Genomic DNA, 57,467 nt, shown 5'->3' with positions numbered 1-57,467 from the left:
AAAGCCGGCTCGCTCTCCTCACAACGGTCGCAGGAGCAGGGGATTCGGTCAGCGTCAACCACCTCGCCACGGTCGATCTCTCGAGCAGCTTCCAGCTTCCCAACGGGCAGACGTGGAGCCCGTGCACCGAACCCGGCGAACGTCCGCAGGTCGAGGGCATGGTGATCGACTCCGACCATGGTGTGGTGTACGCCGCGCAGGAGGCGGTCGGCATCTGGCGGATCCCGGTGAGTCGGCACGGATTCGGAACGCCGGTACTGATCGACCGGGTGCGGGGGTACGGCGTGCCCGCGACCTACGACGAGGCCTCCGACGAATGTGTTGTCGACGGGGATGACCCGGGCTTCGGCGGGCGTTGGCTGACCGCGGACGCCGAGGGTCTCACGATCGCGGGGAACGGCCGCGGCGGCCGGATCATCGCGTCGAGTCAGGGCGACTCGACGTTCGTCGTCTACGAGCGAACGGGCGCGAACCAGGTCCTCGGCGGATTCACGGTCGCGGCCGGCAACGGCAACGACTCGGTGGAGCATTCTGACGGTGCGGCGGTCACCACGGTGTCCCTCGGGCCGGACTATCCGCGTGGGCTGCTCGTCGTTCATGACGGTGAACGCCGGCCCGCTCTCACCGACCCCAACGGTGAGGAGGTCGACACCACCGGCTTCGCCTTTGTGAGCTGGGAGGACGTGGCCAAGAAGGTCGGCTGATCTCGCGGTTCGCGCGATAGAGTCGATGGGGCAGACGTGCTGGCCTGACACTTCGGGAGTGCCGTGTCGCCCACCCTGGATGAGATCGCGCGCGAGCTGTACGCCACGACGCCGGCTGACTTCGTGGCCGCCCGGGACGAACACGTCCGCCAGGCCCGAGAGCGCGGCGATTCCGACCTCGCCCGGGCGCTCGGCAAACTCCGGCGGCCGAAGCAGAGCGCGTGGCTGGTCAACCTGCTGGGTAAGGAACGCCGGACCGAGCTGAAACGCCTGCTCGACCTCGGTCCGGCGTTCCGCAAGGAGAAGTTGACAGCTGATCGGCTCCGGGAACTCTCCGCCCAGCGCCAGAAGCTCGTTCGCGGACTTCTCCAAGCGGCACACGACCTTGCCTTACAAGCTGGCCTGCGAGTCAGCGCGGAGGCCGCCACGGAAGTCGAGGCGACCCTCGGTGCCGCCGTCGCCGATCCCGAGTTGGCCGAGCAGGTGCGCCGCGGCCAGCTCGAGAAACCCTTGTTCTACACGGGGTTCGGCCCCTCACTGTCGTTCACTGGTCCGGAGGTGGCCGGGTTTCCCACCCCCGGACCAGCCCCTACCACCCCCGCGCCACGGCCTTCGGCCGGGCAGGCGCCGCCCAAGGAAGCGGCACATGCGCGCGATGCTGAGGCGGAACGCCAACTGGCGCAGGCGAACGCGAAAGTCGCCGAGGCCGAACGCGACCTCGAAAGCCGCACGACCGCCTGGCAGAAAGCCCTACGCCAGCGCGACGATCTTCGTACGCAACTGGAGCGGCTCCGCGAGCGGGTGCGTGATCTCACCGACCAACTCGCCGCCACCGAACGCGGCGTCAGGGCAGAGGAGCGCCGGCGCAAGCAGGCCGAGCACGCTCTCGACGCGGCGCAACGGAGCCACCAGGCCGTCGAACGCCGTACCCGCTCCTGAGTTTCGTACTGTCCGCAGACGCAAGGAGCGCCGCCGGGTTCGTACCCGGACGGCGCTCAGTCTGCTCAGTGTGTGGTTCCAGCCCCACCACGGTGGTTCCAGCCCACCACGGTGGTTCCAGCCCCACCACGGTGGTTCCGGCCCCACGCGGCACTGTCGTCGATCAGGCCGCGGGTTCCCTGGTCGTCGTCGACCGGGACTGGAATCGACGACCTCGGATGGTCGCCGCGAGATGCCGGATCGAAGGAAGATCGGCAATCTCCTGGTCGCCGGGGTGGGCCCGCGGCATTCTCAGCCTGGGTCGGCCGCGTAGCCGACGGGCAGAAGGTCCGCCTGTGCCCGGCCCTCGGCCGGCGTTGCGATATCCCGGATAGTCGCTCTTGGCATGCCCGAGATAGGCGACGGCGGCGGGCTGGGATTCGCGGGTGTAGAGGTCCCCGTGATAAACCCGCACCCTGACCGTCGCGATGATGTGGTCGGGAGTTTCGCGGTGCGAACCGCCGAAGACGAAGACACGTCCACCCGAGAGTCGCCCTTGGTGGTCGATGATCCACTGCTCGAGCAGGCTACGAGCGATGGACTCGGGGTCGCGGCTGAACGTGTCATCTCGGATAACGGCGGGCTTCCATTGGCCGTCCTGCGTGCTGGTGGAGATTTCGTACGTGAATCGCTCCCTCATGATGAACCCCCTCTGGGGTCGCGGTTTCGGCCGCGGCGCGCGCCTTCGGGAGCCGGTACCGTCCAATCCGCTAGGCCTTACAGAATGACCGCCGAATGGCCGGCGAGTCAACGGTTTGACGCTAGGTACAGCTGAACGGCTCCCAATCGCACCAATAATTTTCGGCCAGCGCGCCGATTCACGGGAAATTCGAGTTCAGATGATCACGTTACGTCGCTGTTTCGTCGGCGGACATCCAGCGTACGGCGTCCATCACAGGCCCGCCTCGAGCCGGCGTTGGCACCCCCGTAGGGCCCATGGCCGGTGCCGGCATCGACGAGTTCGACGCCAGCACCGGCCACTCGCCGGCACTAGCGATGGGGCCAGCCGACCGGCCGGCGTGGGATGGACCAGAGCTGCGCGAGTGACAGCTGCGCGCTTGGCGCGAACGCGTCGGAATGCACGTAGCGCAGCATCGCGTCGAAGAGTTGGGCGGCCTCTGGATGCGCGTGGTAGTGCTCGAGAATCCTGAGCGTCGTCATGAGGATTCGGCCCTTGCCGACCTGTGCTTCCAGGAGGTAGCCGAGGCGTTTGCCACGGTTCCAGTTGTCGATGCCGCCGACGATGGGCTCGACCCAGTGCGGAAGGGCGTCCAGGCTGACGGCGGTCGCGCCGTCGACCAGGTGGAACCACTGCCAGTCCGACGTTCCGTCGTGCGGGAAGTCCGCGAGCAACGGCCGATCCTCGACCACGAGTCCCATGGTCTGGTTGGGTTGTTCGGGGAACCACAGGAACGACCAGAACAACGGCTCGAAGGTGCTCTGGACGCCATCGGCGAGTTCGTCGTTCTCCGCCAGCCAGATCATGGTCGCGCCGTTAAGCACCGCGTCGACATAGCGCACGTGGAGGCGGTCGGTGAGGAGCACCTCGCCATGCGGCGCGCCCTCGGGTGAGAGCCCCATGAACGAATAGTCGTCGCTGCGAATCGCCGGATAGTAGTCACCGAGCCAGGCAAGGGAACCGCGGGCGCGGATGGGCGCCGGTGCGTCCTGCCAACGCCGATCGGAGAACACCCAGAAGTCCCAGGAGTTCGCCGCGACGACCCGGCCGTCGGCTCCGGTGAGTTCCGCTGTCAAGGTCAGCTTGCGAGACGCCTCGTCGGGCAGGCGTACGTCGACGGCGGCGACCGGCCACGGATGCCCGATCCGCACGCTGGCAAGGGATTCGCTGCCGCCCGCGATCTCGTCACCATCGGAGGTGGCCAGCTGCCAGGAGAGCGTTCCAGAGAAGGTGGTGGGGCCGAAATGCGAGAGGAGAAGCTCGGCCTGAAGCCAACCGCCGCCGGGGTAGGTGCGCCGAGCGCTCTCGCACAACAGCACGGTCTCGGCGTTGAAGCGGCGGAACTCCTCGGCTTCGATGTGCCCCTTCTCGTCCCAGAAGACGTCGAGGACGCCGTTGAGGGCGGTGCCCTGTCCGGGAAAGTCAGTGAGGTTGAGCATCTGGACGCCGCTGAGGCCGGGCGTGCGCCGGAGGCGTTCGAAGAGTTCCTTCAGGCACCGGGCCTGCAACGCACCCGATGCCTCCACGTAGCGGTCCGCCTCGTGAAGGATTCCCTTGCTACCAAGGCCATCGCGAGCCTGGTCGAGCCAGGAGGGTTCCATGATCCCGGTGAACTTCTTCGCTTCGCTGAAGCGGGCGTACATATCCATCTGGCTGTGCTCATGAGCGATCACGGGTGTCTTGCCGCCGGCGATGCGCTGCTGCCAGGTGGCGGTGCTGTCGGGTGCGGAGCCCCGGAACGTGTGGAACACGAAGATGTCTGTCTCGCGCTCGGGTTCCTCGGGCAGATACCCGAAGCCGCTCTGGTCGACGTACAACCGGCTGGGATCGCGTTCGCGCCCTCGCCGCACGAGTTCGGAGAGGAAATCGCTGGCCCGCATGCCCGAGCCGTTGGGAGGCGACTGCAGGAGCTCGTTTCCCATGCAGTGCAGGACGAGCGAGGGATGCCGTTGCAACTGGAGGAGGACGCGCTCGAACTCCCGCTCGATGAAGTCGCCGGCTCGGGAAACATAGTCGGGGTCGTTGAAGTTGCCCCAACTGGGAAGCTCCGACTGCACCAGCATGCCCGCCTCGTCGGCCGCCTCGAAGAACGAACGCGGCGGCGTCCAGGAATGCAGCCGGACGTGGTTGAACCCGAACGCCTTGGCCTTCGCGAACTGCGCGGCGTACACCGCCTTGTCATCCGGCGGATAGCCAGTGAGCGGAAAGATGCAGCAGTCGACGTAACCACGAAGGAAGATCCGGTCGCCGTTCAGTGTGAGGGAACGCCCGCGGACGGCGAACGTCCGCAGTCCGAACCGATCGCGGATGCTGTCGAGGCGTTCGGGGGAGTCGGGCTGGCGCAGGTCGACCTCGACGTCGTGCAGGAAGGGATCCCGATCCGACCACAGCCGGGCGTCCTCGCCGAGGCTGAAGTCGTGGTCGACCGTGGCCAGTCCGTCGTGGACCTCGGCGGGAACGGCGCGCTTGGCGATCAGCCGGTCACCGGCGCGGATCCGGATGGTGACCTGGACCGGGCCGTCCTCACCGGCGACCCGCACCGCGCACCGGACCCGCCGCGACTCGGCGTCGGGATAGAGCGCGACGTGCTCGATCCAGGTCTCGGGCGTGGCGACGAGCCGGGCCGACCCGACGATCCCGCCCCAGGTCGTGGCGGTGTGCCGGGAGTGGATGTGGCCCTCGAAGTTGAGGATGTCCGTGACGGCGTTGTCGACCCGGATCGTGAGCCGGTGGGAGCTGCCTGCCTTCAGGTGTGGAGTCAGGTCGAACCGGTGCGGTCCGCTCAGGGAATCCTGGCTGTCGATGCGGGCGTCGTCCACCCACACGGTGGACTGCCAGCCAACGCGGTCGAGTTGGAGCCAGATCCGGCCGCCCGACCAGTTCTCCGGGATCTCTACCGTGCGGGAGTACCACGCGGCACCCTCATAACTTAGCCGTTTGGTCCAACCGCCGATGAACTCCGGCGGGCGCTCGCCGAATCCCTGCTCCTCCCATGACCCGGGCACCTCGATCGTGTGCGCGAAGGACTTCTGTGTCCAGCCGTCCTTGACACCGACATCGGTGGGATCGAGTTCGAAGGACCAACTGCCGTTGAGATCCAGCTCGGGCCGGGTGTCGGAAGGGAGGAGTCCTGGCAGGACCTGCGCCGGATGGCGCTGTGTGGTCGGGATTGCTGTGGCCATACCTCGAGTAACTCCGATCCTCGCTCGAAGAGCGGTGCGATGCCGGATCTGGCCGCTCCAGAACGGAGGGGCCAGGCCAACCCTTTGTTACGCGGCCGAAATTATATTACTATTCGGCCCACGCTACGGGGGCTGTCCATGGCGTCCGAACGCCTGCGAGGAGAGGGATGGGAACCCACCGCGTGACCCGCCGGCAGTTCATGAGTCGTATCGGCCTTGGTGGGGTCGGGCTTGGAATGGCAGCCGTTCTGGCGCCGCTGGTGTCCGGTTGCGGACTCTCGCGTGACGGCGCTCTTGGCGACGGGACAGGTGAGATCACGGTCTGGACCTGGCCCGACAACGACCGGACCTTCATGCAGACCATTCCGTCGTTCCAGCGCAAGTTCCCGCACATCAAGGTCCGGGTGCAGGGATTCAGCGGGACGTTCAACAGTAAGTTGCTCGGGGCGCTCGTGTCCGGTACCGGCCCCGACGTCGCGATGGTGGAGATCACCAGCGTCTCCAACTTCAAGAGCAAGCCGGGATTCGTCGATCTCAGCCAGCGCCCGTTCGGCGCCGGCGCGTTGGCGAGCAGGTACGCCGACTTCTCCTGGAAGTACGTCTCCGACACCGATACCGGGCGGATCTTCGCGCTGCCCAAGAACACCGGGCCCGGCGGCATGTTCTATCGCCGCGACATCTACGACGCGGCCGGTCTCCCGACCGATCCGGCCGAGGTGCAGCAGGCGATATCCGACTGGGACGCCTTCGTCGAGGCCGGACGCAAGGTCGCGATGAAGGGCGAACGCTGGATGCTGGACGATCCGGCCCAGATCGTGGCCACGCTTCGCGGGCAGGCCGGGGTGTCGTACTTCGACGAGTCCGGAACTCCCCAGCTCGCCAGCGACACCATCGTGCGGGCGCTGGAGTTTGCGATGGAGTTGAAGAGCATGGGCCTGATGGCGCCAGACATGTCGTCGCAGGAACGCGGCGCCGCGATCAACTCCGGCAAGATCGCGACCTTCTTCTCCGGCAACTGGTTCGGTGGCCTCATCAAGGCGCAATACGCACCTGACAGTGCTGGTAAGTGGGGCGTGGCGCTCGCGCCGGCGACCAACGGCGTCAGTTCCTTCAACTACGGCGGCGACTTCATCGGCATCCTGCAGAGCAGTAACAACAAACTCGCCGCCTGGGAGTTCATCAAATGGGTCACCCAGGACTCAGACAGCTTGAGCGCGATGTACGGCCGGGATCTCTACCCGGCCTGGAAACCCGCGTGGGACTCGACCTGGATCAACAAGCCGGACCCCTTCTATGCCGGCCAGAACGTCAACACCGTCTTCAGTGAGGTCTCCGCCACCATGAAGCCACCGGTGACCAATCCCAACGACTCGATCGCCAACACCGCCTTGTCAACCGCGATCAACGACGTGGTGCACGGTGTCCGCTCGATCCGAACCGCCCTGGCCCGTGCACAGGCCGACGTCGAGGACAAGATCACGTGAGCCAGGTGACGATGACAGCCCCGCGCGGCGACACGTCGCGTGCTGCTGGCCCCAACCGCGACACGCTCGGCGCCCGGATGCGCGAGCACTCCACCTTCTACCTCATGGTGGCGCCATTCTTTGTGTTGTTCGGCCTCTTCGGTCTGGCGCCCATCGTGGCGGCGTTCTGGATCGGTTTCACCGACTGGGACGGACTCAACCCGGCGCGCTTCGTGGGTCTGGACAACTACGCCGCGATCGTCACGGATCCGCTGTTCGGTAAGGCCGTCGCCAACACGATCTACATCTGGATCGGCTCGACTGTGGTGACCGTTGGTGCGGCGTTCGTCCTCGCCTATCTCATCAACGAGTACGTCATGTGGGGGCGCAGCTTCCTGCGGATGGTCTTCCTCCTTCCGCTGCTGGCCGCTCCCGCGGTGATCGCGATCATCATGAGCGTGCTCTTCTCGACGAACGCCGGCCTTGTCAACGCGTTCTTGTCGTTCGTCACCGGTGACCGGGTGACCTACGAATGGTTGGCTTCCACCGGGTGGATCAAGCCGATCATCATCTTGATGATCGCCTGGAGGTTCCTCGGCTTCCACCTGCTGTTGTTCGTGGCCGGCCTGCAGTCGATTCCGCGCGAGTTGTACGACGCCGCCCGGGTGGATGGCGCCGGTGGGTGGCAGGTGTTCGCCCGCGTGACGTTCCCCCTCATGCTGCCGATCATCTTCTTCAGCGCCACCTCTTCGACGGTCGGGGCGTTCCAGCTCTTCGACGAACCCTTCGTCCTGACCAACGGCAGCGGTGGCACCGACCAGGCGGCGGAGGTACTCGGCACGATGCTCTATCGCACGGCCTTCAACGACTTCAGGTTCGGACTCGCCTCGGCTCTGTCGTGGGTGATGTTCGCGCTGATCGCCGTCTTCACCATTGTCAACAGCCGCTTGCTTCGAGTGCGGGTCTGAGGAGCGCCTCATGAGTACGACGGGAGCGCCGGTGGCCCGGCGGGTCATCACCGCCTGGATCTACCTCATCGTGCTGGTCTTCGTCCTGCCGTTCTACTGGATGGTGGTCCTTGCCACGCACGACAACGACTCGATCTACAGCTTCCCGCCGCCGCTGTTGCCAGGAGGCAGCCTCGGCGCCAACTGGTCGCGGCTGACCGAGGTGGTCGAGGTCGTCCGCGCGATGGGCAACAGCATCCTGGTCGCCTCGGCACACACCGTGCTGGTGCTCCTGCTGTCGTCGTTGGTGGGCTTCGGATTCTCGAGGTTCCGGTCGGCGCCCGGTGCGCGGTGGATGTGGCGGGTCGTTCTCGCCACCATCTTCATTCCCGGCCTGGTGGGGCTCATCCCGTGGTACGTCCTCATCGCCCGGCTGGGGTGGATCGACACACTCTGGCCGCTCATCATTCCCGGGGCGGCCAACGGTTTCGCGGTCTTCTGGATGCGCCAGATCATCACCCAGACGGTGCCGGTCGATCTGTACGACGCGGCGCGGATCGACGGCGCCTCCGACTGGCGGACATACTGGACCGTCGTACTCCCACTGATCCGGCCGGGGCTCGGTGCGCTTGGTATCTGGACTTTCATGGCGACCTGGACGGCGTTCCAGATCCCGCTGATCGTCCTCAACAGCCAGGAGAACTTCACCCTGCCGCTGGCCTTGGCCAACCTCAACACGTTGTACGGCCAGGACACCGCCGCGGTCATGCTCGGCAGCGTCATCAGCGTGCTGCCGATCTTCGTGGCGTTCCTGCTGGCGGCGAAGCAGTTCATGGCCGGACTCACCGCCGGGGCGCTCAAGGGCTGAGCACGTCGGAAATCGGCGCGGGCTCCTTTCCGCACTTTCGTCGCCCGGTGTTGTGAAGCCCTCCTTACCGTGCTCGTCCGGGGCCGTCACGGGCCCGGAAACGGCTGCATCATGATCAACTTGCAGGAATCCCCCACGCCTCGCGCGAATCGTGGGGGATTTCCGCAAGTTGATCATGAACCGACTCGAGGATCGCTCAGCGAGATACGGACCGCGGGCACGCGCGGACGCCTGAACGGGTGGCCTCCCCGGAGCCGCCGACCTGTCCGAAGGATCGACGCCGGTCGGAGCGGGGAACCCAAGTCGCTGGCTGGGAGATGTCGAGGCCGAGACTTCTGCTCCGACCTCCGTTGTAGAGGCGTTCAGGTGGGACGCCCATGACAGGCGCCGTGCCAGCGGCGGGGAGAGGAGAGGTCATGGGACAGCCAGTCGTGCATTTCGAGATCATCGGGAAGGATCCGGCGAAGCTTCGCGACTACTACGGCGAGCTGTTCGGGTGGGAGTTCCACACGGGTGACGCGGCCAGCGAGGCGGTCTCACAGCCTGGCAACTACGGGTTCGTGGACGGTCAGACGACCGGCGACGGCACGGGTATCAACGGTGGTGTCGCCGGCGGCGAGGGGTACGAGCGCCGTGTGCTGTTCTATATCGGCGTTCCCGACGTCGAGGCCGCACTCCAGAAGGCCGAGAGCCTGGGCGGGACCCGCAGGATGGGCCCTGAGGGAACTCCCGGGGCCCTTGTGGTCGGACACTTCACCGATCCTGAGGGCAACCTGATCGGGGTCGCGGGTACGTCCTGACAGGTACGTCCCGTCCGACGCGATGATGTAGCCACCTCACGCACTGAGCGGAGTGAGATGAAGTACCTGATCCTGATCTACGGGAACGTGGAGAACTGGCAGCACCCGATCTTCGAGCGGCATCCGGCGTTCCTGGCGATGCCGCCCGAGGAGCGTGCGGAGCTGACCCGCCAGGCCGAGGCGATGTACGGCGAAATCACCGAATCCGGAGAGCTGATCGCCGGCGTCGCGCTGGCCGATCCGGTGAAGACGAGGACCGTGCGGGTACGCGGGGGCGTCCCCACGGTCACTGACGGGCCCTATGCCGAGGCCAAGGAGCAGTTGGCGGGCTATTTCGTTGTCGACTGCGAGAGCCCGGACCGCGCGGCCGAGATCGCGGCGAGGTTCCCGGACGCGCGGCTCACCGCCGTGGAAGTGCGCCCCATCATGAACATGTCGGTTCCGGAGGCGTAGCTCCGGCTTGGGCCCCGAGGCCCGGGTCCCGGGACCGGGACTGGGGCCCAGGACTGGGTCGGGGGCACCCTCGTACGAAAGAGTCGTACAAGGGTGCCCCCGACCCAGTCCTGCCCCGGACCCCAGTCACCTCTGACCCGGAGTGAGCCGGATGGGCTCAGGACTCGACCTCCTCGCGCTGATCACGGCGGAAGATCTTGGAGCCGAGCCAGACCAGCGGGTCGTACTTCCGGTCGACGACGCGTTCCTTCATCGGGATGATCGCGTTGTCGGTGATCTTGATGTGCTCCGGGCAGACCTCGGTGCAGCACTTGGTGATGTTGCACATGCTGAGGCCGGCCGCGGCCTGGGCGAGCTGGCGCCGGTCGTGGGTGTCCAGCGGGTGCATGTCGAGTTCGGCGTACCTGAGGAAGAACCTCGGCCCCGCGAACGCCGACTTGTTGTCCTCGTGGTCACGGACGACGTGGCAGGTGTCCTGACACAGGAAGCACTCGATGCACTTGCGGAACTCCTGCCCCCGCTCGACGTCGACCTGCATCATCCGATGCTTGCCGTCGGGGTCCGGCGGGGTCGGCGCGAACGCCGGGATCTCCTTGGCCTTCTCGTAGTTGTACGAGACGTCGGTGACGAGGTCCTTGATGATCGGAAACGTCCGCATCGGCGTGACGGTGATCGTCTCCGAGGGTTCGTACTCCGACAGCCGGGTCATGCACATCAGGCGCGGGCGGCCGTTGATCTCCGCGCTGCAGGAACCACACTTGCCCGCCTTGCAGTTCCAGCGGATGGCCAGGTCGCCCGCCTGGGTCGCCTGGAGCCGGTGGAGCGCGTCGAGGACGACCTCGCCTTCCTCGACCGACACCGTGAAGTCCTGGAGCGCGCCGCCGTCCTCGTTACCGCGCCACACCCTCATCGAGAGGTCGTATCCCATTTTCATGTCTCCTCGGGGGTTCCAGGGGGTCGCCCCCGGTCAGCTTTGCTCCTCGAACAGCGCCTTGAGCTCGTCGGGCAGCGCGGGTAGCGGCTTGATCGCCAGGTCGATCGCGCCCTCGCGTTCGCTCAGGACGATGTTCTTGGTGCCCCACTCCCGGTCAGTCATCGGATAGTCGTCGCGGGTGTGGCCGCCACGGCTCTCGGTGCGGGCGAGGGCAGCACGGGCGATGCACTCCGAGACCCACAGCATGTTCTGGAGATCGATCGCGAGGTGCCAGCCGGGGTTGTACTGCCGGTTGCCCTCGACCGTGAGGTGCTCGGCGCGTTCGGCGAGCTTCTCGATCTCGGCCAGTGCCTGCTCCAGCTCGTCTGCCGTACGAATGATCCCGACGAGGGAGTGCATGACCTCCTGCAGGTCCTTCTGGACCGAGTAGGGGTTCTCGCCGCCCTCCTCGGCGAAGGGGGCGAGGGCGGTGTTGGCCGCGGCCTGCACCGCCTCCTCGTGGATCGAGACCGGCGTCTGGTTCTTGACCCTCGCGGCGTGGTACGCGGCGTTCAGACCGGCGCGGCGCCCGAACACCAGGAGGTCGGACAGCGAGTTGCCGCCGAGCCGGTTGGCGCCGTGCATCCCGCCCGCGACCTCACCCGCGGCGTACAGGCCCTGGACGGACGACGCGCCGGTGTCGGCGTCCACCTCGACGCCACCCATGACGTAGTGGCAGGTGGGGCCGATCTCCATCGGCTCCCTGGTGATGTCGACGTCGGCGAGTTCCTTGAACTGGTGGTACATCGACGGCAGCCGGCGCTTGATGTAGTCGGCGTCGCGGCGCGAGGCGATGTCGAGGTAGATACCGCCGTGCGGTGTGCCGCGGCCGGCCTTGATCTCGGCGTTGATCGCCCGGGCCACCTCGTCGCGCGGGAGGAGCTCAGGTGGGCGGCGGTTGTTCTTCTTGTCGGTGTACCAGCGGTCGGCCTCCTCGATCGTGTCGGCCGTTTCCGCCTTGAAGAACTCCGGGATGTAGTCGAACATGAACCGCCGGCCCTCGGAGTTCTTCAGCACCCCGCCGTCGCCGCGGACCGACTCGGTGACCAGGATGCCGCGCACCGACGGCGGCCACACCATGCCGGTCGGGTGGAACTGCACGAACTCCATGTTGATCAGGCTCGCGCCCGCCCGAAGCGCCAGCGTGTGACCGTCGCCGGTGTACTCCCAGGAGTTCGAGGTCACCTTGAACGACTTGCCGATCCCGCCGGTCGCGAGCACGACGGACGGCGCCTCGAAGACGACGAACCGGCCGCTCTCGCGCCAGTAGCCGAACGCCCCGGCCACCTTGTCGCCATCTTTTCCATCTTTGAGAATGTCGGTGATCGTGCACTCCATGAAGACGTCGATCCCGAGGGACACCGCCCGCTGCTGGAGGGTACGGATCATCTCCAGGCCGGTCCGGTCACCGACGTGCGCGAGCCGGGCATAACGGTGTCCACCGAAGTCGCGCTGGGAGATGAGGCCGTCGGCGGTACGGTCGAAGAGCGCACCCCACTCCTCGAGCTCGAGGACCCGGGCGGGTGCCTCCTGGGCGTGGAGTTGGGCCATCCGCCAGTTGTTGAGCATCTTCCCGCCACGCATGGTGTCGCGGAAGTGCACCTTCCAGTTGTCGTCCGGCCAGAGGTTGCCCATTGCGGCGGCAATACCGCCCTCGGCCATGACGGTGTGGGCCTTGCCGAGCAGGGACTTGCAGACGATGGCGGTCCGTGCGCCCGCGTCGTGGGCGGCGATGGCGGCCCGGAGCCCGGCGCCGCCGGCACCGACAATGACGACGTCGTAGGAGTGCCGTTCGCCGATATGGGCGGAGTTGGCTGTGCTCATGCGGAGAACACCTCGGTCATGTCAGAAGAAGCGGACGTCGGAGATCGTGTTGGTCGCCAGCAGGTAGATATAGAAGTCGGCGAGCGCGACCGAGATCAGCGACGCCCAGGCGAAGCGGGCGTGGTGGCCGTTCAGCTTCGACACGAACGTCCAGAAGCGGTAGCGGAGCGGGTGCTTGGAGAAGTTCCGCAACCGGCCGCCGGTGATGTGCCGGCAGGAGTGGCACGACAGCGTGTAGAGCCAGATGAGGACGACGTTCACGAGCAGGATCAGCGTGCCGAGGCCCATGTGGCCCCACTCGTGATTCTCGTCGCGGAACGCGATGACCGCGTCGTAGCTCAGAATGATCGCGATGAGGAACGCCGCGTAGAAGAACCACCGGTGGATGTTCTGGAGGATCAGCGGGAAGCGGCGTTCACCGGTGTACTTCTTGTGCGGCTCGGGGACCGCGCACGCCGCCGGCGACAGCCAGAACGCCCGGTAGTAGGCCTTCCGGTAGTAGTAGCAGGTCAGCCGGAATCCCAGTGGGAACACGAGGATCACCAGGGCGGGGGAGAACCACGCCGGCAGGAAGCTGATCGGCTGCCCGAAGTCGCTCGCTCCTGGCACGCAGGCCGTGCTCAGGCATGGGGAGTAGAACGGCGATAGATACGGCGAGGCGTAATAGTTGGCGCCGGAGAAGGCGCGCCACGTGGAGTAGACGACGAACGCCGTGAAGACGATGAAGGTTACTGCTGGATAGATCCACCACCGATCCTGGCGGAGTGTCGGTTTGTCTATGCGTGCGCGCTCGGGACCCAGCACTCCCGTTGCCATCTCGCGCCATCCTTCCCGTACAAGAGTGGCCTCTCGCGTACCTGTTCTGGTGACTGATGGGCTGCTTCCGAGTGTGCTCCTCGGTCCCGCGGCCCCTGATATGTGGGTGTGGAGTCTGCCGCACCGCGCACCCAGACTGCTGCCCGGCGGACTCCGGCATAGCTGTCGTTGCGGAGCCGTCAAGGGCATGACAGATCAGCCCCGTCGCGGCCGGTTTGCCGGCCGTCCGGGCGGGACACATCCGTCGACACGCCCTGTAGCGCGCATAACGTACTCCCGTAACGTCCCCGCCTGGCATCGTGCACCCTCCCGGCGCCCAACGGGGGGACTGTGACGGAGCGCCACATGTGGCATCGGACACACTGTGGCTCGTGCCCACCGACGAGGACTCCAAGCCGTCGCCTCAGGAACACCGCCCGTCACCTCAGGAACCAGACCCGTCACGGGTGTCTGCCATGGGTTCCACACCGGCCGGGTCGGCCGCCGCAGGCACAGCACGCGGATCGTCCGACACCGGCCAGGTCCTGCCGGGCGGACAGGTGGGTGGCGCCGTGCGCGTGGGAGCGACCGTACGCCGGCCGGCCGGTCCGTGGACTCCCACGATCCACGAACTCCTGACCCATCTGCGGGCCCACGGCCTGGGCCGGATACCCGAACCGTTGGGCATGGACGCCGATGGCCGCGAGGTCCTGTCGTACATCCGGGGGCGCACTGTCGGCGACGCGGCCTGGCCGGACTGGGCCTTCTCCGACCTGGTGTTGACGCAGACCATGCGCTGGCTGGCCCGCTACCACGAGGTGGTGCGGACCTTCGTGCCGACCGCGCCACGCTGGCGGGCTGGTGTGCGCCCGCTCGAACCGGGCGAGATCGTCTGCCACAACGACGTCGCGCCGTACAACCTGGTGGTCGAGGAGGATCCGGCGACCGCCGGCGTACGGGTCGTCGGCGTTCTGGACTGGGACGTCGCGGGGCCGGGGCGCCCGATGGACGACGTGGCGTTCGCGGCCTGGAACTTCGTGCCGTTGTTCCAGCCCGCACCGGTCGCGGAGGTGGCCCGCCGTCTTTGCCTGCTGGCCGAGGCGTACGCCGGCGTGGAGATGCCGGAGGTGCGCGCGCTGGAGGTGCTTGCGGCTGTCCCCGAACGCCTGGGACGGGCACTCACCCGGATCCGCGCGGGAGCGGCGGCCGGCGACTCCGGAATGGCGCGGCTGGTCAGCGTTGGTCAGGTGGCGCGGACCGAACGCCGGCTGGCCGCTCTGACCCGCCGGATGCCTATCATCGAGGCCGCGGTTCGACGAATGAGCCGCGCATAGAGAAGCTTCGGGTCGCGAGCCTCTTCGCTTCGACAGATTGCGGCATCCGCTACGGAGCCGGGTGGTGACTTGGCGAAGTTGTGTCGGCGCTTTTGCCGAGATTCCCCCGTCAAGCAGTGGAGCTTTTCCTGTACTCCACGCCCAGAAAAGCTCCACTGCCTCGCACCAACCCGCGCTTGACGGAGCGAGCCAAAATCGCAGAACCATTGATTTCGTGAACGCAACCGTGTGGTGCAAACCGTCGGTTGACAAAAATTGGTCAGCGTTCGGTCGCTGCCGAATGTAATCCCGCGCGGACCGGAACCCCGCGCCTGGCGTGTCCGGCTTTCTCGTAGCAATATCCGTGGCCCACAGCGGACATGGCTTCTTGTCGGGCCGAATCCACGACAGTACCTTCCCGGGTCAAGCACCGCGGGGAGTGCCTCACGCACCTGCGTACGTCGTTTCTCATGCCTACGTGTGAGAACGACCGGCTCGCAGTCCATCGCTTCGAGGAGACCAGACGTGGCCGATCCTGCGCGAATCTCACGACGAACCATTCTCAGCGCGCCGCCGGCACTGGCATTCGCCGGCGCCACCTTCGGAACCCACGGGTCGGCCTGGGCCGAGCCCGGTAGCAACGGAATTCTGTGGCCGGCCGACCAGGAACTCCCGACCTTCGCCAGGCCCGAGCGGCTCGACGCGATCTTCATGGCCGATGACACTCCGGTCGACGTGCAGCTTCTGGTCATGACCCTGCAGGGGCTGGTCAACCGGAAGCGGCCCGAGATCTACGCCATCAAGGGGAATCCCCCCGAGGGGCGTAAGACCTGGCTGAACGACTCCGGTATCCCGTACCGCGAGTTCACCGATCCGTGGAAGGTCATCAATGCTCACCTGGATCGAGCCAAGGGCGTCGTGGTCTACGATCCCGACGTCGTAGAGACCGTCAACGTGGCAACGACTCTCGCCGGCCTGAAAGATGGCGTCATCGTGAGCCCCGAGCTCGCGAAGAAGCTGACCGCGCCGCCTCACAAGAAGCTGGTGCTCGATGACCTGCGGGGTCGGTTCGCTTCCAACACCGAGGCGACGGCCTGGCAGTTCGAGAACCTCTGGCCACAGACCTCCCACCGCGCGTTACTCGGAATCAACCCCGGCCAGTCGAAGCCGATACCGCCGGACAACTGGAAGGGTTTCGTCGAGATCGCAAGGGAAGAGCGACCTATTCGCAACACGTCGAATCGGCAGGTCTACGAGTTCGACATCTCGGCCTTCGCCGGCGGCGAGAAGGTCTACTTCCGGATGCAGGACTCGCAGCCGTCGGACGGCTGGGGCGGCGCGCTTCACCAACTGACGTTGAAGGCTGACGGCACCGTCGTGGCGGACTTCGCGATCGGGACCGATACCGAGCGCGGGGTTCTGTTCGACCGTGGTGGCGCTGGGTTCAAGCCCCAGACGCCGACCGAGGACTCGCACCGCTTCGCCGACGGAAACTCGTACTTCATCTACGAGCTCAGCGTGCCGGCCGGCGCGCGGCAGCTGACGCTGTCGCTCGACATGTTCAACCAGTTCCTGGTGTCGGTGTCGAAGGTCGCGCCCGCGGTTTCCTCCGATGACCGGATCCCGGCGTCGTTGCCGCTTCGCGACTATGCGGTCGCGCTGGGCGCGATGCCGTTCTGGCTGGGCTCTGACAACACTCCGCAAGAGGCCGAGCTGATGACCCGGATCTTCGCCGCGGTCGAGAAGGGAACGCCGTACCTCGGCTGGTACACCGGGGAGTTCGCCGGTGTGAAGCTGGCGTCGGCGCAAGGCGTCTACACCCTGGCGGCGGACTTCCTGGAGAACACGACGGTGCACTCCGGTTTCCGGGCGCCGATCGTCGCGCAGCGGCCGGCGGCGCCACCTGCTTTGGAGAACAAGGTCTATCTCACGTTCACCACAGCCGAGGGCGACAACATGCAGTACTGCCAACATCGGATGCGGGTGATCTGGGATGACCCTGCTCGGGGAAGGGTGCCGATGAACTGGTCGGTGAGCCCGCTGCTCATCGACGCCGCGCCGCTCATCATCAGCCGCTATCTGAAAACGGCGACGCCGAACGACTATCTTGTCGCCGGGCCCTCGGGAGCGGGCTACTTCTACCCGTCGTTCTGGCCGCAGGACAACCTGGCGACGTTCCTGGCACAGAACAAGCCGTACTTCGACAAGCTCGGCCTCGACATGATCTACGCACTGGACGACATTTCGATGCTGCAGGAAGCCTCGGCCCAGGCGTACGCCGACCAGCTGGGCGTCGCCGGTATTGCCTACAACATGTGGTTCGGGCGCAGTGACACGACGTTCCTGGCCGACGGAAGGCTGCCGCTGTCGACGCAGATCGCGCACTCTGACCGGAACGAGGTCCTGCGCCGGATCCGGTCCAACGCGGCGACCGACTACGACGGTTCGAAGCCGGTCTTCATCGCGGTCGCGGTCGCCGCGTGGGAGCTCGGGCCGACCGATGTGGCGTGGATCATGGATCAGCTGGGCGAGGAGTTCGTCGCCGTCCGTGGTGACCAGTACTTTGCCCTGGTTCGCGAAGCGCGAAGCCAGGGTGTGCCGAGCGCGATCCGGTCGGCACCATCCACGCGCACGGCCACACCCGCACCCTCACCCCAGCCGCGACAATGACCAGGTACAGCACGCGATACTCCCCTCAATGGCCGCCGGCGGCCATTGAGGGGAGCACTGCAAGATGAGTAGTGCCGCTGCTTCGCGAGGTGCTCGGCGGTCGCCCTGCGGACGTCGAGCACGGCGGTGTAAGTGATGTTGGACGGCACGTGGAGCCTTTGGTTGTGGATTACCGTCCTGAACGTGACCATATTGCGCCGTCCGGGAGCTTCCCCGGACCTCCGTTTCCGCTGCTCCGATTCCCACCTGGAGCAGGGCTTTGACTGGGCTGTCTCTCAGTCCTTGAGCCGTGTCAGGTCCGAAGATCCTGGCGCGATCCCGTCCTATTGGGCGGCACTAACCGACCGTCCCATGTTCTACTCACGCGATGTCGCCCATCAGTCGCTGGGCGCCCACCTCCTCGGGCTGGATCGCGAGAACTTCTCCATGCTGCGGCACTTCGCAGCATCAGCCACAGCCGCCCGGGCCTACTACCCGCTGTGGGCGTTCACCTTCGATGGCGAGCCGGCAGCCATCGACTACGTGGACGACTCGCGGTTCGTACACGAAACCCCGGCCGCCTTCGAAATCGCCGAGAAGAGCATCGAACAGTACCTGTGGACGGCAGACGACAGGTACTTGACCGACCCGGTGTTCTCGAGTTACTACCGCAACCTTCTGAGAGAGTTTGTACCCCGCCACGACATCCTGGGCACGGGTGTGGCCGGGGAACAAGGCACCAGCGACATCTTTGCGGGCAGCCCCACGTACAACGAGGCATCCAACGCTCCGGATATGCAGGTGGCCGGCGACGGCATCGCCAGCCAGTGGGCCGCCGCGACCTCCATCGCCGCGACCTGCCGGGACAAAGAACTCGCCCGCGAGGCACGCGAGAGCGCCGACCGGCTCCGCGCGCACTTCGAGGACGACTGGTGGGACGAAGCTGGCGGCCACTATCTGACCGGGGTCTCGGCACGGCGCGTGTACAGCGAGTTCGCCTTCGAGCCCTCGTGGTTTCCTGCCGTGAAACGCCTGCTTCCCGAGGGGGCCCGCGCAAGAGCGCATCTCGCCTTCCTCGACGACTCACTCCAACGGCAGCCTCCTCGCAACATCGAGGCGTTCACCTATCTGCCGGAGGCGTTCTTCGCCTATGGCCACGATGCCATGGCCATCCGCTGGATCAGACACCTGATCGACTCCCGTGCCCCGTACCCGGAAGTGCCGTTCACTCTTGTGTCCCACCTCTGCACCGGCCTGACCGGTATCAACCCCCGGTATGACGGGGCACTGGAAACGCGCTCGCACCTGGCCGACGGCTGGGTGGAAGTCGCGGGCTTGGCCTACCGCTCCATGAGGGTCGCTGTCAGGCACAACGGCCACGAGAGCACGACCCTCACCCTCGAGTCTGGCAACGAGCCGCTGCACTGGGTTGCTCATATCGGCAACCGCACCGTTACGCGTCTCGTGGAGCCGGGTCACAGCACGACCGTCGGGGCATGAACCGCATCTACACCCCGGCTTCATGACATTCATTGAGGTGAGGACAGGGCGTCGCGGAGGAACTCCAGCTCCAGCAGCAGGAGGTTCTCCGCGACGACCTCCTGCGGCGTCATGTGCGTGACGCCGGTCAGCGGCAGGACGATGTGCGGGCGGCCGGCCGCCAGCAACGCCGAGGACAACCTCAGCGTGTGGGCCGCGACGACGTTGTCGTCGGCGAGACCATGGATCAGCAGCAGCGGTCGCTCGAGCTTGCCCGCCGAGGCCAGCAGGCTGTTCCGCTCGTAGACCTCCGGCCGCTCCTCGGGATGGCCGAGGTAGCGCTCGGTGTAGCAGGTGTCGTAGAGCCGCCAGTCGGTGACGGGCGCGCCGGCGACGCCCGCGTGGAAGACGTCGGGCCGCTGGATCACCGCGAGCGCTGACAGGTACCCGCCGTACGACCATCCCCGGATCGCGACCCGCCCGGTGTCGACGTCCTCCGGGTAGCGCTTCGCGACTTCGGCGACGACCTCCACCTGGTCGTCGAGGGTGCTCACGAAGTCGTTCAGGACCTGGCGTTCCCAGGCTGGTCCGCGGTTGGGGGTGCCCCGGCCGTCCGCGACGACGACGCAGAAACCCTGGTCGGCGAGCCACTGGCTGGCGAGGTAGCTGGCCCGCGCCGACCGGACGCGCAGCGCGTGCGGCCCGCCGTACGGGTCAAGAAGCAGCGGCAGCCGGGCCGAACCCGGGATGTGGTCGCGCGGGAACAGCACCGCGGCCCGGAGCTCGCGCGCGCCGAGCCGCAGCAGCGTGACGGTCGGCATGAACGGCGGCCGCTCCTGGCGCGACTCGATCTGCCCGACTTCAGAGCCGTCCCGGAGGACTCGGACCCGAACCCCGTCGTGCGTGAGCGTCTGGGACACCAGAACCGCCAGGTCACCGGCCGCGCGCCCAGCATGCAGGCCGGGCTCGCGGGTCACCTCGGTCACCGTCCCGTCGAGCCCAACCCTGACGACGTGCTGCTCGACCGGCTCGGTGGTCGCGGACACGAGCACGCCACTGTCGTCGACGTCGAAGACCGCGCCCACCTGGAGCCCCGGCGGGGTCACGGGCGTCCCGTCGAACGCGAGCCGCCGGGTGTCGCCCTCGTCGACCGTCGTGAGCAGCCGGCCGTCCGGCAACCACGCGGGAGTGCCAGGGATCAGGTCGATCCAGGCCTGGTCAGTCACCTCGTGGACCAGCGAGGTGGTCCCCTCGGCCAGGTCGACCGCGAGCACCTGGGCGGTCCTCTGGTCCCGGGTCAGGACGTAGAGCAGCGGCGGGCCGGACGACGACCAGCTGACGTCCGCGAGGTACGGGAACCGCGCGTGGTCCCACCGGACCTCCCGCCGGGTCCCCTCCAGGTCCACCAGCCACAGGCCGACCTCGGAGTTCGCGGTGCCGGCCGCCGGGTAGCGGACCGGCTGCGGTGCCTGGTCGGGATGCGCGGGGTTGGCGATGTGCCAGACCGGGACCGGCGCCTCGTCGTACCTCTCGACCAGCAGGGCGGACCCGTCAGGTGCCCACCAGAATCCCCGCGTACGCCCCATCTCCTCGGCCGCGATGAACTCCGCGACACCCCACGCCACGGTGTCGCCGTCAGGCTCCACGAGCGCGACGTCCTTGTCGGCCTGGAGGTCGACCAGCCGGAGGGCGCCGTTCGACGCGTACGCCACGAACCGCCCCGACGGGTCGGGTCTCGGGTCGACCACCGGCGCGACCGACGGTAGCTCGCGTACCTCGCTGGTGCCGAGATCGGCCAGCCACAGCCGCGACGACAGCGCGAACGCCGCGAGCCGGACCTCGGAGTCGCAGGCGTACCCCACGATGCCGGCCGCGCCCTCGCGGGAACGCTCCCGGCGCGCGCGTTCCTCGGGGGAGAGGTCCTCAGCTGCGTCGGTGAGCAGCGCGGACGGGTCGGCGATCCGGCGTTCGGTCCCTTCGGCGACGTCGTAGCTCCACAGCTCGATCGCCCGGTCGGTCCCGGACGGCGCGCGGAGGAACACGATCCGGCTGCCGTCGGGCGCGAGCGTGAACGTGCGCGGCGCGCCCAGCGTGAAGCGCAGCGTGCGGGCGGCCAGCCGGGGGTACGACACGGCCGGGCGCTCGGCGGCGCCCTGGTCGGCGTTCGGGTGGGATGTGGTCACGGTCGTCGATCCTGGCACGCCGTGGTCACCGCCGTCATCGTTGCCGGGCCCTTGGTGGCGGCAGTCCGTAGGGTGGGCGCATGGCCGATCGAAGAATTCTGCTTGTGCATGCCCACCCCGACGACGAGACCATCGGGAACGGCACGACGATGGCGAAATACGTCGCCGAAGGTGCGCAGGTCACCTTGGTCACCTGCACGAGAGGCGAGGAAGGCGAGGTCCTCGTCCCCGATCTCGTGCACCTCGCCGCCGATCAGGAGGACGGACTCGGCGAGCACCGCGAGAAGGAAATGGCCGACGCGATGGCCGCGCTCGGCGTCAGCGACCAGCGTTGGCTCGGCGGTGCCGGGCGCTACCGCGACTCGGGCATGATCGGCACTCCCGCCAACGACCGGCCGAACTGCTTCTGGCGGGCCGACCTGAAGGAGGCCGCCGACCACCTGGTCGCGGTGATCCGTGAGCAACGGCCCCAGGTGCTCGTGACGTACGACGACTTCGGAGGGTACGGCCACCCCGACCACATCCAGGCGCACCGGGTTGCGACGTACGCCCATGCGCTGGCGGGCGTGCCGTCGTACCGCCGCGACCTCGGCGACGCCTGGGACATCCCGAAGGTCTACTGGACGGCCATGCCCGAGACCAACTTCCGGGAAGGGCTCCGCAGGCTGCGCGACGCGGGCGACACGACCTTCGAGGGCCTCGACCCCGACGGCGAGCTGCCGCCGAGCTTCGTGCCCGACGAACTCATCGACGCGCGGATCGACGGTGGCGTCCACGTCGAGCAGAAGATGGCGGCGATGCGGGCGCACGCGACGCAGATCAGCGTGGACGGGCCATTCTTCGCGCTCTCCAACAATCTGGGCAACCAGGTCTGGGCGGAGGAGTGCTACCGGCTGATCCGGGGGACGCCGGGCGAGCGGGACCCGCAGACCGGGGTGGAAACCGATCTGTTCTCCGGCGTGGCCTGATCGGAACTGATCGAAACTGCCCCCGGCATCGATCGGCCGGGGGCACGGCTGGCGAGCGGGACCCGGGGCGGGCCCGCGTAGGCTCCGACTCGTGTCGGCATTCCTACGGGGGGTCGGACTCCTCCTGCTCGCCCTCCTCGGCATCCTGACGGGTCTCGCCGGGCTGTTCGTCTCGCGGATGAACGCCGACGTGTTGGGGGCTGGCCTGCCGTTCGGGCTGGTCCTCGGGATCGCCGCGGCGGGGATGCTGTTAGGGCAGGGGCGCCGGCTTCTCGGCGTCCCGGGCGTCTTGGCCGCGTCGGTGGGGTGGGCGATTCCCGTGGTCGCGGCGCTGTGGCCCCGGCCGGAGGGCGACATCGTGCTCGCCGGCGACTGGTACGGCCTGGGATTCGTCCTGTTCGGCGTGATCGTGGCGGCCTGGCAGCTCATCCGCGCGATGGCCAGCAGTCCGGACTGAGGTGCGACCGGGCCCGCAGGGTTCAGGTGGCCGGGCTGGTCCAATCCCGGCCGCTGCGTAATGGCACCGATACCTCACGAAGGTATGGTCCGTGGACGTGCTCGAAGAGCTAGATGATCAGACGACAGCGCCCATTTCGCCAGCAACCGCGCGGCCCGAGGCCGCGGCCTGGTCACCGGTCGACGCGGCCGCATACCGCGCGGCGCTGGCGCGGTACGCCAGTGGCGTGACGATCGTCACCACCCGGCTTGACGGGGACGACCGTGCGATGACCGCGACCGCCTTCACATCGGTGTCGCTGGCGCCGCCGCTGGTGCTTGTGTGCGTCGAGAAGGCCGCGAGATTCCACGACGCCGTACTCGCCAGTGGTATCTGGGCGGTGTCGGTCCTCGCCGCTGGCGCTGAGAGCGAGCAGGTCGCGAGCCGGCTGGCGACCCGGGGGCGCCCGCTTTCTGGTCAGTTCGGCGGCATCGCCACTCACCGGTCGCTCACTGGTGCCCCACTCCTGACAGACGCGATCGCGCGGCTGGAGTGTCGTACGTGGGCGGTCTACGACGGCGGTGACCACTCGATCCTGGTCGGCCTGGTGGTGAGCACGGAGGCGGGTACGCCGGGAGACGGTCCCGACAATCCGGCGGCGCTCGTCTATTACTCGGGCGGCTACCACCCGGTGCCCAGGATCGCCGGCCAGGCCGAAGACGGAAACCCGCCGGACTCCGGCGTCTGAGGGCTGTCGGAGGCACGTGCCGCTATGGGTGATGTGTCGGACTTATCTCATTAATTCGGCGACCCGCGTACTCAAATCGCGTCTCACGGGTAGGCGCCGGTACGACAGAACGACCCGCGTAACCCTTAGTCTTGGCGAGATTGTCGGCATCGCAGCCTAGATTTGGCCGCCGAACCACAGCAAAGCATTCGGAGGGGTTGTGTTCGAGCCGGGTGGCCCAAGCCAGTTGATCACTTTGCCACCGCCTCCGCCCGAGCGGCGCGGCCGCATCATCGCGCTCGCCGCCGCCGGAGTGGTAGTCGCGTTGTTCGGCGTCTACTCCATTCTCGTCTTCGCCTTCGGCGACCGGGTCCCACGCGGCACCACCGTGGCCGGCGTGCCTCTCGGCGGGCTGTCCCGCTCGGCGGCCGAAGCACGCCTGCGTGACCAACTCCTTCCCGAAGCGGACAAGCCGCTGAAGGTCACGGCGGGTGGCCAGACCTACACGCTCGACCCCGCCGACGTGGGCCTCGCGCTCGACCTCCAGGCGACCACGGACGCTGCCTACGTTCCGCGTACGTTCAATCCGGTACGCCTGGCACGTGCGCTCGGTGGTGGCGACGAGACGCCCCCCGTCCTCACGGTCGACCAGTCGCAGCTGGGCAAGGCGATGAAGTCGCTGGCCGCCAAGGTCGACAAGCCGGCCAGCGAGGGTGGCATCACCTTCGCCGGAGGCACGCCCAAGGCCACCACGCCCAAGGCCGGGCAGCAGCTCGACCAGAAGGCCGCGGGCCTGCGGCTCCAGCAGGAGTTCCTGGTCACCCGCGGCCCGATCGCGCTTCCCGCCGCCGAGCGCAAACCCTCGGTGAGTGCGGCGGAGGTCCAGAAGGCGCTGCAGGACTTCGCGACGCCGGCCATGTCGGGCCCGGTGACCGTGCGGGTCGGCGACAAGTCGTTCGATGCCACCCCAGAGGAGATCGGCTCGGCCCTGAAGATGGTCGGCAAGGGCGGCGCGCTCGCACCCAAGCTGGACGGTAAGGCGCTGGAGAAGAACGTCGCCAAGAAGCTGAAAGACGTGCAGACCGAGCCGGTGGACGCCACGGTGAAGATCTCCGGTGGCAAGCCCACCATCGTGCCCAGCAAGCAGGGCCACACCGTGCCCCCCGACCGGCTCGCCTCGGCCGTGCTGGCGGCGCTGCCGAAGTCCGGGGGCGAGCGCGTCGCACAGGTGCAGACCGTGACCACGGACCCCAAGGTCACCACCAAGCTGCTGCAGGGCTTTGGCATCAAGGAAGTTGTCGGGGAGTTCACGACCTACTACCCGCACGCCTCCTACCGCAACACCAACATCGGCCGGGCCGCCGAGCTGATCAACGGCGCGCTCATCAAGCCGGGCGAGACGTTCAGCCTCAACGGACTCGTGGGTGAGCGGACCGCCGAGAACGGCTTCACCGAGGGCTTCGTGATCAAGGGTGGCCGGTTGCGCGAAGAACTCGGCGGCGGCGTGTCGCAGGTGGCGACCACGACCTACAACGCGGGCTTCTTCGCCGGGATGGAGGACGTCGAGCACCGCCCGCACGGCTTCTACATTCCCCGCTACCCGGTTGGTCGCGAAGCCACGGTCTACTGGGGCTCGCTCGACCTGAGGTGGCGCAACAACACGCCGTACGGCGTCTACATCGAGGCCAAGCGCACCCTCAGCACCCCCGGCAGCCAGGGCCGGATCAGGGTGCGGTTGTGGAGCACGAAGTACTGGGAAGTGAAGACGAAGACCACCGACAGGTACAACATCCGGCCGCCCAAGACGCTCTACGACGAGAAGCCCGGCTGTGTCGACCAGCCCGATGGTGCCGCCGGCTTCGATGTCGACGTCCACCGGTGGATCTACCTCGACGGCAAGCTCGCGAAGTCCGAGACGGACCACGTGAAGTACAACCCCGAGGACAAGATCGTCTGCGGTCCGGCGCCGGACAACAAGCCGCCGGACAAACAACAAAACCGCGGCCTGACTCCCCACCCCGTGGCGCAGGACTGACGCGGGGGACTGACGCGGGGGACTGACGCGGGGGACTGACGCGGGACTGGGTGTCGCGCCTGAGTGTGCCCAACCTCCGGCACTTCGCCGACCCGGCGGCCACCAGGATTGGCCGTGTCCCGAGCGGCGCGGGGGCGACTTGGTGGAGGTGGCTCGGCTTCTATGCCGAAACTCCTCCGCCAAGTCATCGCAACCTCGGTGGGCGGTCTCGCATCGTGAGCAACTCTTGGCCCAGACCAAGATCATTTCGGGGAAGTGGCCCACGTTCCGCGCGGAACGTGGGCCACTTCTCCGAAATGATCTTGAGCGCCGCGGGTTGTCACACGGGCCGGGACCACTGACGGCCTGGTTGATCATGGTGCCCGTCGAGGAGGGGCGAGGTCAGGTAGGCATGGCCGCGTAGGCGGGGCACGCAGGCATGGCCACCCAGGCGAGGCATGTAGGCGAGGCATGTAGGCGGGGTCAGCTCGGAGGGGTGTAGTAGCGGTACTCGTGGTCGGTCCGGAAGCCGAGCCGGTCGTAGAGAGCCAGCGCGGCCGTGTTGCCGGAGCCGACCTGGAGGTACGCCCAGCTGGCGCCGCGGTCGCGTCCCCACTGGCCGAGGGCGCTCATGACCGCCCGCGCGAAGCCGCGCCGACGGTGGGGTGGCGCGACCTCGATGGCTGCGATCCCGAGCCACGAGCCGGTGACCACCCCGCGCCCGATGCCGGCCAGCCCCAACCCCACCTCCATGCCGATGCGGGCGAGGGCGACCTGCTCGGGGCTGGCGAGGACATGGCGGGCCGCCGCGGGTGTCGTGGTCCGGCCGTACAGCGCGAGCCAGTCCGCGTCCAGCTCACTGGTCACCTCGACGTCCACCGCCGGCGTACCCGCCCGCGCGAGGAACTCCCTTAGCGGCGCCACCCGCAGCTTCGCCGCCGTCGCGTTGTCCTTACCGCTCCCGCGCACCGACCATCCGCGAGCCCGTAGTTCTGCCTCCAACGGCGTACCACCGACCACCTGGATCAGCGCCGGCAGGCCGTGCCCGGCATAGAAGTCCCGGACCAGCTCCAGCGCCTGGTCGAGCGGGACGCCCGGCTCACCCGCCGGGACGACCGAGTTGCAGCGGTTGGTGAAACCGTCGGCGGCCTGCAGGAGCCACCCACCCAGCCGCTCCGTCGTCAGAGCCGGCCAACCACGCGCCGCCACCAGGGCGAGGTCCAGGCCGGTCGCCGGCTGTCCGGCGTCGGGGGAGGAGGTGGTGCCGGACGCGGAAGCGGTACGAGACACGGGGAACCTGCGTTTCTCTGCGAGGGGCGCGAGGAGGGCTGGGCGGCGAAGGCCAGCATCGGGCGAGCGGAGTCGGGCCGGGCCCAGCCCCAGCAGACAAGTCGGGCCGAGCCCAGCTCAGGCAGACGCAGCCCCAGCAAGCGCAGCCCCAACCGAACCCAGGCCAGCCAGCTCAGTCAGGCGGCGGCCGATACCGGCGTTCAGGCGGTGGCGGGACCGGCTTGCCGGCGACCACGTCCCGCTCGGCGACCTCGACCAGTTCGCCGTCGCGCCGCCGGATCCTGAGCCGACCACCGGTCCAGGACTCGAGGATGCCCAGCACGTCGCCGTACACCGGCCGGTCGTTCTCGAACCCCAGCCGCCGGCGTACGACCACCCTCCGGCCGACGTCCGCAACCGACAGAGGCACCAGAATGGACCCTTCGTTGTCATCTCCTGAACCGACCTGGCGATACTAGGTGTGTCAGTTCGACAGAGGAGGAACCGGTGACCTACGTCATCGCGCAGCCGTGTGTGGACCTCAAGGACAGGGCCTGTGTCGACGAGTGCCCCGTCGACTGCATCTACGAAGGCAATCGGATGCTCTATATCCACCCGGACGAATGTGTCGACTGCGGTGCGTGCGAGCCGGTCTGCCCCGTGGAGGCGATCTTCTACGAGGACGACGTCCCTGATCAGTGGAAGGACTACTACGCCGCGAACGTCGAGTTCTTCGACGACCTCGGTTCGCCGGGTGGCGCCTCGAAGACCGGCGTGATCGAGAAGGATCACGCGCTGATCGCCGCGCTGCCGCCGCAGAGCACCGAGGAATAGCGTCGTGGGGGCCGCCGTGCCCCCGCAGATCCCGGTTATTTCCGGACGACTCGGGCGACCAGCCCGCCGTCGTCCGGGACGGTTCGTGGGCCTGCCCAGCATCTGCGGGCCCTCGAAGAGGCAAGCGAGAGGGAGATCGTGCGAGGCCCGCTGCCGGACTTTCCCTGGGACCGTCTCCTTCCTGACAAGGAACGCGCGGCCGCCCACCCGGACGGAATCGTCGACCTGTCGGTTGGTACGCCAGTCGATGCCACTCCCTCGAGGATGCGGCAGGCGCTCTGTCGGGCGGCTGACGCTCCGGGCTATCCCACCACCCACGGCATCTCCGAGGTCCGTGAGGCGGCCGCCGGTTATCTCCAGCGCCGGTTCGGCATCACCGGCGTGGACCCCGTGGCGGTCCTGCCGACCATCGGGTCCAAGGAGTTCGTCGCCTGGCTACCCACCATGCTCGGGCTCGGCCCGGGCGACGTGGTGGTCGTGCCAGAGAGCGCCTATCCGACGTACGCGGTCGGCGGTCAGCTGGCCGGCTGCACCGTGATCGCGTCGGATTCGACGGTCGCGTTGGGACCAGAACCCGTCAAACTGGTGTGGGTTAACTCACCTTCCAACCCGACGGGGCGGATTCTCCCGCCCGACCATCTGGCCAAGATCGTCGCCTGGGGACGCGAGCGCGGCGCCCTCGTGGTCTCTGACGAGTGCTACCTGGAGTTCGGCTGGGACGCCGAGCCGGTGTCGGTTCTCCATCCGGACGTGTGCGGACGAAGCCACGAGGGCATCCTGGCCGTCCATTCACTGTCGAAACGGTCAAACCTCGCGGGCTACCGCGCGGGGTTCGTCACCGGTGATCCTTCTTGCGTCAAAGAGCTTCTGGAGGTCCGCAAGCACGCCGGCATGATGGTGCCGCGGCCGGTCCAGGAGGCGATGACGGACGCCCTCGGCGACGACGAGCACGTGGTCGAGCAGCGCGCGAGGTACGCCGCGCGCCGGCAGGTGCTGCGCCGGGCGTTCGAGGCCGCGGGGTTCAAGGTCGACCACTCTGAGGGTGCGCTGTATCTCTGGGTGACCCGGGATGAACCCTGCTGGGAGACCGTGCGGTGGTGTGCGGACCGGGGTGTTCTCGTCACGCCTGGTGAGTTTTACGGAGCGGCGGGTGTCCGGCATGTCCGGGTAGCGTTCACCGCGACTGACGAACGGGTCGCCGCTGCTGCGGCCCGGTTGACGGGCACGCGAGATCCCGCGTGACCCTCGACGTTCGAAGGAAGATCGCCCGGCAGCACAGGGGGCGATACGACAGAACAGGGAGGATGCCGTTCAACGAGCCACGCCGACCGGCGAACGGCTCGTACGTCGTGGAGGTCTCAGGCGACCGTCGTTCGTTGATGTGGACAGATGGTTGGCGGGTCCCTCCGCGGCCGGCTCCTCCCGGCCGGGGCCGACAGTGTTGGTCCAGGGGCCGAACCCCTAGGACCCCGCAGAGGGCAGGACGGAGGACATGGGCGTGACGGACGTACATTTCACGCTGAAGCACGCTAACGGGGAGGTCGAGCTTCCGGTCGTAACGGCGACCGAGGGTGCCTCGGGCGTCGACATCTCGGCGATGCTGAGGGCGACCGGGCACGTGACGCTTGATCCGGGGTACGTCAACACCGGGGCGTGCACCTCAGCGATCACCTATATCGACGGTGATGCTGGCATTCTCCGTTATCGGGGTTATCCGATCTCGGAACTCGCCGAAAAGAGCAACTTCCTGGAGGTGTCGTACCTCCTCATCTACGGCTCCTTGCCGACGCAGGCGCAGTACGACAAGTTCGCGGACAATGTGCGCCGCCACACTCTTCTCGACGAGGACCTCAAGCGGTTCTTCGATGGTTTCCCGCGGGACGCGCATCCGATGCCGGTGCTGTCGTCCGCGGTCAGCGCCCTTTCGACGTTCTATCAAGACAGCCTTGACCCGTTTGATCCTGAGCATGTCGAGATCTCGACCGTCCGGCTGCTGGCCAAGTTGCCGACGATCGCGGCGTACGCGTTCAAGAAGACGGTTGGTCAACCTTTCCTCTACCCCGACAACTCGCTCGGCTACATCGAGAACTTCCTCCGTATGACGTTCGGCCTTCCGGCGGAGCCCTACGTGGTCGATCCGGCGGTCGCGGAGGCTCTTGACCTGTTGTTCATCTTGCATGCCGACCACGAACAAAACTGCTCCACCTCGACCGTCCGGCTGGTCGGATCGAGCCAGGCGAATCTGTTCGCCTCGATTTCCGCTGGAATCAACGCGTTGTTCGGTCCTCTGCACGGTGGGGCCAATGCCGCGGTCCTCGAGATGCTCGAGAGCATCGCGAACGACGGTGGGAACGTCGCGCATTTCGTCGACCGGGTGAAGAAGAAAGAAAAGGGCGTCCGGCTGATGGGCTTCGGGCACCGGGTCTACAAGAACTACGACCCGCGCGCCGCCATCATCAAGAAAACCGCTGACGAGGTGCTCAGCCGCCTGGGCAAGTCAGACCAGCTTCTCGAGATCGCCAAGCAGCTTGAAGAAGTCGCTCTCCACGACGACTACTTCGTCGAACGCAAGCTCTACCCGAACGTCGACTTCTACACCGGGCTGATCTATCGCGCGATGGGTTTCCCGACCAAGATGTTCACGGTTCTGTTCGCGCTTGGTCGTCTGCCGGGATGGATCGCCCAGTGGCGGGAGATGATCGGTGACCCCGCGACCAAGATCGGCCGGCCCCGCCAGGTCTACATCGGCGAGCCCGAGCGTGCGTTCGTTCCTATGAACGACCGCTGACCTTCGTCCCGCGGACCGGCCCCACACGTGGCCGGCCAGCGCAGAGGTGCTGACTGAGGGGACGGGAGCCACGCCACGTCGTGACTCCCGTCCCCTCAGCGGTGGGGGTGAGCCCTAGGGGCGAAGCCGTGGGGGCCGGATCCCACACAACATCTACGCGTACTCCCGGCCCTTGACGGGTGCCTGGGGAACGTCGGTCGAGGTGGTGGTGGCGTTGGTGGCGATGATTCGTCGGCGCAGGATCCCGAGCCACAGCAGGCCCAGAGCGGCGACGAAGAGATATCCGATCCAGCTGGTGATGGTGAAAAGCTGGATCTGGACGTCGGTCGGCTGGGGGATGTATCCGAGCGAGAACAACCGCAGATCCCAGGGCGTGCCCGTGACGAGAAGCGTGAACATCACCGCGACGCTGTGAATGGAGTCCCAGACGGCGTGCAGGGCCGACACGCCGAGATAGGCGAAGAGGATGCCGGGGGTGAACCGCCAGCGGCCGTTCTGTGTCGCCGCGATGAGGACGCCGCCCACGATCGCGGTCCAGAGCCCACTACCGATCGGCGCGAGGATACTGCGCAGGAGTTCGGCTTCGACCATGTCCCGCACCGACAGACCGCTGACGTTCGTGAGCGCCTGGAGCGCGTAGCCCGCCGTCTCGAACGCCGCGAAGGAGAATCCCACGGCCGCGCCCAGCAGGAGGCCGGTGCGCAGTGTCCGGCGCCTGAGTCCGTGCGCGGCGTAGAGGATGGCGAGCAGCTTGGCGAGCTCCGCGCCCAAGGCCACACCGACGTACATGAACGGCGACGGTCCGCGGAAGTACGACTCGAACACGGAGGTGGTGGCGATGCCGAGCGTGGCGCCGACCAGGAGTGCTCTGAGGATGATGGCGTACGACAGGTCCCGGCCCTGCTCGCGCTCGCAGAGCCAGGTCACGTAGGTGATCGGGACGAGAAAGGCACCACCCAGGACGATGGTCGGCAGCAACGCCGAGCTCCCCGTCACCAAGGTGACGAGAACCGTGAACACCCACAGGACGAGGCCACCCAGGAACACCCGGCCCCAGGTGTACGACCGCAACGCGCGGACCCGCTGCAGGTCGGTCACTCCTGAGTTCATCGCGGCGGTGAGGTCGTCCATGCTTCGGGTTCTCTCCGCCTGAGGGCGCCTTTATGCGCGCTGGCGAGCGAGCTCTGCTCCAAATGATCACGTATACGTGGTCATTGCATGCCTCGCATGCTGTCGGTGCCATGCAAGGCATGTAGGAGCCACGTATACGTGATCATTTGGACCTCAATGTGCCTTGCATGGCGGCGACTTGCCGCGCGGCGCCCCAGCTAGCTCGCACCCGCATGTCTGTCGCCCGGGCCGGATGGGTCCACTCGCGCGGTTCGTCAGACGCGTGAGGCATCTCATACCCGCGAAGGGGGCAACCCCTCGACGATGTGGCGTGCAAAAAGGGCCGGCTGGGTAGATGCCTACCAACGCATCACCGGACGGCGCCGGCGACCCGAGGCGTACCCAGACATCACGCGCGCCCAGAGCCCGCGCGCGAGGGGGGTGTGTCTGTCGCGGCGCCGCCATGTCGACGAAGGGATTTTGGGCATGACTGCGTCCCCGACCAGTGGGGCACGAGTATCGGAGGAGTCGCCGGACATGGGCTCACGCGAGGCGACTTCGGGCACCGCGGGTGGCGGTGGGGCCGGCAAGGCACCCGCCGGCAGGCCGGGTGAGCGCACTGGTGGACGGTCGGGCCGGACGGCCGCGCGTGCGGGGAAGGATGCCGAACGGGACCGCGGTGGGGATGCGCCACGCCGCGGAGGTAAGAGTGCCCGCGGTGTCCCGAAGAAGGCGGCGCTGAGCGCGGGTACGGAGAAGTCCGACGCTCCGGCCAAGGCGACCACACCCACGGCGAGTGAGAGTGATGGTCCCGAGCGGGAGGAGGTAGCGGCCACCGCCGCTGGTACGACAACCGAGGCCAGCAAGACCACCGCCGTGAGTACGTCCGATGCGGTCACCGCGACCGACGGGGACGCGAAAAGGACGATCAAGACTGCCACGACGGGCAAGCCCGCGACCGCCACGTCAGGCAAGCCGAGCACCCCGAGCAAGCCCGCGACGACGGACACCACGCCCGTGGCCGTTGTCGACGTCCCGCTGCGGGAAACCGAGCCCACGGACGAGAAGCCGGTGAACGGTGACGCTCGCGAAGCCCTCGTGCCGGGCCGGCACAGTGCCCCGGCACGCCCCGAGTGCGGCGCCTTCACGTGGTGGCTCTTGCTCGGACTCGGGCTGCTGTCGGTCGTGTTCGGCCTGCTGCTCCTGGTCTGGCCGAACGTCCGACCGCCGGTGTTCGCGGCGTTCGTTGGTGGCTGGCTTCTCCTGCTCGGCGGCGCGCGGGTCGCCAGTGGCCTCCTGATCAGTGCCGGCCGGAGTATGGGCGAGACGGTGTTCTCCGTACTCGTCGGCGGGTTGTTCGTCGCCGGCGGCGCGATCTGCCTGCGGGGGCTGCTGGAGAGTGCGGAGTTCCTCGTCGTACTCGTGTCGCTTACCTGGCTGCTGACCGGGTTCGTCGATCTGATGGTGGCGCTGTCTGGGCACCATCCGGGGCGTGCCGGGCTGGTCGTGTCGGGCCTGGTCGCGGTGGGGCTCGGGGCGGTGTTCCTGCTCCTGCCGACACTGTCGTTCGCGACGGCTCTGGGGCTGACTGGGCTCGCCGCGATCGCGGTCGGCGCGGTGCAGGCTGGTGTGGCCGTCAAGGTGCGGAGGTTCTCACCCGCCGTGGCCTGGGGGCGCTAGGCGGGCGTAGGTGGAGTGGCTCCGTCCGAGCCGGTGATCACTGTGGCGTGGCGAGGACGATACGGACCCGGCCGGACGGAGCCTCGGGATCAGCCCGCCACCCCTCCTTGGAGCTGTCCACCGACCATGACCGCCCGGCGTACGAAACCGAGACCACGCCGAAGCGTTTGGCGTACGCGACCGACCACTGCGCCATCGACCAGCCGAGCGCCTGCGTCGACGCGCTGATTGGGATGTCGACCACTGGCGCGTCCCCGTCGTTACTGGGTGTTGGGGTCTTGGGCGCGGCGACGCGACCGCGGATTCCCTGGGGCCCGGACGGGCTACCGGAGGAACCGGTGCCGAAGGCCTTGAGGAGTTCGGTGCGGAGGTCGTCAGCCTGCGCGGCGGTTGGCGGCCGTAGCTCGCAGGAGAACGCCGCGCCCGACTGTCCGGTGAGCGAGGACGCGAGTGTCCGCGCGTTGGTCTCGTGCTGCGCGTAGGCGTTCCCGTCGGCGGAGCGCTGGACCAGTTGGGCCGCCTCGGCGATCTCCAGGCTCGGGTAGTCCTTGACCTTCGCGAGTGCCGTGTAGAACCGCCCCGACGAGTAGTAGGGATCGAGGATCTCCTCCGGAGTGCCCCACCCCTGGCTCGGGCGTTGCTGGAAGAGTCCCAGCGAGTCCAGGTGGCCGTAGTTGATGTTGCGCAGCCCGGACTCCTGGTACGCCGTCGCCAGCGCGATGCTCGCGGCCCGGGCCGGCATCCCGCGCTGGACCGAGAGCGCCGAGATGAGCGCGGCGTTCTCGGCTTCCTCGACGGTCAGACGGGTCGTGACGCCGCCGACGGTCGCCTGGCAGCCTTCGGTGAGGACCTGCCGGAACAACGCGTTGCTCAGCGCGAACGAGCCCGCGACGACGACTCCGGCGGCGACCACGAGAGCCAGGGTGACGCGAGCGGCCTTCGGGATTGCCATCAGATGTTCGAGTGCAAGGCGGAGTTGAGTTCGATGCCGGTGCCGCCGCGAGACATCGCTTCGAGAGCACCGGAGACGCTGTTACGCCGGAACAGCAGGCCAGGGCTCCCCGAAAGCTCGCTGGCCTTGACGATCTCGCCGCCGGCCAGGCGTACCTTCGAACCCCCTGTGACGTAACAGCCGGCCTCCACCACGCAGTCGTCCCCGAGGGAGATTCCGATCCCGGCGTTGGCGCCGATGAGGCAGCGCTTGCCGACCGAGATCACCTCGGTGCCGCCCCCGGAGAGGGTGCCCATGATCGACGCGCCGCCGCCGACGTCAGATCCGTCCTCGACCACCACGCCGGCGGAGATCCGACCCTCGACCATCGAGGCGCCGAGCGTGCCCGCGTTGAAGTTGACGAACCCCTCGTGCATGACGGTCGTGCCCTCGGCCAGGTGGGCGCCGAGCCGCACCCGGTCAGCGTCGGCGATCCGGACGCCGGTGGGCAGGACGTAGTCGACCATGCGGGGGAACTTGTCGACGCCGTAGACCGTGACCTCCCGGCCGGCCGCCCGCAGGCGCAGCCGGGTCTGCTCGAAGCCCTCGACGTCGCAGGGGCCGACGTTGGTCCAGACCACGTTGGCGAGGACCCCGAAGATCCCGTCGAGGTTGCTCTCATGCGGGCGGACCAGCCGGTGCGAGAGCAGGTGGAGGCGCAGGTAGGCATCCGCCGCGTCGGCGGGCGGGTTGTCGAGCGAGCTGAGGACCGTGCGTACGACGGAACGGCGTACGTTACGCAGCTCGTCCTCGCCTTCGAGCGCGGTGAGTTCTGCGGGCGGCGTGTCGTCCCCCGGCCCCGGAGCCCCGAGCGCGGGCGTGGGATACCAGGTGTCGAGGACCTTGCCCCGGAAGGTCGTCGTCGCGATTCCGAAGCCCCAGGCACCAGGTGTGTCGGTCATGCCGCTCAGCCTGCCAGAGTCCCGTGCCTGTGAGTGAGCGGGTCGGCAAACTCAGATGGTGACAAAGGCGACTCGCTTGTCGAGCTGTCGAGGGCCGGCGGATGCCGCCCGTGGGCGTCGTGGCCGGCGGGCTGACCGAGGTGTTCTGGCCGGCGGCCGGTCGGGGGTGTGGACTGGCAGACTTCGGGCATGCCGAGCATCGATCCGTACGCCGACGTCGCCGACCTTGCCACCGCTCTGATCGACATCGAGTCGGTGAGCGGCAACGAACGCGCGCTGGCCGACGCTGTCGAGGCCGCGCTCGCGCCGCTGCCGCACCTGTCGACCGCGCGGTTCGGTAACACCGTGGTGGCGCGCACGGAGTTGTCCCGTCCGCAGCGGGTGGTCGTGGCCGGGCATCTCGACACGGTTCCGGCGGCTGACAACCTGCCCGCTCGACGGGTCGGCGACCGGATCTACGGCCTGGGCGCGTGTGACATGAAGGGTGGTGTCGCCGTCGCGCTCCGCCTGGCGACGACGCTGACCGAGCCGGTCCGCGACGTGACGTACGTCTTCTACGACTGCGAGGAGATCGAGGCCGAAAAGAACGGCCTGGGGCGGCTCGCCCGAGAGCGCCCGTCCGTCCTCGCCGGCGACTTCGCCGTCCTCATGGAGCCGTCCGCCGCCCAGGTCGAGGGCGGATGCCAGGGCACGCTTCGCGCGGAGATCATCCTGCGTGGCCGGCGGGCGCACAGTGCTCGGGCCTGGATGGGCGACAACGCGATCCACGCCGCCGGTGACGTCCTCGCCCGGCTGGCCGACTACCACCCGCGCGAGGTGCCGGTCGACGGGCTCGTCTATCGCGAGGGCCTCAACGCCGTCGGGATCACCGGAGGCGTGGCGGGCAACGTGATCCCCGACGAGTGCCGCATCGCCGTCAACTACCGCTTCGCACCAGATCGGTCAGAGGAGGAGGCCTTCGCGCACGTCCGCGAGACCTTCGACGGCTACACCGTGGAGCTTCGCGACTCCGCGCCGGCCGCGTCGCCGGGGCTGGCGCGGCCCGCGGCGGCGGCGTTCATCGAAGCGGTGGGTGCGGAGCCGCGGCCGAAGTTCGGGTGGACCGACGTGGCGAGGTTCGCCGAGCTCGGCGTACCCGCGGTCAACTACGGCCCCGGTGAGCCCCAGCTCGCGCACAGCAAGGACGAGTACGTCGAGATCGCCGAGCTTCACCAGTGCGAAGACCGCATGCGCGCCTGGCTCTCCTCCTAGCACTAGGGGCCGAGCGAAGGTGCCGGGTCCGCCGCACCGTTCCCGTGATCATGATCTCGTTCATGAAGACTTTCGGGACACCTAGCCCTCTTTGCCTTCATGATCACCCGGCAGGTGTCAGGTGGGGAGCGGCACGGTCGAGGGGTACTTCAGGCCGGTCCCGGTGTTGAGCACCACGACCTCCTCGTCCGCGCCGATCCAGCCCGAGCCGCGGAGTTGGCGTACGGCGGCGAACGCGGCGGCGCCCTCCGGACACACGAAGGCGCCCTCGAGTTCGGCCACCCGGCGCTGCTCGGCCAGCAGATCGGCGTCTGACACCGCGACCGAGCAGCCGCCGGTGTCGTACACCGCCTGCAGGATCAGGAAGTCACCCAGCGCCTTCGGCACCGTGATCCCGAACGCGACCGTGTGCGCGTCCGGCCAGGGTTCGCTCTCGGTGGCGCCGCTTTCGTACGCCGCGACGATCGGCGCGCACCCCTGCGCCTGCACGGCGACGAGGCGGGGCAGCGGGCCCTCGATCCAGCCCAGCTCGACCAGCTCACGCAGTGCCTTCCAGATCCCGATCAGCCCGACACCGCCGCCGGTGGGGTAGAGGATCACGTCGGGAGTACGCCAGCCGAGCTGCTCGGCGATCTCCAACCCCATCGTCTTCTTGCCCTCGATGCGGTACGGCTCGCGCAGTGTCGACACGTCGAGGTACCCCTCGCGCTCGGCCAGCGTCGCTCGCACCAGTGCGCCCGCGTCCCCGATGAGCCCGTCGACGAGGGCGAGTTCGGCGCCCACGACCAGGCATTCGCGGCGGCAGATCTCGGGCGCGGACAGCGGCATGGCGATGAAGCTCCGCATGCCGGCACGGGCGGCGTACGTTGCCCAGGCGGAGCCGGCGTTCCCGTTGGTGGGCATCGCGATCTTCTTGACGCCGAGCTCACGTGCGCGCGACACCCCGACAGCCGCACCACGGGCCTTGAACGTCCCGGTCGGGATGAGCCCCTCGTCCTTCATGAGAAGTCTGGGAACGCCGACCTCACGGCCGAACGCCGGCATGGGCACCAGTGGCGTCATGCCTTCCCCGAAGCTGACGACCTGCTCAGGTGACCGGACCGGGAGCAGCTCGTGGTAGCGCCACAGGGACGGCGCCCGGCGGCCCACGTCGTCGCGGTCGGCGCCGGCGCGGATCGCGGGGAGGTCGTACTCCACGAGGAGCGGCGAGCCACAGTCACAGACGTTGGTCACCTGGTCGGCGTCAAGCTGGCGTTGACAGCGCGGGCAGGACAGGTGGGAGAGCGCGGAGAATCGCATGGCTCAGAGTGTGCTGCGGATCAGCTCGTCCAGCACGTCGACCGCGACCGGAATGGCCGCCTCGTCGATGTCGAAGTACGGGTTGTGATGCGGTGCCTGGTTGCCGCCGCCGACGAGCATGTACGTCGCGAGGCCGCCCTGACGCTGCACCTCGCGGGCGAACAGGCTGGCGTCGTCGCTCCCGCCCATCTGGTGCAGGCGATGCGCCCGGTCGTCGCCGTACTTCGCCGCGGCGATCGCCACCACGGCGTCCACGAGGGCGGCGTCGCAGTCCATGGTGGTCGACCCGCCCGTGCGCTCGATGTCGACGTCGAGGGCGTGCATCGCGGCGGCGCCATCACGTTGAGCAGCGCGGTCGCGGCGCCGACCAGCGCGTTACGGCCCGCCTCCGGTGCACCCGCCGCGTGCGAGGCCACGCCGCTGAAGGTCGCTCGCAGCTTGTGGGTGGCGAGGAGTCCTTCGCAGCCGCCGAAGACCGTACCCGCCGGCTGGTTGAGGCCGAGGTGTACGGCGACGAACCGGTCCACCCCCTCCGCCGCACCCGCCGCGATCATCGAGGCGGCACCGCGCCCGCCCTCCTCGGCTGGCTGGAAGAAGATGCGAACCCGCCCGGGGAAGTCGCGGTCGGTCAGGCGTTCGGCGAGGGCGAGCCCGATCACCGTGTGCGTGTCGTGCGCGCAGGCGTGCATGAACCCGTCGGCGCAGGAGAACCCCAGCGCCCCGGGAGCATGGCGCTCGTCGGCGGCCTCGGTCAGCGGCAGCGCGTCCATGTCGCAGCGGATGCCCCAGGTCGGACCCGGGCGGTTGCCGTCGAGTTCGGCGATGATCGCGGTGCCCTCCGTGGCGGCGAAGTCCGCGAGCGTGGGGTCCGCGCCGGTCGCGACGGCGCGGGCCAGCATGCGGGCCCGGGTCGCGTCGTCGGGGTACGCCGCCACCTCCTCCACCCGCATCGCGTCCTTGCCGCGGCGCATGGGGACCGCCAGGTCGCGCAAGCGGGCGGCGACGATGCTCGACGTACGGATCTCCAGGAACGCCGGCTCGGCGTACCGGTGCAGGTCACGGCGCAGTTGGACGAGTTCGTCGAGATTCACGGCGGATCAGACCTCCCTGGTCCCGGTGACCGGGCCCATCATGGCGGGCGGCACCTCCCCCGGCGCGTGGCGGGCCGCTCCAGTATTCCGACCCGGCGGCGCCAAGCGAAGGTTGCGGGGTGGCCTCGGATCGGCGAAAAGTCTGATTCGCCGGGTCGAGCACCTGCCTACTCTCCGTCAGCCCTGAGCCGGTCATGGCTTTCGACCGTTACCCTTCGAAGGCATGTCCGAGAAGTCGTACGACCCGACCATCCAGCCCGAGCCGCCGCACGAGCGACAGCGCGGGCGGATCGTTTTGCGCCGAACCCAGGTACAGACCACCACGACCGACCAGCGGCTGCTCGACAGTCGCGGCTCGGGCGACTGGGTCCACACTGACCCGTGGCGGGTGCTGCGCATCCAGTCGGAGTTCGTCGAGGGCTTCGGGATGCTGGCCGAGCTTGGCCCGGCGATCAGCGTCTTCGGCAGCGCCCGGACGCCGGTCGACGATCCGATGTACGCCGTCGGCGAGCGGCTCGGTCGGGCGCTGGTCGAGGCGGGGTACGCGGTCATCACCGGCGGTGGTCCCGGGGTGATGGAGGCCGCGAACAAGGGCGCGAGTCAGGCCGGCGGCGTCTCGGTCGGGCTCGGGATCGAGCTGCCGTTCGAGCAGGGTCTCAACCCCTGGGTCGACGTCGGCATCAACTTCAGGTACTTCTTCGCCCGCAAGACAATGTTCGTGAAGTACGCGCAGGGCTTCGTGGTGCTGCCCGGCGGCTACGGAACCTTCGACGAACTCTTCGAGGCGCTCACCCTCGTCACGACGCGGAAGGTCACGTCGTTCCCGATCGTGCTGATGGGGTCCGAGTACTGGTCGGGGCTGCTGTCCTGGTTGCGCACCACAGTGCTCGCCGGCGGCAAGATCAGCCCCGAGAACCTCGACCTGCTGCAGGTCACCGATGACGTCGACGAGGCCGTGAGCATCATCCAGGCGATGGATCAGCCCGCCGACGCCTCGCTCGGTATCGGCGCCGATGGGAACGGCGCTGAGGGGAACGGCGCGGGGGCGGTACACGGGCTCACCAACTGACCCGATCCCAGGTGCGGAGTTGATCAAGGGCGGGGGAATCCGCCGAAATGACCACGTTTACGTGGCGAGTACCCGCCTCACGTGGCATCGGCACCATGCAAGGCATGCAATGACCACGTATACGTGATCATTGCAAGCAGGTTCGGGGACCGTTGATCAACTCCGCTCCACGTATGAGGGTCCCACCAGTCTCGGTCAGCCGACCTCGGCGCGGCCCACGAGATAGCGACCGCCGTACCCCGCCAGGACCGTGTCGACGAGCCCGACCAGCGGGTCCACTTCAGCTGAGCGCGCCAGCTCGTCGTGCGCGGCGACCAGACCGGCGGCGAGTTCCTTGTCGTACGCCCGGAGCTCGCGGAGCAGCCACTTGCCCTGGCCCGTCCAGCGTCCGGCCGCGGCGAGGACGAAATCCCCGAGCGCCTGGACGAGCGTCGCCGCGAGGATGAGGGTCTCACCTCGATCGCCTGAGCCTTCCACGTCGAGTAGCAGGTCGGTCACGCCGTACCGCATACGGTCCAGCTCAGCCGCCGGCACAGGTCGAGGTCCCGCGTCGAACACCTTCCGCGCCGCGGCCACAGCCCGCTCGGCGGCCGCGGGGTCACCCGCGACGAGCAGGCCGTCCAGCACCAGCGAGCAGAGCGTGGGTCGCCGGCGCTCGGTGTCCTTCGCGAGGTAGCGATCAAGAGTGTCGGTGTCGTACGCGAAGATGTCGACGGTCGTGCCCTCCCACGAGACCGTCTCGCGCCGCCCTCCCATGCCCTCCGGAAGCAGGACCACCACGTCGACGTCCGACGTCGCGGTGGCGTGCCCGCGTACGACCGAACCGCTGAGCAGCGCGGCCTGGAAACCCGGGACGGCCTCGCCGATGTGCCGGGCCACGAACGGGCGGGTCAGGTCGAGGTCCATGCCGGATGGTGACACGCCGGACCGCGAACCAGCGACCGGGTTCTCAGACGAAACGCGGGCTCAGACGAAACGCGGGCTCAGACGAAACGCGGGCTCAGACGAAACGCGGGCTCAGACGAGGCCGCGGCGGGCGATGGCGGGTGGGCGGTCGCCGCGGATGGACGCCACCATGTCGAGCACCTGGCGGGTCGCCTGGACGTCGTGCGCCCGGAACACCCGCGCCCCGAGCCAGGCCGAGATCGCGGTCGCCGCGAGGGTTCCGGGAAGGCGTGCGTCCACCGGTAGGTCGAGGGTCTCGCCGATGAAGTCCTTACGCGAGAGCGCCACGAGCACCGGCCAGCCGGTGTCGACGAGTTCTGCGAGGCGGCGGGTCACCTCGAGGGAATGCCAGGTGTTCTTGCCGAAGTCGTGGGTCGGATCGATCAGGATGCCGTCGCGGCGGACACCGGCGGCGACGGCCCGGCGGGCGAGTTCACTGACCCGCGCGATGATGTCGGCCACCACGTCGTCGTAGGCGACCCGGTGCGGGTCGGTCCGCGGTGGCAGGCCGCCGGTGTGGGAGCAGACCAGGCCGACCGAATGCTCGGCCGCGACCTCGACCAGCGACGGGTCCGCGCCCGACCAGGTGTCGTTGATCAGGTCGGCGCCGGCCGCGCAGAGTTCGCGGGCGACGGGTGCGCGCCAGGTGTCGACGCTGAGGACGAGGTCGGGGTAGCGGGACCGCACCTCGGCGACGAACGGCGCGGTCCGCCGGAGTTCCTCCGCGACGCTGACCTCCTCGCCGTACCCCGCCTTGACGCCGCCGACGTCGACGATCGCCGCCCCCTCCTCGACGACCCGCGCGACCCGGTCGAGGGCCGCGTCGTCGGCGTAGGTGGCGCCGCGGTCGAAGAACGAGTCCGGCGTACGGTTGACGATCGCCATGACGGCGTACTCGCCCGGACCGAAGGTCCGCCCACCCAGCCGCAGCCGCATCTCGTCCTCCTGGCGTCGTGGGTCCTCTGATCAGCCTGGCACGGCCGACACGAGTCCAGCGCACGGTGTCCCCGCCCGCACACGTGTCAGCGGATCGTGGCACGATCGGGCCCATGGCCTGGTTGTGGCTCGTCCTCGTGGTCGCAGTGCTCGGACTCACGGCCGCCGTCGCGGTGGGGCGCGGCGGCGGGCTGGAACGCGCCTATCCCGACCGGCATGACATCCGGCTTCCGTCCGGCCGGCCGATCATCGCCTCCGACGTGGACGGCGTGGCGTTCTCCGTCGTCCTCCGTGGCTACCGGATGGACGAGGTCGACGAGGTGATCCGGCGGCTCGTCTACGAGATCGCGGGCCGGGACGCCCGACTCAACGAGTTGGAGGGGGAGCTTCGCGGTCACCGCCCGGCTCACCCCCACCCTCCGTCCGCGGTGCCGCCGGAGGTTCGTGCGCCTCTTCCGCACAACCGCCGTGACCCGCTCTGGCCTCCGGCAGACAGCCGGTGAGTGCCGTCGTCGTGGGGCCGGACGGGCGGGCGCGCTGCCCCTGGGCAACCTCCGCTCCCGACTACCTCGCCTACCACGACGAGGAGTGGGGACGCCCGATCCGCGATGACCAGGGCCTCTTCGAACGCCTGACGCTGGAGGCCTTCCAGTCTGGGCTTTCCTGGCTCACGATCCTCCGGAAGCGCCCGGCGTTCCGTAAGGCGTTCGCCGACTTCGACATCCCGACCGTCGCGGCGTTCGACGCGGACGACGAACGCCGGCTGCTCGCCGACGCCGGCATCGTCCGCAACCGCGCGAAGGTGAGTGCCGCCATCCGTAACGCTCAGGTCGCGGCGGAGCTCGACGAGGGGCTCGCGGCGTTCCTGTGGGCGTTCGCGCCGGAGGGTCAGCGCGCGGCTCCGCGTACGCTCGCCGACGTACCCTCCCAGACCACCGAATCCAAGGCGATGGCGAAGGCGCTCAAGCGCAGGGGATTCGTTTTTGTCGGGCCAACGACCTGTTACGCGTTGATGCAGGCCGCCGGTCTCGTGGACGATCACCTCGTCGACTGTGTGGCCCGGCGGGTGACGACCAGCACCAGTCCGAGTCGCGGATCGAGGGAGTGATCAAGTGGCACGCCAGCGGGTGGCGTCGGGGTCGGAGTACGAACGACAGATCGGGTTCAGCCGCGCGGTCGCGGTCGGTGACCGGGTGCTGGTGGCCGGCACCGCGCCGGTGTGGGAGGACGGCGAGGTCGACCCCGATCCGGGTGTGCAGGCGTTCAGGTGCCTCGAGATCATCCTGACCGCGCTGGCCCAGGTAGGCGCCGGACCGGAGCATGTCGTCCGTACGCGCATCTACGTCACGGACGCGTCGTACGCCGATACGGTCGGCCGCGTGCACGGCAAGGTGTTCGGACAGATCCGGCCGGTGTCCACCATGGTCGTCGTGGCGGGCCTGCTCGATCCGCGATGGAAGGTCGAGATCGAGGCCGAGGCGATGTTCGAGGCCAAGCGGAGCAAGCTGGGCAAGGTCCTCGGCGGCTGAAGGGCGGCAGCGGCTGCTGAGCGCCCGCAACCCCGCTCAAAGGGGACCGAACTCCGCCGCCGCCTCCTCGATGAGTGCGACCTCACCCGCGTCGGGGGTGGCCAGCGCCATGCGGGTCGCCGCGCCGAGCCCGAGGCGGTGCCGGACGGCCAGCTTGAGCGCGGGAATGCTGGGGCCGACCAGCGGTACGAGCCGCGCGATCGTCGGGCGTACCCGATCGACGGCCGCCGGGTCGCCGCGCCGGAGCGCGTCGGCCTGCTCCAGGAACGGCTCCGGGAAGGCGGCCGACACTCCCGAGACCACGCCGGAACCCCCGGCCGCGACCACCTCCGGAAGCTGGTCGTCGTTCCCGGAGTACATCGTGAAGCTCGCCGGCACCGCGGCGGCGAACTCCGCGAACGCCGCCGCGGCAGCCCCCGACAGCTTCGCGCCGGTGAGGGCCGGCAGCTCGGCGAGGCTCGCGAGTTGGGCCGGCGTCACCTCAAGGCCGGTCCGCTCCGGGAAAAGGTAGGCGAACGTGTCGACACCACCGGCGTCGATGATCGCGCGGTAGTAGTCGCGGACACCCTCCTCCGGTGCCGGTAGGAAGTACGGCGTGATCGCCGCCAACCGCACCGCACCGGCCCTGACCGCCCGGGCGGCAAGCGACGCGGCCTGACGGGCGCTGGGCGCACCGACGTGCGCGATCACCCGCTCCGGGCCGAGCTCGGCCAGCATCAGCTCGATCAGGCCGATGCGTTCGTCGTCGCTGAGCGCGGGAAACTCCCCAGTCGTACCCGCGACGAAGGCCGCGTGGATCGTCTCGGGCAGTGCCCGTGCCAACGCCCGCGCGCCGGCGTCGTCCACCTGCCCCGCATCGGTGAACGGCGTGGGGACCGCGGTGATGATGTGGACGGACGTTGACGGGGCGCTGGGCACTCTCGGGCCTTTCTCGATGGAGGGGTACGACGCCGCTGCCAGCGTGGGGTGCGGCGGGACGGTCTGGCGGTCACGTGCCGGCTTGGGGCTGGCAGGTCGCCCTGGATGACGAGAACCCGGAGCTGATGGGCGAGTTGCTACCCGAAAGTCTCATGTCTGAGCTGCTTGATCATCCCCACTGTCAGCTCTCCCCGACCCACGGAGCGCCGACCCGGGAACGGCCGCGAACGCGATCCCGCGGCGCCGCCAGGTGTACGTCAGCGCCACGCCATCGGCGTACGGCACGATCGCCGGATAGGAAAGCTCGGTCAGAACGCTGGACTGGATCCCGGTCTCGTCCGGCACGCTGCCGCCGTCGACCGTGAGGTGTTCCACGACCACGACCGAAGGAACCCAGCTGGCACCCTCGTCCTCGGAGATCGAGAGCACGAGCGGTGTGCGGATGCCCCAGTTGGTGCCGACCGGATTGTGGGCGCACACGATCCGGCCGTCGGCCAACCGCGTCGCGTCGAGGCCGCTGTTGTTGTTGGGCAGGCTGGTGGGTCGGGCCGGCTCCCAGCTCCGCCCACCGTCGTACGACGTACTCGTGTAGACCCATCCCTCGCTGCTGCGGGCGAGCATCCGCACCGTGCCCGGCTCGGGCTCCCACAGCGTCGGCTGGATCAGTCCCCGGCCACGGTCGCGGGACTCGGGGAGGTCAAGGGGTACGAGTTCCGACGCGGTCCATGACCTGCCGCCGTCCGCCGAGATGTCGACGAACGCGTCCCAGCGGTCACCCTCCAGCGAGGCCGGAGCCAGCCAACGACCGTCGTGGGCGAGGATCGGTTTGTTCTTGACTGGCCCGCGCCCGCCGACGTCACCGGGCTCCAGCGGCTCCGGCGGCGACCAGCTGGCGCCGCCGTCGCCGGACCGCATGACCCGGGTGTGCCAGCGCGGAATGTGCGTGCCGACCTTGTAGAACAGCCAGATCTGGCCGTCGGGTGCCGCGAGCAGCACGGGATTCCAGTGCGGGAGGTTCTCCTCCGCGGCCAGCGGGACCGGGCGCTGCCATCCGTCGCGGGTACGCCGACCGAGCCAGACGCCCACATCCCCGGCGCCCTCGCGGGAGCCGCCGAACCACGCCGCGAGCACGTCACCGTCGGGGAGCGGCAGCACCGTCGATGCGTGGCACTGCGCGAACCTCGGGTCGTCGAGGACGACGAACTCCCGGGGTACGCCGGCGGCTCGCGATCGCGATCCGGCAGACCCGGCCGTGGAAGTGGCGGTGTCGTTCATGACGTTCCCATGCCTACCTTCGGAGGTACGTAGGGTTCGGCGGTCGCCCCCGTGCCACAGCCGTGCGGTTTCTGTTAACAGTTGACCGACCGTACTCCGATGGATGGCGCGGTAGCGGGAGGCGACTTGGCGGAGGTGTCTCGGCTTCTATGCCGAAACTCCTCCGCCAAGTCATCGCAACTTGAGTGCCCGCGTGTTGATCTTGGTCGGCTGCCTATCGGCCCTGGAAGGTCGGCCGCTGCTTGGCGACGAAGGCGGCCACCGCGTTGCGGTGGTCCTCGGTCATGCCGGTCCGCGCCATCAGCTCGCCCTCCAAGGTCAGTGACTCCTCGAGGGTGTGGGTCGCTGCGTAGGCGAGCGCCTCACGAACCGCCGCGTACGCGATCGTCGGACCGGCCGCGAGTTCTCGGGCGAGGGCGTCGGCTTCGGCCCGCAGCGACCGCGCCGGAACGACGGCGGTGGCGAGCCCGATGGCCAGCGCTTCGGGCGCGGGGATGGTACGCGGACGCATCAGCAGGTCGACCGCTTTCGCGTGCCCCACCAACCGGGGCAGCGTCCACGACGTACCCGTGTCGCAGGAGAGCCCGATCCCGGTGAAGGCGAGGTTGAAGCCGGCCGTCTCCGCGACCATCCGGAAGTCGCAGGCGAACGCGAGGGCGGCACCCGCGCCGGCGGCCACACCGTTGACCGCGGCCACGACTGGCTTGGGCATCGTGGCGAGCCCCGCCGCGAGCGGGATGTAGTGCGCGGGCACGGTTTCCCAGATCTCCTCCAGAGGCCGCTCGACCAGGCTCGTCGCGTGCTCGCGGAGGTCCTGGCCCGCACAGAACGCCTTGTCCCCGGCGCCGGTGAGGACCACGCAACGGACCGAGCGGTCGGCGCTGGCCGTGCGTACGGCGTCGAGCAGTGTCTCCTTGGTGGCGAGGTTCAGTGCGTTCGCCGCGTCGGGGCGGTTGATCGTGATCGTCGCGACCGCGCCGACCACGTCGTACAACACCGGTCCCGTCGATGGGGTCGACTGTGGCGGACCCGGCGGTGCGGCGGCGGGTGCGGGGGACGGCGATGGTTCGGGCGACGTGTGGGTCATGGCCCCTCCCAGGGCAGGCGAGTCGACGGGCGAACGCACCACAAGTACACCAGCGGAATGGGTACGAATCCGGTTGATCGGGTTGGTCGCGCAGGCGCCCGCGCCCGGTCCAGAGGTCGCCGATTCGCGGACAACCGCACCCCGTGTGCTCCATGGTTCGCCGGATGGCCGAGTCGTAGCCTGGCCATGTGGAGAACCTGCCCGACCGGCGAGGGGCCCGTCTGCCGATCTTGGCTACCGGCCCAGTTACCCCATGCGGGATAATGGCCGCTCGTATCGACACGCGTCGGCGGCGTGTCACCGTTTCTCGGTGTGAGTCGTCGCGCACGGACGGCAGGAAAGGAGTGCGCGCATGGCGGCCATGAAGCCGCGGACGGGCGACGGACCGCTCGAGGTCACCAAGGAGGGGCGGGGGATTGTGATGCGGGTCCCGCTCGAGGGTGGCGGGCGGCTCGTCGTCGAGCTCTCGGCAGACGAGGCCAACGAGCTCGGTGACGCGCTCAAGTCGGTCGTGGGCTAGCTACACCAGATCTGTGCGGAAACAAGTGCCCCGGTCGGAGCTCTGAGGTTCCGGCCGGGGCTTCCTCATGTCCGCGTGTCGGCGCCCGGCGACATGCCCGCTCCAGGTGTCCGGCCCTCGTCCTCTGTAGGTCCGCGCGCCTTGGCGGAGCCAGCGAAACCGACGCATTCCGCGAAATCGGCGCAGGCGCAACGTATCCGGGCATTGCGAGCGTCTTGGGTTGTAGATAAGGTCGTCTCTGCATACCGAGTATGCAATCGATCATCAACCTGTACGCGGGGGCTGTAAACAGGTGCCGGGGTCTGTGCGGTCGTGTCTGCTCCCGTGTGTCCAGATCACGGGGAGGTACGTCCATGAGTCGTGCACGACGCCACCTTCGGGCGTTGGGCATCGGAGGACTGGTCGCGGGCCTGGTGCTCGCGATCGGCCCAGCGGGTTGGGCTGGTCCAGCCACACCCACCAATCCAGGCGGTCCGGGTAACGCGGCGGCGCCCGGAACGCCCGAGCAAGCGGGCCACCGCGCGCAGCGGTCGTTGACGTTGGTGACGGGCGACCGCGTCACCCTTCCGTCCGCCGACGCGGCCACCGGCACCGTCGTTCCAGGTAAGGGACGCGAGGGCATGCGGTTCCTGACCCGCCGTGCCGAGGGCCGCACCTACGTCTTCCCCTCGGACGCGCTGCCGCTCCTGCGGCGCGGCATCCTCGATCGCCGGTTGTTCGACGTCACCGGCCTGATCAGGGCGGGGTACGACGACGCCGGGCGAAAGGTCGTCCCCCTCATCGTGACCTACACCGGCGCGAGTGCTCGGGAGCGCGGGCAGGCCGGACTCACCCAGCGGGGTGGCAGGACCGTCCGTGCTCTCGCGGCGGTCAACGGCACCGCCGTCGAGGTGGACAAGAAGCAGGCGAGCAGCTTCTGGAACACCCTCGCGCCCCAGCGGGGAAGCGCCCGCGCCCTCGGGACCGGCATCAGGAAGGTCTGGCTGGACGGCGTTCGCCACCCGGTGCTTGACGAGAGCGTGCCGCAGATCGGGGCGCCGGAGGCGTGGAAGGCCGGGTTCACCGGCAAGGGCGTCACCGTCGCCGTGCTCGACACCGGTATCGACGCCACCCATCCCGACCTGGCGGGGCAGGTGGTCGGCGCCAGGAACTTCACCGAGGAACGCCCCGGTGACGGCTTCGGGCACGGCACCCACGTCGCCTCTACGATCGCGGGCACGGCCAAGGCGTCCAACGGGAGGTACAAAGGCGTCGCACCCGACGCGAAGCTGCTCGACGGCAAGGTCTGCGACAGCGGTGGTGGCTGCACTGACTCCGCGATCCTCGCGGGCATGGAGTGGGCCGCCGTCGAGAAGCGGGCGAGGGTCGTCAACCTGAGCCTCGGTGGCCAGGACACGGCCGACCTCGACCCGATGGAAGAGGCGGTCAACAACCTCACGAAGAAGACCGGCACGTTGTTCGTGATCGCCGCCGGCAACGCCGGCCCTGGTGCCCGGACGGTCAGCTCGCCAGGCACCGCCGATGCGGCGCTCACCGTGGGCGCGGTCGACAAGAAGGACCAGTTGGCCGACTTCTCCGGCCAGGGTCCGCGACTGGGTGACGCCGCCGTGAAGCCCGACATCACCGCGCCCGGCGTCGACATCACCGCGGCCCGCGCCAAGGGGACCGAGATGGGTGACCCGGTGGGCGAGCGCTACGTCACCGCGAGTGGTACGTCCATGGCCACACCGCACGTGGTGGGTGCGGCCGCCCTCCTCGCGCAGCAGAACCCGGGCTGGAAGGCTGGCCAGCTCAAGTCCACCCTCATGGCATCCGCCCGGCCGCATGCCAAGCTCACGGCGTTCCAGCAGGGTGCCGGCCGGGCCGACGTGGCCCGGGCGATCAGGCAGACGGTGACATCTTCGCCGGCGAGCGTGTCGTTCGGCCTGCAGCAGTGGCCCCACGCCGACGACCGGCCGGTGACGAAGCCGCTGACCTACCGCAACACCAGCGGTGCGCCCGTCAAGCTCACCTTGACAGCGACGATGACGGGGCCCAACGGCAAGCCCGCGCCCGCTGGCGCGCTCTCGCTCAGCGCCACCGAACTCGTGGTGCCCGCGGGTGGAACGGCCTCGGTGTCGGTGACCTCCAACACCCGCCACAACGGTGCCGACGGGCTCTACTCCGGACGCGTGACCGCGACCGCGGGTGCCGTGACCGTGACGACCCCGCTCGGTGTGGAGAAGGAGGTCGAGAGCTACAACGTCACGGTCAAGCACCTCGACCGCCGGGGAAAGTCGTCCGATGCCGTGTTCGACATGCTCTACGGCATCGACGTCAACGCCTGGGAGTTCCCGGTGACGGTGGACGGCGTGACGAAGCTGCGACTTCCGAAGGGTGAGTACCTCCTGGAGTCCGACTTCATGGACGAGAACGAAGAGTCCGCCACGATCCTCGTGCAGCCGCGGCTCATGGTCACCAAGGACGTGACCGTCGTCGCCGACGCCCGCACGGCGGACCCGGTGCGGACCACCGTCCAACGCAGGTCGGCCCAGCCGGCACTGGTTGACCTCGGCTATGACCGGCGCAGCGTCGACGGCGGGCTCTCCTCGTCGTTCCTGCTCCTCAACTTCGATGGGGTGTACGCCGGCCACCTCGGCCCGCGGGTCTCCACGAAGGACATGACCAGCCGTCTCGGCAGCCAGTGGGCCGAGCCGGGACCCAAGGAGGACTTCGAGAACAGCCCGTACTTCTACGGACTTCTCGACACCGAGAAGGGCCGGTTCTTCACCGGGTTCCAGCGTTCCGTCAAGGACCGTGAGCTGGCCAAGCTGAGCTCGAAGTTCGCTCGCCAGCTACCGGGACGCAAGGGCAACCGGGTGATGTTCGCGACCTCGCCCGAGGGCACCGGCGGCTGGTCCACCGGTCTCGCCCTCGCCCTGCCGCGCACGGTCACGAGCTATCTGGAGGTGCGCGGCGTGGCGTGGTCGACGTTGTTCAGCGAGTTCGTTTTGGACGAGGAAGGCTGGCCGTCCGACCAGACACAGCTCTCCTCCACTGAGCGCACCTACCGTGCTGGCCGGGCGTACAAGGAGCAGTGGAACGCCGCGGCGTTCGGAACGGCGTTCCCGAGGAGCGGCTATTCCTGGGCGGACCGCTCCGGCGACGTGATCTTCGCGAGCATCCCGGTGTTCTCCGACGGCGCCGGGCACGCGGGGTACTCCCTCACCGACAAGGCGTCGACCACGCTCTACCGCGACGGCAGGAAGGTCGCGAGCTCCGAATCCCCTGGTCTCGTCGAAGACGTGAAGGTACCCGCCGCGAAGGGGACGTTCCGGTTGGAGACGAGCGCCACCAGGCCGTCGTACTCGCCGTTCTCGACGCGGGTCGAGGCGGCCTGGACCTTCAGGTCCGGGCACGTGCGTGGCGAGGAACCCGAGCCGCTGCCGCTGTCGGCGATCCGGTTCAGTCCCCGGCTCGACCAGGACAACCGCAACCACGACGGACGAATCGCGGTGGTCCCGGTGACCATCGAACGCCAGGCGGGCTCCAAGGCCGGCCACGCAGCGAGCCTGACCGTCGAGGTGTCGGTCGACGACGGTAAGTCCTGGCAGGAGGCGCCGGCGTTCCCCGCCGGGCACGGCAGCTGGCTCGCCCTGGTGGTCACGCCGAAGTCCGGGGCGAAGTACGTCTCGCTCCGCGCGAAGGCGACCGACACGAAGGGCAACACGGCCGAGCAGACGATCATCCGCGCGTACGCGGTCGCATCCGACAGCGGAGCCGCAGCTCGATAACTCGATAAGAGGTCCGCGCGACCTCCAAGTCGACGTACCCTCCCGCGGGTTTCGATCGCAGCCGCGGGAGGGTACGTCTGCGTCGAGGCGGCGGCGGACGACGCGTGGGGCAACACTCAAGCACCGCGAGTGTGCGTGCCGGCCGTAGGTCGCCCGCAACCAGAATGATCCGTCGCCGCTCGACCCGGTGGCGAGCGGCGACGGATCATCCCTGGTCTGGTCCGTCTTAGAGGTCGCGCGGATAGGGGCGCGGGCTCTAGAGCACGGAGCTGTAGACCTCGACCGTACGCCGGGCGATGGCGTCCCAGCCGTAATGGAGTACGGCGCGCTCGCGACCGGCCTTGCCGAGCGCCCTCGCCCGCGCCGGGTCGGCGATGAGCGCGTTGACGGCCTCGGCCAGTCCGCGTTCGAACCCGCCGGCATCGTTCTCGGCGTAGTCGACGAGGAGGCCGGTCTGGCCGTCGACGACCACCTCCGGGATCCCGCCGACCGCACTCGCGGCGACGGCCGTCTCGCAGGCCATCGCCTCCAGGTTGACGATGCCCTGCGGCTCGTAGATCGAGGGGCAGCAGAAGACGGTCGCGTGCGAGAGCACCTGGATCACCTCGCCTCGGGGCAGCATCTCCTGGACCCAGACGACGGAGTCCCGGGTAGAACGAAGATGCTCGACGGCGGCGGCGGACTCCCGCGCGAGCTCCGGTGTGTCGGCAGCTCCGGCGAGCAGGACGAGCTGGGCCGCCGGATCGAAGGACGTGGCCGCGCGGAGCAGGTGGGTGACGCCCTTCTGCCGGGTGATCCGCCCGACGAACACCACGGACGGTCGGCCCGGGTCGATGCCGAGCCGTTCGAGGACGTCGGTCTGGGGGTCGGGCGCGTACACGAGCGTGTCGATGCCGTTGGGGATCACGTGGACGCGCTCCGGCGGGACGGCGGGGTAGCACGCCAGCACATCCGCCCGCATCGCGCTGCTCACCGCGATCACGGCGTCAGCACTCGCGTACGCCGCCTCCTCTGCCCAGGAGGACAGGCGGTATCCGCCGCCGAGTTGCTCGGACTTCCAGGGGCGTCGGGGTTCGAGCGAGTGCGCGGTGATGACGTGCGGGATCCCGTGGAGGAGCTTCGCGAGTTGGCCGGCGAGGTTGGCGTACCACGTGTGGGAGTGCACCAGGTCCGCGACGCCCACCTGTGCCGCCATCTCGAGGTTGGCCGCGAAGATCCGCAGCGCGGGGTTGGCGCCGGCAAGGCGCGGGTCGTCCTCGGAGTGGGCGGTCGCGTCCGGCCGCTGGGCGCCAAGGCAGTGCACGTCAAGATCGACGAGCGACGTCAACTCGCGACTGAGGTAGTCGACGTGGACGCCGGCACCGCCGTAGACGTCCGGCGGGAACTCCCGCGTGAGCAAGGCGACGCGCATACCCGGACTCTATTGCGCCTGACCGCAGCCGCCAGCCCGTCCGTGTCCAGAATTCTGCCGATCGTGCCATCATCGGCCAATGGTGAAGGACCCGCTCGAACGGCTGCGCCCGATCTGCCTGTCCCTGCCGGAGGTCACCGAGCGGCTGAGCCACGGTGAGCCGACCTGGTTCGTCCGCGACCGGAAGGCCTTCGTGATGTACGCCAACTACCACCACAGCGACCGGCTCGGCTTCTGGTGCGCCGCACCCGACGGGGTCCAGGCCATGCTCGTCGACCAGGAGCCGGAGGCGTTCTTCCGGCCGCCGTACGTCGGTCACCGCGGCTGGCTCGGGGTCTATCTCGACGTCGAGGTCGACTGGGACCGGGTGTCCGAGATCGTCGAGGACGCCTACCGCACCGTCGCCCCGAAGCGGCTCCTCGCGCACCTCGACGCGAGCGGCTGACCGGTCGGCGTCCCGGCGCCGGCCCAGATCGCTGACAGCGGTCAGCTGGTCGGCACCCAGTAGCGCAGCTTGCCCGAGCGCTCGTCCTCGAGCACTCCGCCGCATGCCTCGATCACCTTGCGGGATCCCACGTTGTCGGTGTCGCAGGTGACGAGGGCCGAGTCGATGCCGAGATCGTGCGCCACCGGGAGCGCGCCTCGCAGCATGGCCGTCGCGTGACCGCGGCGCCGGGCGGTCGGGCGTACGTCGTAACCGATGTGGCCGCCCACCTCGAGAAGGAACGGCGTGAGCCGGTGCCGGATCGCCAGCCGGCCGAAGTAGGTGTGCTCCTCGACGAACCACAGCGTGGTGGACGGCACGAACCCATTCGGCCGCGGGGTTTCTTCCAGGCTGGCCTTCCGTAGGTCGGCGACGTACACCGCGAACCCGTCCGGGGTCTCCCAGACGTTTGAGTACTCCCGTGTCTCCCGGCCGACCATCGTGGTGTCGTCGGTTCCGCCGCGTCCCTCGGCCTGGAACTCCGTCATGGCCTGAAGGAACGACGCGTGGACATCGGTGGTGGGAGCGACCAGCTTCGGCATGCTGCCCATTGTGACGCGCGAGAAACGTCTGAGGACTATGGTGCGGGCATGGGGAAGGACCCACGAATACTCGGGATCGTCCTCGCCGGCGGCGAGGGAAAGCGCCTGATGCCCCTGACGGCAGACCGGGCGAAACCTGCCGTGCCCTTCGGTGGCACCTACCGCCTCATCGACTTCGTGCTGTCCAACCTCGTGAGCGGTGGGATCCGCCGGCTCTGCGTCCTGACGCAGTACAAATCGCATTCACTCGACCGGCACATCTCGCTCACCTGGCGGATGTCGACGCTTCTGGGCAACTTCGTCACGCCGGTGCCGGCGCAGCAGCGGTTGGGGCCGCGGTGGTTCCAGGGGAGTGCGGACGCGATCTATCAGTCCCTCAACCTGATCTACGACGACCAGCCCGACTATGTGATCGTGTTCGGCGCCGACCACGTTTACCGCATGGACGTCTCCCAGATGGTGGATGCCCACATCGAGTCCCAGGCCGGCGTGACCGTTGCCGGGATCCGGATGCCGCGGCGGGAGGCCTCGTCGTTCGGAGTGATCGAGACCGGGCCCGATGGGCGTACGATCCAGGCGTTCCTCGAGAAGCCCGCGAACCCACCCGGACTCCCGGACAGCCCCGACGAGACGTTCGTGTCCATGGGCAACTACGTCTTCACTACCGACGCGCTCCTCGACGCCCTGCGGATGGACGCCGACGACGAGGGCTCGGTGCATGACATGGGCGGCAGCATCATCCCGATGCTGACCGACAAGGGTGACGCGCACGTCTACGACTTCGCCGACAACGAGGTCCCCGGGGCGACGGACCGCGACCGGAGCTACTGGCGGGACGTCGGAACGCTCGACTCCTACCACGAAGCCCACATGGACCTCGTGTCGAGCGATCCGGTTTTCAACCTCTACAACCTGGAATGGCCGATCTATACGAGCTTCCCGCAGTACCCCGGCGCCAAGCTCGTCGAAGGCGGCCATGCCACTGAGTCGATCCTGTCGATGGGGTCGGTCATCGCCGGCGGGCAGGTCGGCCACTCCGTACTCTCTCCCGGCGTCCGGGTCCTTCGGGACGCGCGGGTCGACAGCTCGGTCATCATGGACGGCACCGTGATCGGCCCGGGGGCGGTCATCCGCAACGCCATCCTCGACAAGAACATCACCGTGCCGCCGGGTGCACAGATCGGCGTGGACCCGGAGCTCGACCGGGAACGCGGCTTCACGGTGAGCGCGAACGGCATCACGGTCCTGGGCAAGGGGCAACGCGTGCCCGACGCATGATCGCCGTTCCCGTCACCCGTGATCGGCGCCCGGCCTACCCGTGCTCAGCCGCGCTTGGCCGCGCAGAGGAGGCCGTCGCCGACCGGGAGAAGCACCGGCATGACCCGATCGTCGTCCTGGATGCGCTTGCCGAGCTCCCTGATCGCGACCGTCTGAGGATCGCGCTGTGCGGGGTCGGGCACCCGGTCGTGCCAGAGAGTGTTGTCGATCGCCACCACGCCGCCCGGCCGGAGGAGCCGCAGAGCTTCCTCGTAGTAGTCGGGGTACTCCTTCTTGTCACCGTCACAGAAGACAAGGTCGTACGCGCCGTCCGTGAGCCGCGGCAGGACGTCGAGGGCGTGGCCGAGGATCAGGCGGGTGCGCTGTGAGGTGATGCCCGCCTCGGCGAACGACTCGCGCGCCAGTCGCTGGTGCTCGGCCTCGATGTCGACGCTGGTGAGGGTGCCGTCGGGCCGCATGCCGCGCAACAGCCAGATGCCGGAGACCCCGCAGCCCGTGCCGATCTCGACAACGGTCTTGGCGCCTAGGACGGCGGCGAGGAAGCGAAGGGCGGCTCCGCCGCCCTGGCCGATTGGCATCGCCCCGACTTCGGCGCCGCGCGCCCTTGCCCGCGAGAGGACGTCGTCCTCGACGATGAACGTTTCGGCATATGACCAGGTAGCGGGCTTCATCCCGGTGGAGATGGCTACCTCCTTCGTCAGGCCCTGTGCTTGTGTTGGGGGCGATTCGTCCCGATTCATGGAATGTGTCCGGCGGCCGGACACATTCCGTCACCAAAGACTAGTGCCCTTTCGCGCAAGATTCGGGCCTTACTCCTGGTCAGGACGATATTGGTTGCTCTCGGCCAGGTCCGGGACGGACGACCCTGCCGGCAGGGTGCCCAGGACGGGCCACAGGTCAGGGTGATCCCTGACCTTGGAAGTTTCTAAGAAGGGGCTAAGACCAGGGGCGGAACTGAGTCACTTTGGGCGTGCGTTGGGGAGAATGAAAGCATCCGCCGAACAGATCCGGTGGACGCCTGACGGAGTCGTTGCTGATTCGGCGGGCAGGTGGTGGTAGACCAGTGGTTGCCACAAGCGACACTGGTGGCGATGCGGGGAGGTGGTCCGGTGGCTGAGGACTTTGTAGGCACTGTGCCGGCAGAGGCCTGGGCGCCCCCGTCCTGGGACGAGATCGTCCGTACGCACTCTTCCCGGGTCTACCGTCTTGCCTACCGCCTGACGGGCAACCGGCACGACGCCGAAGACCTGACCCAGGAAGTCTTCGTCCGTGTCTTCCGTTCGTTGTCGACCTACACGCCGGGCACGTTCCAGGGCTGGCTGCACCGCATCACGACCAACCTCTTCCTCGACCTCGCTCGGCGTCGCCAACGCATCAGGTTCGACGCGCTGCCCGAGGACGCACCCGAGCGGCTGCCCGGATCTGAGCCGAGCCCGGCCGAGGCCTATGACGACCGGCATCTCGACGCCGACATCCAGGCGGCGCTGGAGGCGCTGCCGCCGGAGTTCCGTGCGGCCGTGGTGCTGTGCGACATCGAGGGGCTTTCGTACGAAGAGATCGCCGCGACACTCGGCGTCAAGTTGGGCACTGTCCGTAGCCGGATTCACCGTGGCCGGTCCCAACTCCGCGAGGCGCTCGCCCACCGCATGCCCGCCAGGCCACACGAGTCGGGCCAGGCTGGGGTGCTGCCGGCGAAGGTCGCCGACGACGACCAGCGCGATTCCGAGTCGCACCCGGCTGCCCAACCGGCCGGGGGTGGGGGAGGGAAGGCGTGGTGAGTCACGACCACGCCCGACTGTCCGCACTTGTCGACGGAGAACTCGACCACGAGGCCCGGGATCGACTCCTCGCTCATCTCGCGCACTGTGACGAGTGTCGCGCGGCTGTCGATACCGAGCGCCGTGTCAAGGCGTTGTTGTCAGGCATGCCGGAGCCGCGCCCCTCAACCAGCCTGCACGCCAACCTGCTCCGTGTCGCCGAGTCTGGCGGGGCTCCGGCGCAACTCTCCGTGACGCGTGGCCGAAACGCCCCGGTCCGTGGAGTCCCTGCGCCCCTGGCGAGCGGGCCGCCCGGCCAGCCGGGTTCGAGACGCCCTCGCCGGGCAACTTCCCTGGTGGCGCCCGGCCGGCAGCGGCGCCTGCACCGCCGGGTAGGCGTGGGCGTGGCCGGCGTCGCGGCCATCGCGGGGGTGGCGTTCGGGGCGGCGTTCATGGCCGGAGGTGACGCGCCCACCACCGAGGTGACCGTCGTTCCGCCCGTACGCCAGTACTCCATCGAGCACGCCGAGACCGTGTCCAACCTTCCCCTTTCGGACCCGGGCGCGGTCAGCGCGTCCTTCGAGCGAAGCCTTCTCGAGCTACCGGCCGGGCGGTGAGACGCGGTGAGATCCGCCGTGTCCTCAACACCGGTGCGGCTCGTCGCGTTTGTCGTACTGGCCGGGCTGCTCCTCACCAGCGGTCTCGCCGACGGTGCCCTCGCCAACAAGACCGGTGACCTCGCTGGCGGCCGGCTCCCTGACCGGGCGCCCGACGATCCTGACCAGCGCGCCGGGGGCCCGGACGAGCCGCGCGCCCTGGCGGCGCTGCGCCGAGCGGCCGCCGCCGCACAGGACATGTCCTACTCCGGGACGCAGTTCGTCGCGGTATGGAGCGAGGCGGGCAGCACCTCCGAGCTCGTCGACGTCACCAACATCCCCGGCCACGGCACCGTCGTGCGCGCCCGAGGCGCGGCCGCGGACGCGTCCGAAGCCTTCGTCACCCAGGGCTCCTGGACGGTCCAGGCGACGGGTCAGAGCGACACTGACCGTGCCGGAGCCGGCGGTCTGGACGTGCTCGCGCAGTCCTATGCCGTCCGCCTCGCCGGCCGCGCGACCTCGGCCGGCCGGTCCGCGGTGGTCGTGGAGGCAGCGCGGCGGGATGGCTCCGTGGCCGCGAGATTCTGGATCGACGAGAAGCACGCGCTACTGCTCCGGCGCGAGCTGTACGCCCCCGGCGGGGTGCTCCAGCGGGCCAGCGCGTTCGTGGACGTCAGCTTCGAGCCCGGACGCTTCG

The 57,467-nt window shown here is 68.6% G+C and carries 51 protein-coding genes and 1 pseudogene (2 of these 52 cut by a window edge); 30 read left to right on the top strand and 22 right to left on the bottom strand.

Translation table 11 applies throughout. The features are described 5' to 3' along the window. A protein-coding gene (locus tag B141_RS0137365; RefSeq protein WP_020580281.1) for a phytase crosses the window boundary here: on the top strand, window positions 1-704 show its 3' portion. It extends 643 nt beyond the left edge of the window; the window shows 704 of its 1,347 coding nt (coding positions 644-1,347); its start codon lies off the left edge, out of view; the stop codon is at window positions 702-704. A 63-nt stretch (window positions 705-767) separates the two neighbouring features. Beyond that, the gene (locus B141_RS44945; protein WP_020580280.1) at window positions 768-1,643 is read left to right on the top strand and encodes a hypothetical protein; all 876 of its coding nucleotides are present in this window, start codon (window positions 768-770) and stop codon (window positions 1,641-1,643) included. A gap of 163 nt (window positions 1,644-1,806) precedes the next feature. Here the strand turns inward: B141_RS44945 and B141_RS0137355 are convergent, their stop codons facing one another. Both B141_RS0137355 and B141_RS0137350 read right to left on the bottom strand, forming a co-directional pair. Further along, the gene (locus B141_RS0137355) at window positions 1,807-2,322 is read right to left on the bottom strand and encodes a hypothetical protein (protein WP_020580279.1); all 516 of its coding nucleotides are present in this window, start codon (window positions 2,320-2,322) and stop codon (window positions 1,807-1,809) included. Window positions 2,323-2,672: 350 nt separating this feature from the next. Then, complete coding sequence (locus tag B141_RS0137350; RefSeq protein ID WP_020580278.1) at window positions 2,673-5,543, bottom strand: glycoside hydrolase family 2 protein; 2,871 nt, start codon at window positions 5,541-5,543, stop codon at window positions 2,673-2,675. 167 nt (window positions 5,544-5,710) lie between these two features. Here B141_RS0137350 and B141_RS0137345 point away from each other — a divergent pair, with 167 nt between their 5' ends. From B141_RS0137345 to B141_RS0137325, 5 genes are all read left to right on the top strand, one after another. After that, complete coding sequence (locus tag B141_RS0137345) at window positions 5,711-7,027, top strand: ABC transporter substrate-binding protein (protein ID WP_020580277.1); 1,317 nt, start codon at window positions 5,711-5,713, stop codon at window positions 7,025-7,027. Continuing rightward, complete coding sequence (locus B141_RS0137340) at window positions 7,024-7,974, top strand: carbohydrate ABC transporter permease (protein WP_020580276.1); 951 nt, start codon at window positions 7,024-7,026, stop codon at window positions 7,972-7,974. The genes B141_RS0137345 and B141_RS0137340 overlap by 4 nt, the downstream gene beginning before the upstream one ends. Before the next feature lie 10 nt (window positions 7,975-7,984). Beyond that, the gene (locus tag B141_RS0137335) at window positions 7,985-8,821 is read left to right on the top strand and encodes a carbohydrate ABC transporter permease (protein ID WP_020580275.1); all 837 of its coding nucleotides are present in this window, start codon (window positions 7,985-7,987) and stop codon (window positions 8,819-8,821) included. A gap of 416 nt (window positions 8,822-9,237) precedes the next feature. Next, window positions 9,238-9,621, top strand: a complete 384-nt coding sequence (locus B141_RS0137330) for a VOC family protein (protein WP_020580274.1) — start codon at window positions 9,238-9,240, stop codon at window positions 9,619-9,621. Between the two features lie 57 nt (window positions 9,622-9,678). Continuing rightward, window positions 9,679-10,074, top strand: coding sequence for a YciI family protein (locus tag B141_RS0137325; protein ID WP_020580273.1), 396 nt, complete (start codon window positions 9,679-9,681; stop codon window positions 10,072-10,074). Between the two features lie 157 nt (window positions 10,075-10,231). On the opposite strand, the gene B141_RS0137320 is transcribed toward B141_RS0137325, so the two are convergent. From B141_RS0137320 to B141_RS0137310, 3 genes are read right to left on the bottom strand one after another with little or no spacing between them, the layout of a single operon-like run. After that, window positions 10,232-11,002, bottom strand: coding sequence for a succinate dehydrogenase/fumarate reductase iron-sulfur subunit (locus tag B141_RS0137320; protein ID WP_020580272.1), 771 nt, complete (start codon window positions 11,000-11,002; stop codon window positions 10,232-10,234). Window positions 11,003-11,041: 39 nt separating this feature from the next. Continuing rightward, window positions 11,042-12,871 (bottom strand): fumarate reductase/succinate dehydrogenase flavoprotein subunit, encoded by a 1,830-nt coding sequence (locus B141_RS0137315; RefSeq protein WP_020580271.1) that lies wholly within the window; start codon window positions 12,869-12,871, stop codon window positions 11,042-11,044. A gap of 21 nt (window positions 12,872-12,892) precedes the next feature. Beyond that, window positions 12,893-13,687: a hypothetical protein gene (locus B141_RS0137310; RefSeq protein WP_020580270.1), complete on the bottom strand. Its 795-nt coding sequence runs from the start codon at window positions 13,685-13,687 to the stop codon at window positions 12,893-12,895. 455 nt (window positions 13,688-14,142) lie between these two features. Here B141_RS0137310 and B141_RS0137305 point away from each other — a divergent pair, with 455 nt between their 5' ends. From B141_RS0137305 to B141_RS44940, 3 genes are all read left to right on the top strand, one after another. Then, window positions 14,143-15,000 (top strand): aminoglycoside phosphotransferase family protein, encoded by an 858-nt coding sequence (locus B141_RS0137305; protein WP_020580269.1) that lies wholly within the window; start codon window positions 14,143-14,145, stop codon window positions 14,998-15,000. A gap of 504 nt (window positions 15,001-15,504) precedes the next feature. Then, complete coding sequence (locus B141_RS0137300) at window positions 15,505-17,649, top strand: GxGYxYP domain-containing protein (RefSeq protein ID WP_020580268.1); 2,145 nt, start codon at window positions 15,505-15,507, stop codon at window positions 17,647-17,649. Between the two features lie 135 nt (window positions 17,650-17,784). Then, window positions 17,785-19,128, top strand: a complete 1,344-nt coding sequence (locus tag B141_RS44940; protein WP_157181583.1) for a hypothetical protein — start codon at window positions 17,785-17,787, stop codon at window positions 19,126-19,128. A 29-nt stretch (window positions 19,129-19,157) separates the two neighbouring features. Here B141_RS44940 and B141_RS0137290 read toward each other — a convergent pair whose 3' ends face one another. Then, a complete protein-coding gene (locus tag B141_RS0137290; RefSeq protein ID WP_051114301.1) occupies window positions 19,158-21,290 on the bottom strand; it encodes a S9 family peptidase in 2,133 nt (710 codons plus the stop codon). 80 nt (window positions 21,291-21,370) lie between these two features. On the opposite strand from B141_RS0137290, the gene mshB reads away from it, so the two are divergent. The 4 genes from mshB to B141_RS0137270 all read left to right on the top strand — a co-directional run bounded on the left by mshB (window position 21,371) and on the right by B141_RS0137270 (window position 25,456). Further along, entirely contained in the window at window positions 21,371-22,258 is an 888-nt protein-coding gene (gene mshB / locus B141_RS0137285) for an N-acetyl-1-D-myo-inositol-2-amino-2-deoxy-alpha-D-glucopyranoside deacetylase (RefSeq protein WP_026257934.1), read from the top strand. A gap of 91 nt (window positions 22,259-22,349) precedes the next feature. Further along, entirely contained in the window at window positions 22,350-22,715 is a 366-nt protein-coding gene (locus tag B141_RS48860) for a DUF6113 family protein (RefSeq protein ID WP_020580264.1), read from the top strand. A 91-nt stretch (window positions 22,716-22,806) separates the two neighbouring features. Further along, entirely contained in the window at window positions 22,807-23,442 is a 636-nt protein-coding gene (locus B141_RS0137275; protein WP_020580263.1) for a flavin reductase family protein, read from the top strand. A gap of 199 nt (window positions 23,443-23,641) precedes the next feature. After that, window positions 23,642-25,456, top strand: a complete 1,815-nt coding sequence (locus B141_RS0137270) for a VanW family protein (RefSeq protein ID WP_020580262.1) — start codon at window positions 23,642-23,644, stop codon at window positions 25,454-25,456. Between the two features lie 462 nt (window positions 25,457-25,918). Here the strand turns inward: B141_RS0137270 and B141_RS44930 are convergent, their stop codons facing one another. Continuing rightward, window positions 25,919-26,725: a GNAT family N-acetyltransferase gene (locus B141_RS44930; RefSeq protein ID WP_020580261.1), complete on the bottom strand. Its 807-nt coding sequence runs from the start codon at window positions 26,723-26,725 to the stop codon at window positions 25,919-25,921. Window positions 26,726-26,897: 172 nt separating this feature from the next. Continuing rightward, entirely contained in the window at window positions 26,898-27,134 is a 237-nt protein-coding gene (locus B141_RS0137260; RefSeq protein WP_020580260.1) for a putative acetyltransferase, read from the bottom strand. Between the two features lie 77 nt (window positions 27,135-27,211). On the opposite strand from B141_RS0137260, the gene fdxA reads away from it, so the two are divergent. From fdxA to B141_RS0137245, 3 genes are all read left to right on the top strand, one after another. Then, a complete protein-coding gene (gene fdxA, locus B141_RS0137255) occupies window positions 27,212-27,538 on the top strand; it encodes a ferredoxin (protein ID WP_020580259.1) in 327 nt (108 codons plus the stop codon). 138 nt (window positions 27,539-27,676) lie between these two features. Then, on the top strand, window positions 27,677-28,780 hold the full coding sequence (dapC, locus tag B141_RS0137250; protein WP_020580258.1) for a succinyldiaminopimelate transaminase: 1,104 nt from the start codon (window positions 27,677-27,679) through the stop codon (window positions 28,778-28,780). Between the two features lie 250 nt (window positions 28,781-29,030). Further along, window positions 29,031-30,326 carry a citrate synthase gene (locus tag B141_RS0137245; RefSeq protein ID WP_020580257.1) on the top strand — a complete coding sequence of 432 codons (1,296 nt, stop codon included), beginning with the start codon at window positions 29,031-29,033 and terminating at the stop codon, window positions 30,324-30,326. 153 nt (window positions 30,327-30,479) lie between these two features. Here B141_RS0137245 and B141_RS44925 read toward each other — a convergent pair whose 3' ends face one another. Further along, entirely contained in the window at window positions 30,480-31,457 is a 978-nt protein-coding gene (locus tag B141_RS44925; protein WP_020580256.1) for a PrsW family glutamic-type intramembrane protease, read from the bottom strand. A gap of 516 nt (window positions 31,458-31,973) precedes the next feature. Here B141_RS44925 and B141_RS0137235 point away from each other — a divergent pair. Next, on the top strand, window positions 31,974-33,116 hold the full coding sequence (locus B141_RS0137235) for a DUF308 domain-containing protein (RefSeq protein WP_020580255.1): 1,143 nt from the start codon (window positions 31,974-31,976) through the stop codon (window positions 33,114-33,116). A 37-nt stretch (window positions 33,117-33,153) separates the two neighbouring features. Here the strand turns inward: B141_RS0137235 and B141_RS0137230 are convergent, their stop codons facing one another. Continuing rightward, the gene (locus B141_RS0137230; RefSeq protein WP_020580254.1) at window positions 33,154-34,068 is read right to left on the bottom strand and encodes a VldE C-terminal domain-containing protein; all 915 of its coding nucleotides are present in this window, start codon (window positions 34,066-34,068) and stop codon (window positions 33,154-33,156) included. Beyond that, a complete protein-coding gene (dapD, locus tag B141_RS0137225; RefSeq protein ID WP_020580253.1) occupies window positions 34,068-35,009 on the bottom strand; it encodes a 2,3,4,5-tetrahydropyridine-2,6-dicarboxylate N-succinyltransferase in 942 nt (313 codons plus the stop codon). The genes B141_RS0137230 and dapD overlap by 1 nt, the downstream gene beginning before the upstream one ends. A 189-nt stretch (window positions 35,010-35,198) precedes the next feature. Here dapD and dapE point away from each other — a divergent pair, with 189 nt between their 5' ends. Then, on the top strand, window positions 35,199-36,260 hold the full coding sequence (gene dapE, locus B141_RS0137220; protein ID WP_020580252.1) for a succinyl-diaminopimelate desuccinylase: 1,062 nt from the start codon (window positions 35,199-35,201) through the stop codon (window positions 36,258-36,260). Between the two features lie 117 nt (window positions 36,261-36,377). Here dapE and B141_RS0137215 read toward each other — a convergent pair whose 3' ends face one another. The 3 genes and pseudogenes from B141_RS0137215 to B141_RS44920 form a co-directional block, all read right to left on the bottom strand. Continuing rightward, window positions 36,378-37,559 carry a threonine synthase gene (locus tag B141_RS0137215; RefSeq protein WP_020580251.1) on the bottom strand — a complete coding sequence of 394 codons (1,182 nt, stop codon included), beginning with the start codon at window positions 37,557-37,559 and terminating at the stop codon, window positions 36,378-36,380. A 3-nt stretch (window positions 37,560-37,562) separates the two neighbouring features. Then, window positions 37,563-37,835 (bottom strand): M20/M25/M40 family metallo-hydrolase, encoded by a 273-nt coding sequence (locus B141_RS53195; protein WP_420313623.1) that lies wholly within the window; start codon window positions 37,833-37,835, stop codon window positions 37,563-37,565. A gap of 77 nt (window positions 37,836-37,912) precedes the next feature. Next, window positions 37,913-38,650, bottom strand: a pseudogene (locus tag B141_RS44920) (amidohydrolase); the annotation flags it as partial. A gap of 223 nt (window positions 38,651-38,873) precedes the next feature. On the opposite strand from B141_RS44920, the gene B141_RS0137205 reads away from it, so the two are divergent. After that, window positions 38,874-39,719: an LOG family protein gene (locus B141_RS0137205; protein WP_020580250.1), complete on the top strand. Its 846-nt coding sequence runs from the start codon at window positions 38,874-38,876 to the stop codon at window positions 39,717-39,719. 195 nt (window positions 39,720-39,914) lie between these two features. Here B141_RS0137205 and B141_RS46660 read toward each other — a convergent pair whose 3' ends face one another. After that, window positions 39,915-40,625, bottom strand: a complete 711-nt coding sequence (locus tag B141_RS46660; RefSeq protein ID WP_020580249.1) for a nucleotidyltransferase domain-containing protein — start codon at window positions 40,623-40,625, stop codon at window positions 39,915-39,917. Between the two features lie 111 nt (window positions 40,626-40,736). Next, a complete protein-coding gene (gene folP / locus B141_RS0137195; protein WP_020580248.1) occupies window positions 40,737-41,600 on the bottom strand; it encodes a dihydropteroate synthase in 864 nt (287 codons plus the stop codon). A gap of 113 nt (window positions 41,601-41,713) precedes the next feature. Between folP and B141_RS44910 the strand changes: the two genes are divergently transcribed. From B141_RS44910 to B141_RS0137180, 3 genes are read left to right on the top strand one after another with little or no spacing between them, the layout of a single operon-like run. Next, window positions 41,714-42,103: a DivIVA domain-containing protein gene (locus B141_RS44910; protein ID WP_020580247.1), complete on the top strand. Its 390-nt coding sequence runs from the start codon at window positions 41,714-41,716 to the stop codon at window positions 42,101-42,103. Then, complete coding sequence (locus tag B141_RS0137185) at window positions 42,100-42,708, top strand: DNA-3-methyladenine glycosylase I (protein ID WP_020580246.1); 609 nt, start codon at window positions 42,100-42,102, stop codon at window positions 42,706-42,708. The genes B141_RS44910 and B141_RS0137185 overlap by 4 nt, the downstream gene beginning before the upstream one ends. A gap of 4 nt (window positions 42,709-42,712) precedes the next feature. Next, on the top strand, window positions 42,713-43,129 hold the full coding sequence (locus B141_RS0137180; RefSeq protein ID WP_020580245.1) for a RidA family protein: 417 nt from the start codon (window positions 42,713-42,715) through the stop codon (window positions 43,127-43,129). A gap of 36 nt (window positions 43,130-43,165) precedes the next feature. Here the strand turns inward: B141_RS0137180 and B141_RS0137175 are convergent, their stop codons facing one another. The 3 genes from B141_RS0137175 to B141_RS0137165 all read right to left on the bottom strand — a co-directional run bounded on the left by B141_RS0137175 (window position 43,166) and on the right by B141_RS0137165 (window position 46,409). Then, on the bottom strand, window positions 43,166-44,047 hold the full coding sequence (locus B141_RS0137175; RefSeq protein WP_020580244.1) for a dihydrodipicolinate synthase family protein: 882 nt from the start codon (window positions 44,045-44,047) through the stop codon (window positions 43,166-43,168). A 150-nt stretch (window positions 44,048-44,197) separates the two neighbouring features. After that, window positions 44,198-45,322 (bottom strand): sialidase family protein, encoded by a 1,125-nt coding sequence (locus tag B141_RS0137170; RefSeq protein WP_020580243.1) that lies wholly within the window; start codon window positions 45,320-45,322, stop codon window positions 44,198-44,200. Window positions 45,323-45,536: 214 nt separating this feature from the next. Then, window positions 45,537-46,409 carry an enoyl-CoA hydratase/isomerase family protein gene (locus tag B141_RS0137165; RefSeq protein ID WP_084678763.1) on the bottom strand — a complete coding sequence of 291 codons (873 nt, stop codon included), beginning with the start codon at window positions 46,407-46,409 and terminating at the stop codon, window positions 45,537-45,539. 352 nt (window positions 46,410-46,761) lie between these two features. Between B141_RS0137165 and B141_RS48475 the strand changes: the two genes are divergently transcribed. Beyond that, window positions 46,762-46,929: a DUF3117 domain-containing protein gene (locus B141_RS48475; protein ID WP_020580241.1), complete on the top strand. Its 168-nt coding sequence runs from the start codon at window positions 46,762-46,764 to the stop codon at window positions 46,927-46,929. 353 nt (window positions 46,930-47,282) lie between these two features. After that, window positions 47,283-50,702 (top strand): S8 family serine peptidase, encoded by a 3,420-nt coding sequence (locus B141_RS0137155; RefSeq protein ID WP_020580240.1) that lies wholly within the window; start codon window positions 47,283-47,285, stop codon window positions 50,700-50,702. A 256-nt stretch (window positions 50,703-50,958) separates the two neighbouring features. Here B141_RS0137155 and glgA read toward each other — a convergent pair whose 3' ends face one another. Beyond that, window positions 50,959-52,113 carry a glycogen synthase gene (gene glgA, locus B141_RS0137150; RefSeq protein ID WP_020580239.1) on the bottom strand — a complete coding sequence of 385 codons (1,155 nt, stop codon included), beginning with the start codon at window positions 52,111-52,113 and terminating at the stop codon, window positions 50,959-50,961. 79 nt (window positions 52,114-52,192) lie between these two features. On the opposite strand from glgA, the gene B141_RS0137145 reads away from it, so the two are divergent. Next, a complete protein-coding gene (locus B141_RS0137145) occupies window positions 52,193-52,558 on the top strand; it encodes an MmcQ/YjbR family DNA-binding protein (RefSeq protein ID WP_020580238.1) in 366 nt (121 codons plus the stop codon). A gap of 41 nt (window positions 52,559-52,599) precedes the next feature. Here the strand turns inward: B141_RS0137145 and B141_RS0137140 are convergent, their stop codons facing one another. Further along, entirely contained in the window at window positions 52,600-53,139 is a 540-nt protein-coding gene (locus B141_RS0137140) for a GNAT family N-acetyltransferase (RefSeq protein ID WP_026257930.1), read from the bottom strand. 48 nt (window positions 53,140-53,187) lie between these two features. Here B141_RS0137140 and glgC point away from each other — a divergent pair, with 48 nt between their 5' ends. Continuing rightward, window positions 53,188-54,417, top strand: coding sequence for a glucose-1-phosphate adenylyltransferase (gene glgC / locus B141_RS0137135; RefSeq protein WP_020580236.1), 1,230 nt, complete (start codon window positions 53,188-53,190; stop codon window positions 54,415-54,417). A gap of 44 nt (window positions 54,418-54,461) precedes the next feature. Here the strand turns inward: glgC and B141_RS0137130 are convergent, their stop codons facing one another. Next, entirely contained in the window at window positions 54,462-55,088 is a 627-nt protein-coding gene (locus B141_RS0137130) for an O-methyltransferase (protein WP_020580235.1), read from the bottom strand. A gap of 420 nt (window positions 55,089-55,508) precedes the next feature. Here B141_RS0137130 and sigE point away from each other — a divergent pair, with 420 nt between their 5' ends. The 3 genes in view from sigE to B141_RS44900 are tightly spaced (at most 18 nt apart) and all read left to right on the top strand, a layout consistent with a single transcriptional unit that may run on beyond the window. Next, entirely contained in the window at window positions 55,509-56,195 is a 687-nt protein-coding gene (gene sigE / locus B141_RS0137125) for an RNA polymerase sigma factor SigE (protein WP_051114299.1), read from the top strand. Next, on the top strand, window positions 56,189-56,791 hold the full coding sequence (locus tag B141_RS44905) for an anti-sigma factor family protein (protein WP_051114298.1): 603 nt from the start codon (window positions 56,189-56,191) through the stop codon (window positions 56,789-56,791). The genes sigE and B141_RS44905 overlap by 7 nt, the downstream gene beginning before the upstream one ends. Window positions 56,792-56,809: 18 nt before the next feature. Further along, window positions 56,810-57,467, top strand: partial view of a sigma-E factor regulatory protein RseB domain-containing protein gene (locus B141_RS44900; protein ID WP_157181582.1) — the 5' portion only. 476 nt of this gene lie beyond the right edge of the window; the window shows 658 of its 1,134 coding nt (coding positions 1-658); it begins with the start codon at window positions 56,810-56,812; its stop codon lies beyond the right edge, outside the window.

The organism is Actinopolymorpha alba DSM 45243 (assembly GCF_000373925.1).
GTDB classification, from domain to species: domain Bacteria; phylum Actinomycetota; class Actinomycetes; order Propionibacteriales; family Actinopolymorphaceae; genus Actinopolymorpha; species Actinopolymorpha alba.
This window is presented reverse-complemented; position numbering and strand designations above follow the sequence as displayed.

Excerpts from the sequence above, each read along its gene's own strand:
- B141_RS0137355 (WP_020580279.1), bottom strand. The coding sequence starts at position 2,322 with ATGAGGGAGCGATTCACGTACGAAATCTCCACCAGCACGCAGGACGGC.
- B141_RS0137350 (WP_020580278.1), bottom strand. The coding sequence starts at position 5,543 with ATGGCCACAGCAATCCCGACCACACAGCGCCATCCGGCGCAGGTCCTG.
- B141_RS0137345 (WP_020580277.1), top strand. The coding sequence starts at position 5,711 with ATGGGAACCCACCGCGTGACCCGCCGGCAGTTCATGAGTCGTATCGGC.
- B141_RS0137335 (WP_020580275.1), top strand. The coding sequence starts at position 7,985 with ATGAGTACGACGGGAGCGCCGGTGGCCCGGCGGGTCATCACCGCCTGG.
- B141_RS0137330 (WP_020580274.1), top strand. The coding sequence starts at position 9,238 with ATGGGACAGCCAGTCGTGCATTTCGAGATCATCGGGAAGGATCCGGCG.
- B141_RS0137325 (WP_020580273.1), top strand. The coding sequence starts at position 9,679 with ATGAAGTACCTGATCCTGATCTACGGGAACGTGGAGAACTGGCAGCAC.
- B141_RS0137320 (WP_020580272.1), bottom strand. The coding sequence starts at position 11,002 with ATGGGATACGACCTCTCGATGAGGGTGTGGCGCGGTAACGAGGACGGC.
- B141_RS0137315 (WP_020580271.1), bottom strand. The coding sequence starts at position 12,871 with ATGAGCACAGCCAACTCCGCCCATATCGGCGAACGGCACTCCTACGAC.
- B141_RS0137310 (WP_020580270.1), bottom strand. The coding sequence starts at position 13,687 with ATGGCAACGGGAGTGCTGGGTCCCGAGCGCGCACGCATAGACAAACCG.
- B141_RS0137305 (WP_020580269.1), top strand. The coding sequence starts at position 14,143 with ATGGGTTCCACACCGGCCGGGTCGGCCGCCGCAGGCACAGCACGCGGA.
- B141_RS44940 (WP_157181583.1), top strand. The coding sequence starts at position 17,785 with ATGTTGGACGGCACGTGGAGCCTTTGGTTGTGGATTACCGTCCTGAAC.
- mshB (WP_026257934.1), top strand. The coding sequence starts at position 21,371 with ATGGCCGATCGAAGAATTCTGCTTGTGCATGCCCACCCCGACGACGAG.
- B141_RS0137245 (WP_020580257.1), top strand. The coding sequence starts at position 29,031 with ATGGGCGTGACGGACGTACATTTCACGCTGAAGCACGCTAACGGGGAG.
- B141_RS44925 (WP_020580256.1), bottom strand. The coding sequence starts at position 31,457 with ATGGACGACCTCACCGCCGCGATGAACTCAGGAGTGACCGACCTGCAG.
- B141_RS0137235 (WP_020580255.1), top strand. The coding sequence starts at position 31,974 with ATGGGCTCACGCGAGGCGACTTCGGGCACCGCGGGTGGCGGTGGGGCC.
- B141_RS0137230 (WP_020580254.1), bottom strand. The coding sequence starts at position 34,068 with ATGGCAATCCCGAAGGCCGCTCGCGTCACCCTGGCTCTCGTGGTCGCC.
- dapD (WP_020580253.1), bottom strand. The coding sequence starts at position 35,009 with ATGACCGACACACCTGGTGCCTGGGGCTTCGGAATCGCGACGACGACC.
- dapE (WP_020580252.1), top strand. The coding sequence starts at position 35,199 with ATGCCGAGCATCGATCCGTACGCCGACGTCGCCGACCTTGCCACCGCT.
- B141_RS0137215 (WP_020580251.1), bottom strand. The coding sequence starts at position 37,559 with ATGCGATTCTCCGCGCTCTCCCACCTGTCCTGCCCGCGCTGTCAACGC.
- B141_RS53195 (WP_420313623.1), bottom strand. The coding sequence starts at position 37,835 with ATGGACTGCGACGCCGCCCTCGTGGACGCCGTGGTGGCGATCGCCGCG.
- B141_RS0137205 (WP_020580250.1), top strand. The coding sequence starts at position 38,874 with ATGTCCGAGAAGTCGTACGACCCGACCATCCAGCCCGAGCCGCCGCAC.
- B141_RS46660 (WP_020580249.1), bottom strand. The coding sequence starts at position 40,625 with ATGGACCTCGACCTGACCCGCCCGTTCGTGGCCCGGCACATCGGCGAG.
- folP (WP_020580248.1), bottom strand. The coding sequence starts at position 41,600 with ATGCGGCTGCGGCTGGGTGGGCGGACCTTCGGTCCGGGCGAGTACGCC.
- B141_RS44910 (WP_020580247.1), top strand. The coding sequence starts at position 41,714 with ATGGCCTGGTTGTGGCTCGTCCTCGTGGTCGCAGTGCTCGGACTCACG.
- B141_RS0137170 (WP_020580243.1), bottom strand. The coding sequence starts at position 45,322 with ATGAACGACACCGCCACTTCCACGGCCGGGTCTGCCGGATCGCGATCG.
- B141_RS0137165 (WP_084678763.1), bottom strand. The coding sequence starts at position 46,409 with ATGACCCACACGTCGCCCGAACCATCGCCGTCCCCCGCACCCGCCGCC.
- B141_RS48475 (WP_020580241.1), top strand. The coding sequence starts at position 46,762 with ATGGCGGCCATGAAGCCGCGGACGGGCGACGGACCGCTCGAGGTCACC.
- B141_RS0137155 (WP_020580240.1), top strand. The coding sequence starts at position 47,283 with ATGAGTCGTGCACGACGCCACCTTCGGGCGTTGGGCATCGGAGGACTG.
- glgA (WP_020580239.1), bottom strand. The coding sequence starts at position 52,113 with ATGCGCGTCGCCTTGCTCACGCGGGAGTTCCCGCCGGACGTCTACGGC.
- B141_RS0137145 (WP_020580238.1), top strand. The coding sequence starts at position 52,193 with ATGGTGAAGGACCCGCTCGAACGGCTGCGCCCGATCTGCCTGTCCCTG.
- B141_RS0137140 (WP_026257930.1), bottom strand. The coding sequence starts at position 53,139 with ATGCCGAAGCTGGTCGCTCCCACCACCGATGTCCACGCGTCGTTCCTT.
- glgC (WP_020580236.1), top strand. The coding sequence starts at position 53,188 with ATGGGGAAGGACCCACGAATACTCGGGATCGTCCTCGCCGGCGGCGAG.
- B141_RS0137130 (WP_020580235.1), bottom strand. The coding sequence starts at position 55,088 with ATGAAGCCCGCTACCTGGTCATATGCCGAAACGTTCATCGTCGAGGAC.
- sigE (WP_051114299.1), top strand. The coding sequence starts at position 55,509 with ATGCGGGGAGGTGGTCCGGTGGCTGAGGACTTTGTAGGCACTGTGCCG.